The 55,232-nt window shown below is 67.5% G+C and carries 59 protein-coding genes and 1 pseudogene (2 of these 60 only partly in view); 33 read left to right on the top strand and 27 right to left on the bottom strand.

Annotation, left to right across the window (positions count from 1 at the left end):
- Nucleotides 1-247, bottom strand: the 5' end (the start) of a protein-coding gene (locus tag CEX88_RS02050; RefSeq protein WP_094292198.1) for a glycerate kinase. Its footprint begins 875 nt before the window's first position; 247 of the gene's 1,122 nt are visible here — the first part of the coding sequence; the start codon lies at nt 245-247; its stop codon lies beyond the left edge, outside the window.
- 19 nt (nt 248-266) lie between these two features.
- Nucleotides 267-701 carry a MarR family transcriptional regulator gene (locus CEX88_RS02045; RefSeq protein ID WP_094292299.1) on the bottom strand — a complete coding sequence of 145 codons (435 nt, stop codon included), beginning with the start codon at nt 699-701 and terminating at the stop codon, nt 267-269.
- Nucleotides 702-737: 36 nt separating this feature from the next.
- Between CEX88_RS02045 and CEX88_RS02040 the strand changes: the two genes are divergently transcribed.
- The 4 genes from CEX88_RS02040 to CEX88_RS02025 all read left to right on the top strand — a co-directional run bounded on the left by CEX88_RS02040 (nt 738) and on the right by CEX88_RS02025 (nt 3,822).
- Nucleotides 738-1,415 carry a class I SAM-dependent methyltransferase gene (locus tag CEX88_RS02040; protein ID WP_094292197.1) on the top strand — a complete coding sequence of 226 codons (678 nt, stop codon included), beginning with the start codon at nt 738-740 and terminating at the stop codon, nt 1,413-1,415.
- A gap of 198 nt (nt 1,416-1,613) precedes the next feature.
- Complete coding sequence (pyrH, locus tag CEX88_RS02035; protein WP_238381930.1) at nt 1,614-2,315, top strand: UMP kinase; 702 nt, start codon at nt 1,614-1,616, stop codon at nt 2,313-2,315.
- Nucleotides 2,316-2,386: 71 nt separating this feature from the next.
- On the top strand, nt 2,387-2,944 hold the full coding sequence (gene frr, locus CEX88_RS02030) for a ribosome recycling factor (RefSeq protein ID WP_064398771.1): 558 nt from the start codon (nt 2,387-2,389) through the stop codon (nt 2,942-2,944).
- Nucleotides 2,944-3,822 (top strand): phosphatidate cytidylyltransferase, encoded by an 879-nt coding sequence (locus CEX88_RS02025; protein WP_094292195.1) that lies wholly within the window; start codon nt 2,944-2,946, stop codon nt 3,820-3,822. Before frr ends, CEX88_RS02025 begins: the two co-directional genes overlap by 1 nt.
- Before the next feature lie 12 nt (nt 3,823-3,834).
- Here CEX88_RS02025 and CEX88_RS02020 read toward each other — a convergent pair whose 3' ends face one another.
- The 11 genes and pseudogenes from CEX88_RS02020 to CEX88_RS01970 all read right to left on the bottom strand — a co-directional run bounded on the left by CEX88_RS02020 (nt 3,835) and on the right by CEX88_RS01970 (nt 16,025).
- On the bottom strand, nt 3,835-4,167 hold the full coding sequence (locus CEX88_RS02020) for a PRC-barrel domain-containing protein (protein WP_094292194.1): 333 nt from the start codon (nt 4,165-4,167) through the stop codon (nt 3,835-3,837).
- Nucleotides 4,154-4,555: a hypothetical protein gene (locus CEX88_RS02015; protein ID WP_094292193.1), complete on the bottom strand. Its 402-nt coding sequence runs from the start codon at nt 4,553-4,555 to the stop codon at nt 4,154-4,156. Before CEX88_RS02015 ends, CEX88_RS02020 begins: the two co-directional genes overlap by 14 nt.
- Entirely contained in the window at nt 4,552-5,781 is a 1,230-nt protein-coding gene (locus tag CEX88_RS02010) for an NRAMP family divalent metal transporter (protein WP_094292192.1), read from the bottom strand. Before CEX88_RS02010 ends, CEX88_RS02015 begins: the two co-directional genes overlap by 4 nt.
- Nucleotides 5,778-6,254 carry a hypothetical protein gene (locus tag CEX88_RS02005; RefSeq protein WP_126315876.1) on the bottom strand — a complete coding sequence of 159 codons (477 nt, stop codon included), beginning with the start codon at nt 6,252-6,254 and terminating at the stop codon, nt 5,778-5,780. Before CEX88_RS02005 ends, CEX88_RS02010 begins: the two co-directional genes overlap by 4 nt.
- A gap of 97 nt (nt 6,255-6,351) precedes the next feature.
- Nucleotides 6,352-6,714, bottom strand: coding sequence for an ANTAR domain-containing protein (locus CEX88_RS02000; protein WP_094292190.1), 363 nt, complete (start codon nt 6,712-6,714; stop codon nt 6,352-6,354).
- Nucleotides 6,711-9,605 (bottom strand): FAD-binding and (Fe-S)-binding domain-containing protein, encoded by a 2,895-nt coding sequence (locus CEX88_RS01995; protein ID WP_094292189.1) that lies wholly within the window; start codon nt 9,603-9,605, stop codon nt 6,711-6,713. The genes CEX88_RS02000 and CEX88_RS01995 overlap by 4 nt, the downstream gene beginning before the upstream one ends.
- Nucleotides 9,606-9,620: 15 nt before the next feature.
- Nucleotides 9,621-10,748, bottom strand: a pseudogene (locus tag CEX88_RS01990) (enolase C-terminal domain-like protein).
- Complete coding sequence (locus CEX88_RS01985) at nt 10,745-12,541, bottom strand: thiamine pyrophosphate-requiring protein (protein ID WP_066843124.1); 1,797 nt, start codon at nt 12,539-12,541, stop codon at nt 10,745-10,747. Before CEX88_RS01985 ends, CEX88_RS01990 begins: the two are co-directional and overlap by 4 nt.
- Nucleotides 12,542-12,632: 91 nt before the next feature.
- Complete coding sequence (locus CEX88_RS01980) at nt 12,633-13,199, bottom strand: hypothetical protein (RefSeq protein ID WP_066843122.1); 567 nt, start codon at nt 13,197-13,199, stop codon at nt 12,633-12,635.
- The gene (locus CEX88_RS01975) at nt 13,196-15,010 is read right to left on the bottom strand and encodes a glycoside hydrolase family 15 protein (protein WP_094292188.1); all 1,815 of its coding nucleotides are present in this window, start codon (nt 15,008-15,010) and stop codon (nt 13,196-13,198) included. The genes CEX88_RS01980 and CEX88_RS01975 overlap by 4 nt, the downstream gene beginning before the upstream one ends.
- A 1-nt stretch (nt 15,011) precedes the next feature.
- Nucleotides 15,012-16,025, bottom strand: coding sequence for a glucose 1-dehydrogenase (locus tag CEX88_RS01970; RefSeq protein WP_231987696.1), 1,014 nt, complete (start codon nt 16,023-16,025; stop codon nt 15,012-15,014).
- A 132-nt stretch (nt 16,026-16,157) separates the two neighbouring features.
- Between CEX88_RS01970 and CEX88_RS01965 the strand changes: the two genes are divergently transcribed.
- Nucleotides 16,158-16,631 (top strand): MarR family winged helix-turn-helix transcriptional regulator, encoded by a 474-nt coding sequence (locus CEX88_RS01965; protein WP_066843167.1) that lies wholly within the window; start codon nt 16,158-16,160, stop codon nt 16,629-16,631.
- Between the two features lie 100 nt (nt 16,632-16,731).
- Nucleotides 16,732-17,856, top strand: a complete 1,125-nt coding sequence (rlmN, locus tag CEX88_RS01960; RefSeq protein WP_094292298.1) for a dual-specificity RNA methyltransferase RlmN — start codon at nt 16,732-16,734, stop codon at nt 17,854-17,856.
- Nucleotides 17,857-17,927: 71 nt separating this feature from the next.
- On the opposite strand, the gene CEX88_RS01955 is transcribed toward rlmN, so the two are convergent.
- Genes CEX88_RS01955 through CEX88_RS01940 form a run of 4 tightly spaced genes read right to left on the bottom strand, consistent with a single transcriptional unit; the run spans nt 17,928 to nt 21,597 of the window.
- Nucleotides 17,928-18,362: a nuclear transport factor 2 family protein gene (locus CEX88_RS01955; protein ID WP_066843162.1), complete on the bottom strand. Its 435-nt coding sequence runs from the start codon at nt 18,360-18,362 to the stop codon at nt 17,928-17,930.
- A gap of 11 nt (nt 18,363-18,373) precedes the next feature.
- Nucleotides 18,374-19,870 carry an aldehyde dehydrogenase family protein gene (locus CEX88_RS01950; protein ID WP_094292187.1) on the bottom strand — a complete coding sequence of 499 codons (1,497 nt, stop codon included), beginning with the start codon at nt 19,868-19,870 and terminating at the stop codon, nt 18,374-18,376.
- Nucleotides 19,871-19,926: 56 nt separating this feature from the next.
- Nucleotides 19,927-20,472 carry a TetR/AcrR family transcriptional regulator gene (locus CEX88_RS01945; RefSeq protein ID WP_066843115.1) on the bottom strand — a complete coding sequence of 182 codons (546 nt, stop codon included), beginning with the start codon at nt 20,470-20,472 and terminating at the stop codon, nt 19,927-19,929.
- Between the two features lie 21 nt (nt 20,473-20,493).
- Nucleotides 20,494-21,597 carry a phosphotransferase gene (locus CEX88_RS01940; RefSeq protein ID WP_066843113.1) on the bottom strand — a complete coding sequence of 368 codons (1,104 nt, stop codon included), beginning with the start codon at nt 21,595-21,597 and terminating at the stop codon, nt 20,494-20,496.
- A gap of 44 nt (nt 21,598-21,641) precedes the next feature.
- Here CEX88_RS01940 and CEX88_RS01935 point away from each other — a divergent pair, with 44 nt between their 5' ends.
- On the top strand, nt 21,642-22,808 hold the full coding sequence (locus CEX88_RS01935; protein ID WP_094292297.1) for a CaiB/BaiF CoA transferase family protein: 1,167 nt from the start codon (nt 21,642-21,644) through the stop codon (nt 22,806-22,808).
- On the opposite strand, the gene CEX88_RS01930 is transcribed toward CEX88_RS01935, so the two are convergent.
- Nucleotides 22,789-23,325 carry a TetR/AcrR family transcriptional regulator gene (locus CEX88_RS01930; RefSeq protein WP_064394586.1) on the bottom strand — a complete coding sequence of 179 codons (537 nt, stop codon included), beginning with the start codon at nt 23,323-23,325 and terminating at the stop codon, nt 22,789-22,791. The genes CEX88_RS01935 and CEX88_RS01930 overlap by 20 nt on opposite strands.
- A 38-nt stretch (nt 23,326-23,363) precedes the next feature.
- Between CEX88_RS01930 and CEX88_RS01925 the strand changes: the two genes are divergently transcribed.
- The 3 genes from CEX88_RS01925 to CEX88_RS01915 all read left to right on the top strand — a co-directional run bounded on the left by CEX88_RS01925 (nt 23,364) and on the right by CEX88_RS01915 (nt 25,636).
- Nucleotides 23,364-24,605: a cytochrome P450 gene (locus CEX88_RS01925; protein ID WP_094292186.1), complete on the top strand. Its 1,242-nt coding sequence runs from the start codon at nt 23,364-23,366 to the stop codon at nt 24,603-24,605.
- 8 nt (nt 24,606-24,613) lie between these two features.
- Nucleotides 24,614-24,805: a ferredoxin gene (locus CEX88_RS01920; RefSeq protein WP_094292296.1), complete on the top strand. Its 192-nt coding sequence runs from the start codon at nt 24,614-24,616 to the stop codon at nt 24,803-24,805.
- Nucleotides 24,806-24,874: 69 nt separating this feature from the next.
- The gene (locus tag CEX88_RS01915) at nt 24,875-25,636 is read left to right on the top strand and encodes a MarP family serine protease (protein ID WP_082961651.1); all 762 of its coding nucleotides are present in this window, start codon (nt 24,875-24,877) and stop codon (nt 25,634-25,636) included.
- On the opposite strand, the gene CEX88_RS01910 is transcribed toward CEX88_RS01915, so the two are convergent.
- Both CEX88_RS01910 and CEX88_RS01905 read right to left on the bottom strand, forming a co-directional pair.
- Complete coding sequence (locus tag CEX88_RS01910; RefSeq protein ID WP_094292185.1) at nt 25,637-26,452, bottom strand: thioesterase family protein; 816 nt, start codon at nt 26,450-26,452, stop codon at nt 25,637-25,639.
- Nucleotides 26,449-27,267 carry an SMP-30/gluconolactonase/LRE family protein gene (locus tag CEX88_RS01905; RefSeq protein WP_094292184.1) on the bottom strand — a complete coding sequence of 273 codons (819 nt, stop codon included), beginning with the start codon at nt 27,265-27,267 and terminating at the stop codon, nt 26,449-26,451. The genes CEX88_RS01910 and CEX88_RS01905 overlap by 4 nt, the downstream gene beginning before the upstream one ends.
- 72 nt (nt 27,268-27,339) lie before the next feature.
- On the opposite strand from CEX88_RS01905, the gene CEX88_RS01900 reads away from it, so the two are divergent.
- Genes CEX88_RS01900 through CEX88_RS01870 form a run of 7 tightly spaced genes read left to right on the top strand, consistent with a single transcriptional unit; the run spans nt 27,340 to nt 34,123 of the window.
- Nucleotides 27,340-28,044, top strand: coding sequence for an NIPSNAP family protein (locus tag CEX88_RS01900; RefSeq protein WP_094292295.1), 705 nt, complete (start codon nt 27,340-27,342; stop codon nt 28,042-28,044).
- Nucleotides 28,041-29,279 (top strand): cytochrome P450, encoded by a 1,239-nt coding sequence (locus tag CEX88_RS01895; protein ID WP_094292183.1) that lies wholly within the window; start codon nt 28,041-28,043, stop codon nt 29,277-29,279. The genes CEX88_RS01900 and CEX88_RS01895 overlap by 4 nt, the downstream gene beginning before the upstream one ends.
- Nucleotide 29,280: 1 nt before the next feature.
- Complete coding sequence (locus CEX88_RS01890; protein WP_094292182.1) at nt 29,281-30,249, top strand: zinc-binding dehydrogenase; 969 nt, start codon at nt 29,281-29,283, stop codon at nt 30,247-30,249.
- Nucleotides 30,246-30,983, top strand: a complete 738-nt coding sequence (locus tag CEX88_RS26245; protein ID WP_094292181.1) for an HpcH/HpaI aldolase family protein — start codon at nt 30,246-30,248, stop codon at nt 30,981-30,983. The genes CEX88_RS01890 and CEX88_RS26245 overlap by 4 nt, the downstream gene beginning before the upstream one ends.
- A complete protein-coding gene (locus tag CEX88_RS26240) occupies nt 30,980-31,702 on the top strand; it encodes an SDR family NAD(P)-dependent oxidoreductase (protein WP_094292180.1) in 723 nt (240 codons plus the stop codon). The genes CEX88_RS26245 and CEX88_RS26240 overlap by 4 nt, the downstream gene beginning before the upstream one ends.
- Nucleotides 31,699-33,204 carry a flavin-containing monooxygenase gene (locus CEX88_RS01875; protein ID WP_420799166.1) on the top strand — a complete coding sequence of 502 codons (1,506 nt, stop codon included), beginning with the start codon at nt 31,699-31,701 and terminating at the stop codon, nt 33,202-33,204. The genes CEX88_RS26240 and CEX88_RS01875 overlap by 4 nt, the downstream gene beginning before the upstream one ends.
- Before the next feature lie 4 nt (nt 33,205-33,208).
- Nucleotides 33,209-34,123, top strand: coding sequence for an alpha/beta hydrolase (locus CEX88_RS01870; protein ID WP_094292178.1), 915 nt, complete (start codon nt 33,209-33,211; stop codon nt 34,121-34,123).
- Between the two features lie 89 nt (nt 34,124-34,212).
- Here CEX88_RS01870 and CEX88_RS01865 read toward each other — a convergent pair whose 3' ends face one another.
- Nucleotides 34,213-34,683, bottom strand: a complete 471-nt coding sequence (locus CEX88_RS01865; protein WP_094292177.1) for an SRPBCC family protein — start codon at nt 34,681-34,683, stop codon at nt 34,213-34,215.
- A gap of 68 nt (nt 34,684-34,751) precedes the next feature.
- On the opposite strand from CEX88_RS01865, the gene CEX88_RS01860 reads away from it, so the two are divergent.
- On the top strand, nt 34,752-35,915 hold the full coding sequence (locus CEX88_RS01860) for an acyl-CoA dehydrogenase family protein (protein ID WP_094292176.1): 1,164 nt from the start codon (nt 34,752-34,754) through the stop codon (nt 35,913-35,915).
- Here CEX88_RS01860 and CEX88_RS01855 read toward each other — a convergent pair.
- Complete coding sequence (locus CEX88_RS01855) at nt 35,912-36,841, bottom strand: LLM class flavin-dependent oxidoreductase (RefSeq protein WP_094292175.1); 930 nt, start codon at nt 36,839-36,841, stop codon at nt 35,912-35,914. The two genes, CEX88_RS01860 and CEX88_RS01855, sit on opposite strands and share 4 nt — an antisense overlap.
- Nucleotides 36,842-36,942: 101 nt before the next feature.
- Between CEX88_RS01855 and CEX88_RS01850 the strand changes: the two genes are divergently transcribed.
- Nucleotides 36,943-37,860 (top strand): LLM class F420-dependent oxidoreductase, encoded by a 918-nt coding sequence (locus CEX88_RS01850; protein WP_094292174.1) that lies wholly within the window; start codon nt 36,943-36,945, stop codon nt 37,858-37,860.
- A gap of 76 nt (nt 37,861-37,936) precedes the next feature.
- Here the strand turns inward: CEX88_RS01850 and CEX88_RS01845 are convergent, their stop codons facing one another.
- A complete protein-coding gene (locus CEX88_RS01845) occupies nt 37,937-38,620 on the bottom strand; it encodes a DUF427 domain-containing protein (protein WP_094292173.1) in 684 nt (227 codons plus the stop codon).
- A gap of 115 nt (nt 38,621-38,735) precedes the next feature.
- Here CEX88_RS01845 and CEX88_RS01840 point away from each other — a divergent pair, with 115 nt between their 5' ends.
- Complete coding sequence (locus tag CEX88_RS01840) at nt 38,736-40,163, top strand: WS/DGAT/MGAT family O-acyltransferase (RefSeq protein WP_066843082.1); 1,428 nt, start codon at nt 38,736-38,738, stop codon at nt 40,161-40,163.
- A 106-nt stretch (nt 40,164-40,269) separates the two neighbouring features.
- Nucleotides 40,270-40,821, top strand: a complete 552-nt coding sequence (locus tag CEX88_RS01835) for a hypothetical protein (protein WP_238381918.1) — start codon at nt 40,270-40,272, stop codon at nt 40,819-40,821.
- Here CEX88_RS01835 and CEX88_RS01830 read toward each other — a convergent pair.
- Nucleotides 40,818-41,072 carry a DUF2631 domain-containing protein gene (locus CEX88_RS01830; RefSeq protein WP_066843080.1) on the bottom strand — a complete coding sequence of 85 codons (255 nt, stop codon included), beginning with the start codon at nt 41,070-41,072 and terminating at the stop codon, nt 40,818-40,820. The genes CEX88_RS01835 and CEX88_RS01830 overlap by 4 nt on opposite strands.
- Before the next feature lie 93 nt (nt 41,073-41,165).
- Here CEX88_RS01830 and CEX88_RS01825 point away from each other — a divergent pair, with 93 nt between their 5' ends.
- Nucleotides 41,166-42,023, top strand: coding sequence for a mycofactocin-coupled SDR family oxidoreductase (locus tag CEX88_RS01825; protein ID WP_231987694.1), 858 nt, complete (start codon nt 41,166-41,168; stop codon nt 42,021-42,023).
- On the opposite strand, the gene CEX88_RS01820 is transcribed toward CEX88_RS01825, so the two are convergent.
- Nucleotides 42,016-43,308, bottom strand: a complete 1,293-nt coding sequence (locus CEX88_RS01820; protein WP_094292172.1) for a cryptochrome/photolyase family protein — start codon at nt 43,306-43,308, stop codon at nt 42,016-42,018. The genes CEX88_RS01825 and CEX88_RS01820 overlap by 8 nt on opposite strands.
- A gap of 39 nt (nt 43,309-43,347) precedes the next feature.
- On the opposite strand from CEX88_RS01820, the gene CEX88_RS01815 reads away from it, so the two are divergent.
- Nucleotides 43,348-44,220, top strand: coding sequence for a TIGR03619 family F420-dependent LLM class oxidoreductase (locus CEX88_RS01815; protein ID WP_094292171.1), 873 nt, complete (start codon nt 43,348-43,350; stop codon nt 44,218-44,220).
- Entirely contained in the window at nt 44,217-44,627 is a 411-nt protein-coding gene (locus CEX88_RS01810; protein WP_094292170.1) for an ester cyclase, read from the top strand. The genes CEX88_RS01815 and CEX88_RS01810 overlap by 4 nt, the downstream gene beginning before the upstream one ends.
- 78 nt (nt 44,628-44,705) lie before the next feature.
- On the opposite strand, the gene CEX88_RS01805 is transcribed toward CEX88_RS01810, so the two are convergent.
- Nucleotides 44,706-45,287, bottom strand: coding sequence for a fasciclin domain-containing protein (locus CEX88_RS01805; RefSeq protein ID WP_068198312.1), 582 nt, complete (start codon nt 45,285-45,287; stop codon nt 44,706-44,708).
- A gap of 175 nt (nt 45,288-45,462) precedes the next feature.
- The gene (locus CEX88_RS01800) at nt 45,463-46,131 is read right to left on the bottom strand and encodes a fasciclin domain-containing protein (protein WP_094292169.1); all 669 of its coding nucleotides are present in this window, start codon (nt 46,129-46,131) and stop codon (nt 45,463-45,465) included.
- 178 nt (nt 46,132-46,309) lie between these two features.
- On the opposite strand from CEX88_RS01800, the gene dxr reads away from it, so the two are divergent.
- The 9 genes from dxr to CEX88_RS01755 all read left to right on the top strand — a co-directional run.
- A complete protein-coding gene (gene dxr / locus CEX88_RS01795; protein WP_094292293.1) occupies nt 46,310-47,500 on the top strand; it encodes a 1-deoxy-D-xylulose-5-phosphate reductoisomerase in 1,191 nt (396 codons plus the stop codon).
- Nucleotides 47,497-48,720 carry a M50 family metallopeptidase gene (locus CEX88_RS01790; protein ID WP_094292168.1) on the top strand — a complete coding sequence of 408 codons (1,224 nt, stop codon included), beginning with the start codon at nt 47,497-47,499 and terminating at the stop codon, nt 48,718-48,720. The genes dxr and CEX88_RS01790 overlap by 4 nt, the downstream gene beginning before the upstream one ends.
- A 15-nt stretch (nt 48,721-48,735) precedes the next feature.
- Entirely contained in the window at nt 48,736-49,911 is a 1,176-nt protein-coding gene (gene ispG / locus CEX88_RS01785; protein ID WP_082693885.1) for a flavodoxin-dependent (E)-4-hydroxy-3-methylbut-2-enyl-diphosphate synthase, read from the top strand.
- Between the two features lie 54 nt (nt 49,912-49,965).
- Nucleotides 49,966-50,820, top strand: a complete 855-nt coding sequence (locus CEX88_RS01780; protein WP_094292167.1) for a GNAT family N-acetyltransferase — start codon at nt 49,966-49,968, stop codon at nt 50,818-50,820.
- Between the two features lie 26 nt (nt 50,821-50,846).
- On the top strand, nt 50,847-51,503 hold the full coding sequence (locus CEX88_RS01775) for a GNAT family N-acetyltransferase (RefSeq protein ID WP_066843060.1): 657 nt from the start codon (nt 50,847-50,849) through the stop codon (nt 51,501-51,503).
- A 190-nt stretch (nt 51,504-51,693) separates the two neighbouring features.
- A complete protein-coding gene (locus CEX88_RS01770) occupies nt 51,694-53,502 on the top strand; it encodes a penicillin-binding transpeptidase domain-containing protein (protein WP_094292166.1) in 1,809 nt (602 codons plus the stop codon).
- A 32-nt stretch (nt 53,503-53,534) separates the two neighbouring features.
- Nucleotides 53,535-54,119, top strand: coding sequence for a DUF1707 SHOCT-like domain-containing protein (locus CEX88_RS01765; protein WP_094292165.1), 585 nt, complete (start codon nt 53,535-53,537; stop codon nt 54,117-54,119).
- 19 nt (nt 54,120-54,138) lie between these two features.
- Entirely contained in the window at nt 54,139-54,999 is an 861-nt protein-coding gene (map, locus tag CEX88_RS01760) for a type I methionyl aminopeptidase (RefSeq protein ID WP_094292164.1), read from the top strand.
- A gap of 94 nt (nt 55,000-55,093) precedes the next feature.
- Nucleotides 55,094-55,232 carry the 5' end (the start) of a cobyric acid synthase gene (locus CEX88_RS01755; RefSeq protein ID WP_094292163.1) on the top strand. It continues 1,349 nt past the right edge of the window, so the window shows 139 of its 1,488 coding nt (coding positions 1-139); it begins with the start codon at nt 55,094-55,096; the stop codon falls past the right edge of the window.

Here is a 55,232-nt window from a genome sequence, read left to right as displayed (position 1 = left end):
GCAGCGGCACGTAGCCGTACCGTGCGGTGACGGTGCGGCCCAGCGCGTCGGACACCTGCACCTCGACGTGCTCCCCGTGCAGCGCGTCGACGACCGCATCGACCGTGCCTTCACCGCCGTCGGCCATCGGCACACCGACGACGTCGGCGTCCGGCAGCACCGCCGCGACGCCGGCCCTCATCGCGGCGACCGCTTCGGACGCGGTCATCGATTCCTTGAAGGAGTCCGGCGCCAGGACGATCTTCATGGACGTAGTCTCGCAGAACTCAGTCGGTACCGAGCGCCGCCAGAATCTGCTTGAAGTCCCGCTGCTGGCGTTGACTCAGATTCGCCATCAACTTGCGCTCGGCCGCGCGCACACCGGAATCGGTGCGTTTCAACAACTCCCGGCCCTCGCGCGTGAGCTGGGCGGGCAGCGACCGTCCCGACGACACGCTCGCGGGGCGGGAGACGAACCCGCGGTCCTCGAGGCCGCGCAGCACCATGTTCATCGCTTGCGGCGAGACGTTGAAGTCGCGGGCCAGTTCCGCATTGGACCGTCCCTCGTGCTGGGAAAGGATCCGCATGCACAGGTACTGGGGGAACGCGACGCCCAGCGGTTCGAGCACCGTCGTGGTGACCTCGCTGCGCAGCGCCTTGGCAACCCGGGACAGGAGCAAACCCAGCGGCTGATCCTCGAGCGGTCCATTCATGTCAACCATGTTGACATATATCAACCACATTGATATCAACGATGCATGACCGAACCAACGGGTGAGCTGTTCGAGAACGCATACAAGGGCGAGATGCCCGAGATGAGCGGCGGCAAGCCGCCGTGGAGCATCGGTGAGCCGCAGCCGGAGCTCATGCCCCTGATAGAAGAGGGCAGATTTCACGGCGATGTGCTCGACGCGGGGTGCGGTGAGGCCGCGCTGGCGATCCACCTCGCCGAACGGGGCTATACCACGGTGGGTCTGGACCAGTCGCCCACCGCGATCGAACTGGCCAGACAGGAGGCCGCCAAGCGCGGGCTGACCGACGCGACCTTCGACGTCGCCGATATCAGCGACTTCTCGGGCTACGACGGCCGGTTCGGCACGATCGTCGACTCGACGCTGTTCCACTCGATGCCCGTGGACCTGCGCGACGGCTATCAGCGTTCGATCGTGCGGGCGGCGGCACCCGGCGCGTCCTACTTCGTGTTGGTGTTCGACAGGGCGGGCATGCCCAACGGTCCGGCCAACCCCGTCACCGAAGACGAGCTGCGCGACGTCGTCTCCAAGTACTGGACGATCGACGAGATCAGACCGGCGCGCATACACGGCGTCTTCCCGGACGGATTCGAGGAGTTCTTTCCGGCGCTCGACATCCGCGACGAGCCGAAAGGCCGCAAATCGGTGCCCGCCTGGCTGCTGAGCGCCCACCTGCCCGACTGACCCGGCGAGTCGCGACCCACTGGCCGCCCTCGGGCCCGCCATGAGGCAGGATGAAGGGGATCTCAGCGAGGACCCGTAAGGAGTCGGATGGCGGATCCCAACGTCGCCGGTCAGGCAGCTCCGAACTCCGAAGTCGCCACCGGAGCGGCTCCGGATGCGAGCAAACCCGACGGAGCCGCCGCAGGTTCCATCCGTCCCATGTACACCCGCGTACTGCTCAAGCTGGGCGGCGAGATGTTCGGCGGTGGGGAAGTGGGCCTCGATCCCGACGTCGTCCACCTGGTGGCGCGCCAGATCGCCGAAGTGGTCCGCAGCGGCGTGCAGGTGGCCGTGGTCATCGGCGGCGGCAATTTCTTCCGCGGCGCACAACTGCAGCAGCGCGGCATGGAGCGCACCCGCAGCGACTACATGGGGATGCTCGGCACCGTCATGAACAGCCTGGCGCTGCAGGACTTCCTGGAGAAGGAAGGCATCGCGACCCGGGTGCAGACCGCCATCACGATGGGTCAGGTCGCCGAACCGTACATCCCGCTGCGCGCCGTGCGGCACCTCGAGAAGGGCCGCGTCGTCATCTTCGGAGCGGGCATGGGCCTGCCGTATTTCTCCACCGACACCACCGCCGCCCAGCGCGCGCTCGAGATCGGCGCCGAGGTGGTGCTGATGGCCAAGGCCGTCGACGGCGTCTTCACCGCCGACCCGCGCCAGCACCCCGACGCCGAACTGCTCACCGCGATCAGCCACCGCGAAGTCATCGACCGCGGCCTGAAGGTGGCCGACGCCACCGCGTTCAGCCTGTGTATGGACAACGGCATGCCGATCCTGGTGTTCAACCTGCTCACCGACGGCAATATCGCCCGGGCGGTCGCGGGTGAGAAGATCGGAACACTGGTCACCACCTGATCCGCCCGCGCCCGCAGCGAAGGTGCGCACTCAGACCGGTGACCGACGCGCACAGACGAAGGAGAAGGACCGTGATCGACGAAACCCTCTTCGATGCCGAGGAGAAGATGGAGAAGGCGGTGTCGGTCGCGCGCGATGACCTGTCGTCGATCCGCACCGGCCGCGCCAATCCCGGCATGTTCTCGCGTGTCAACGTCGACTACTACGGATCGCCGACACCGATCACCCAGCTGTCGAGCATCAACGTGCCCGAGGCGCGGATGGTGGTGATCAAGCCCTATGAGGCGGGCCAGTTGCGCAACATCGAGGATGCGATCCGCAACTCCGACCTCGGCGTGAACCCGACCAACGACGGCAACGTCATCCGCGTGGCGATCCCGCAGCTGACCGAGGAGCGACGCCGCGACCTGGTCAAGCAGGCCAAGGCGAAGGGCGAGGACGCCAAGGTCGCGGTGCGCAACATCCGCCGCAAGGCGATGGAGGAACTGCACCGCATCAAAAAAGACGGTGAGGCAGGCGAGGACGAGGTGTCGCGCGCGGAGAAGGACCTCGACAAGTCCACCGCCACCTACACCCACCAGATCGACGAGCTGGTCAAGCACAAAGAAGGCGAGCTGCTGGAGGTCTAATGACCGAACAGCAGAAGGGTCCCGTGGCAGAGACGCCGGTCGACGAACCGCCCAAGAAGAAGTCGCGGGCGGGCCGCGACCTGCCCGCCGCCATCGGAGTCGGCGTCCTGCTCGGCGCCATGGCGATCGGCATCCTGCTCTTCTGGCCGATCGGATGGCTGCCCGTGCTGGCGGTCTTCATCCCGATTGCCACCCACGAGATGATTCGCCGGCTGCGCGAGGCCGGATACGACCTTCCGGCGGTTCCGTTGCTGCTCGGCGGCCAGGCGATGATCTGGTTGAGCTGGCCGTTCGGGCCGGCCGGGGTGCTCGGGGCGTACGGCGGGACGGTCGTCGTCTGCATGGTGTGGCGGCTGGTCGGGCACGGCCTGCGCCACCAACCGGTCAACTACCTGCGCGACATCGCCGCCGCGGTGCTGCTGTCGACGTGGGTGCCGTTGTTCGCCAGCTTCAGCGCGCTGCTGATCTTCCAGGACCACGGCGGCGGCAGGGTGTTCACGGTGATCGCGACCGTCGTGTTCGCCGACATCGGCGGCTATGTGGCCGGGGTGCTGTTCGGCAAGCATCTGATGGCGCCTGCGATCAGCCCGAAGAAGTCGTGGGAGGGCCTTGGCGGGTCGCTGGTGTTCGGCACCGCCGCCGCCGTGCTCTCGGTGACGTTCCTAATGGACAAGCCCGCCTGGGTGGGTCTGCCCCTCGGGCTCATGCTGGTGATCACCGGCGTGCTCGGCGACCTGGTCGAGTCGCAGGTCAAACGCGACCTCGGAATCAAGGATATGGGCACGTTGCTGCCCGGCCACGGCGGCATCATGGACCGCATCGACGCGATGCTGCCGTCGGCCGTGGCGGGTTGGATCGTCCTGACGCTGTTGGCGTGACTGCCGCTGCGACTAGTGCAGTACGGGCGAATAGCTCTGGAAGCCGGGGCGCAGCGTCACCGCGTCGGCGTCGATGCGCGCGACATCGTGCCACAGCACCAGGCGGGTGCCGCGGTGCCGCCACCGCAGCAACGCGGCCAACGCGCGGGGCTTGTTGACTCCGGAGCGCTCGTAGCCGAGATACGACGAACGGGTGTGCGGGCTGACCACCAGGCCGAACAGTTGTGGTGTGCTGGACGCCGGGTCGCCGCCGTCGCGAAAATGCAGTCGGACATCGACCACGGTGCCCACCGACTGCGCGTCTGCGTCGCACACCGGCAGCCCGAGGATCTCACTCAGCTGCATGGCGTCCTCCAGGGATGTGGACGATCAGCCGTTCGCGTAACCACCTCTCGATCCAGGGCGGGTCCAAGTCGGTGTCGTCGATGTCGACCTGGATGACGGCATGGACTTCGGCGACGGCCCGCCAGGCGATCGACTGCATCCGCGAAACCGGAGGGCGGCCGCCGAAGATTCGGGTGATCAGCACGTCGCCGGTCAGGATCGCGCTTACAGTCGGCGGTGAAGCGCTCTTGTCGATATCGGCGCCGGCGGTGATGCCGTCGATTTCCAGATCGGCGACGATTCCGACTGGGGCACCGTCGCCGTCGACCAGTTGTCGGTCCAGCAACTGCAGTCGCGCGTCGAGCAGCCGTCCGCGGTGCGGTGCTTCAGGAAAGTCATATGAGCTCATTGGCCCGCTCCTGTGAGGATCATCAGCGGGATCGCGGCCAGTGAGGCGGCGAGGATGATGACCAGATACACCGATGCCAAGGCGTTGGTGACCCGGCCGTTCACGTGCTCACCCATGTACCCCGGGTCATTGGCCACGATCAGGATCGGCAGATACGTCAGCGGCAACGCGATAGCGGAGAACACCACCGAGAACTCGGTCACCTGGATCGGATCCACTCCGCTGAAAAGTACTGCGGTACAGACGATCAACGCCACGAGCATCACGACGTGAAAACGCGACGCCTCGGCCGGACGACGGAATTTGCCCCACGTCCAGCCGAAGAACTGGGCCAGGGTGTAGCCGGAGGACAACGTGGTCTCCAACGCGGCGCCGAAGGTGGCGGCGACGATACCGACGATGGCGAACGCCAGGGCGAGTTGGCCGCCTGCGGTCACGATCGGCATGACCACCTCCGACAGCGAGGTGACCTCGATCTGCGCGGGCAGCAGCACGATCGTCGCGCAGGCGGCGATCGCGACCGAGAGCACGCCGCCCAGCGGGAAACCGACCAGCACGTTGAGCCGTGAGGTACTGAGATCCTTGACGGTCCAACCTTCTTCCACTGCGCCGGAGGAGAAGAAGAACACTTCGTAGGGCGTCATCGCCGCTCCGAACAGCGCGACCGCGAAGTACCAGTAGGTGGCCGCCGATTCGCTCTCCGGGATGGTCGGGGCAGTGGCCTGGGAGGCCAGGTCGCCCCAGTCGGGTGACAGCAGGAACACCGCGACGGCGAAGACGATCAGCGCCAATCCGAGCATGCCGGCGAAGTTCTCCATATGGGAGAACTTCACCCGCCAGATGACGACCCAGACCGCGAACGCCGCTACCGGGAACCAGAGATTGGGGCCGACGTCGGTGGCCAGCTGCAAAGCCAGCGCGACACCGCCGATCTCGGCGGTGACGGTCATCAGGTTGATGAAAAACGAGGCGCTGAGATTGGCTGCGGCAGTGCGTGGCCCGAGCCGTTCACGGATGATCTCGAATGTGGCCCGCCCGCTGACCGCGGCCACCCGGCCGGACATCTGCGCGAAGAGGCAGATGCCGAGCACCCCGACAGGGACCACCCACGCGAGCGCGAGACCGAACCGCGAACCGACCACGGCATTGGTCACCAGGTCGCCGATGTCGAGGAAGCCGCCGATGGCGGTGAGGATGCCGAGGGCTACCGCGAAGATGCGTTTCATCGGTAGGTGGCCGTGAGGTGGTCGACGACATCGAGCATGGACCGACGCAGTTGCCGCGCGTCGGGTTGGCCGTCCACCGCGCGCACGGCGGCGTTGGCGGCGTTGAGCTGACCGATGAGGGTTGTCATCGTCTCGGTCAGTAGCGACTGCCGACGCAGATCCTGCGGATCTTCGGCTCTCAGCACCGCGATACCCGAATAGGACTGGGCGATCTGATCGCGCGCATCGCTGAGTTGCACCGCGGCCAGATTCCTCGTCGACCGGCGCTGGATCCAGAGATCGAGCGCTTGCGCGCCCGTGCGCGCCGCCGACTCCGTCTCCTCCTTTGCCGACGCAAGTTTCCCGGGCATACCGTCGCGATTGCTCGGGCAGCTGGTCAAGGCCAGCGCGAGGACACCGGCCAGTAGCACCAGCGCGAGCGCGACACGCACCGAGCCCCTGACATGCGCGCGACGAAGAGACTTCGCGGTCACGATTGTGCATTTTCCGCCGAAACGACAGCTTCTCCGCGGAATCCGGCCGTGTGTCGCGGCGTGAACCGTACGAGGACGGCGCGCGAACTCGGCGGACTCAGGCGTGGGACAGCGCGCCATCGGGTGTGCGCAGGATGTCGCGCAGGGACAGTAGGGACTCGGCCGCGGCGTCGAAGTCGGGCCGGGGTCCGCAGCGGGTCCAGATTTCGACGACAGATCCCGCGACCTGGCGGACCCGGACATTGCTGATCTGAGACAGCATGCGAAGGACGTCGAATGCCTGCTCGTCACTGAGGCCGAAGGTCTGCATCAGCATCCCTTTGGCTTGTTCGATCATGGGGAGACCGGCGAGCTTGTCCCGCAGCTGATCGATTTCGAGCCGCAGCCGTTCGGCCTCGGTGACAGGTGCAGCGACCGTCACGCGGGTGGCCTGGTCTTCGGCGGACCAGGTGAGGGTCATCGTTGCTCCTTTCGTTCTCGTAGCGCTCCGGCGAGGACGGAAGCTGTGTGACGCGGGGTGCAGTTCTCGGTCAGGTCGCGGATCTGTGTTCGGCAGCTGAATCCGTCGGCGAGCACCATCGTCTCGGGGTCCACGCCGCGCAGCGCGGGGAGCAGTTTGTCCTCGGCGCATGCCACCGATACGTTGTGATGTCCACGTTGGAAACCGAAATTCCCTGCAAGGCCGCAGCATCCGGCATCGAGCACTCGGGCGTCGACACCGGCGTCCTCGAGAACCGCCTTCTCCTCGGCGTAGTGCAGCACCGCGTGCTGATGACAGTGCGGCTGCACGACGGCGTGGCCGCCGATCCGCGGTGGTTCCCAGTCGTCCGCCCTGAGGTGCAGAAGTTCACCGATCGTGTACGTCTGCGCGGCGAGTCGGTGTGCATCCTCGTTGCCGCGCAACAGGTTCGTCGCATCGGAGCGGAACACCGCCGCGCAACTGGGTTCGAGAACGACGATCGGAGTACCGGTGCGCAGCGCGGGCCGAAGGGCTCGCAACGTCCTTGCCAGAACCTTTTTCGCGACACCGAGTTGGCCGGTCGAGATCCACGTGAGCCCACAACAGAGCGTGTTGCTGGGAACGGTGACGCTGAAGCCGGCCGATCGGAGCACCTTGACAGCGTCGCGGCCGATATCCGGATCGAAGTTGTTGGTGAAGGTGTCCGCGAACAGGATGACCGACTCGCGGCCTCCGGTCAGCAGCGGCTGATCGCGCCACCATCGGGTGAACCGTCGCGCCGCGAACCGCGGGAGGTCTCGATGCGAGTCGATCCCGCCGAGGACCTTGATCGCCCCGTCCAGGTGCGGTGTGTGTGTCAGGGCGTTGACGGCTCGCGGTGCGCCCGTGGCTATTCGGGCCCACAGCGGTATCCATCCCATGGTGTAGTGGGCCATGGGACGCAGGCGACGACGGTAGTGGTGAAAAAGGAACTCCGCCTTGTACGTTGCCATGTCGACGTTGACCGGGCAGTCGCTCAGGCAGCCCTTGCACGCCAGGCACAGATCGAGGGCGTCGCGGATCTCGGTCGACGCCCAGCCGTCGGTGATGACGTCTTGCTGCAGCATCTCGAACAGCAGCCGCGCCCGCCCGCGGGTCGAATGGTGCTCCTCCCCGGTGGCGCGGTAACTAGGACACATCACTCCGGACTCGTCACCGCGGCACTTCCCTACGCCGACGCACCGCGCCGCCGCATGCGAGAAGCGGTGCCCGTCTTCGGCGTAGGCGAACGCCGTCGCCGGCTCGATCGGTAGATATCCGGTACCGAACCGCAGGTTGTCGTCGAGACGGTATGGGTTGACGACCTTTCCCGGATTCATCCGGTTGTCGGGATCGAAGAGTGCCTTGGTCTTCTCGAACGCCCGAACGACGCGGTGGCCGAACATGATCGGCAACAGTTCGCCGCGTGACTGACCGTCGCCGTGTTCCCCGGACAGCGACCCGCCGTAATCGACGACGAGGTGGGCGGCGTCGTGGGCGAACCGACGGTATGCGGCGATGCCGTCGGAGGTGCGCAGGTCGAACGGGATCCGGGTGTGCACGCATCCTTGACCGAAATGCCCGTAGAGCGACGATGTTCCGTAGCCGTAGCGATCGAGCAGGGAATGAAAGTCGCGCAGGTAATCACCCAACCGGTGCGGCGGGACCGCCGCATCCTCCCATCCTTCGTGCGTCTCGGGGCCGACCGGTGGATAGGCCGTCGCGCCCAGCCCGGCTTCCCGGGCGGCCCACACCTGCTTCTTGTGTGCGGGATCGCTGAGGACCTTGGCGTCGCAGCCGGCCGCCGCCTGCACGGCCTCGATCATCGCCTTGGCGCGGTGATCGGCCTGATCCTGGTCCCCGCCGTCCATTTGCACCATGAGCCAACCGCCTCCGCGGGGCAGCTGGTGGAGGGCCTTTTCGGCCAACCGCCGTGAGTGCTCGAGTTCGACCAGCCGCTGATCGAGGCCTTCAAGCGCTGCCGGCTCGTGCTCGAGCACGGCCGGTACGGCGTCGGCGGCGGCGGCGATGTCGTCGAAGCCGAGTAGCGCCAGGGCGCTCGCCGCGGGCCGGCGAACCAGGTCGATCTCGGCGCACAGCACGGTGACAAGCGTGCTCTCGCTTCCGGCCAACCCCTTTGCGAGGTCAAAGCCGTTGTCGGGCAACAGGCTATCGAGGTTGTAGCCCGACACCCGGCGTGGAATGTGGGGGTAGCGCTCGCGAATGTCGTCCCCGAACTCGGTGACGATCGAGCGCAGCCCACCGTAGATTTCGGCGAGCCGTCCTCCCGAGGCGATGATTCGGTCGATGTCGCGGTCCTCGGTCGGGCCGATCCAGCGTTGGATGCCGTCGTAGGTCAGGATCTCCAGGGCGCGAACCGAGTCGACCATCTTTCCGTACGCCTGCGCGGTCGAGCCGCACGAATTGTTGCCGATCATTCCGCCGATCGTGCAACTGACATGCGTAGAGGGTTTCGGGCCCACCATCCATCCGGTGTCCGCCAGACGGTCGTTGAGAACGTCGAGCTTGATGCCGGGTTCGACGACCGCGGTGCCCCTGTCGACGTCGACCGTGCGGATGCGGGTGCAGTACTTGCTCCAGTCGAGCACCACGGCGGCATTGCAGCACTGACCGGCCAAGCTGGTGCCGCCGCCGCGGGAGAGGACTGGGACGTCGTTGTCGCGACATACCGCGATGGCTTCGACCGCATCGTCCGGCGTATCCGGCACGACCACGCCGATCGGGACCTGGCGGTAGTTCGATGCGTCGGTGGAGTAGGCCGCTCGCGAGCCGGGGTCGAACCGGACCTCACCCGCCATGCGGCGATTCAGCTCGGCGGCGAGCTTGGAATAGATCAGTGAGGAAGTGCTCATGTGGCAGTGTCTCTTTCAGCCGACGCGATAGGGCTCGAGGTCCAGGCTGCGTACGGTCAGCCCGTGCCCAGGACTGTCCGGGTCGGGGCGGATAACCCCGTCGGTCGGCGGTGTCGCGCCATCGAAGTAACGGGTCTCGATACGGGCGTGATCGTGAAACCATTCGAGGTGGCGGAGATTGCGTGTCGCGGCGCCGACCGCGGCGTGCAGCCACGGCGCGCAGTGTGCGGAGACTCACAGATGGTGTGCGGCGGCGAGCGCGGCCACCTGCTGCCAACCGGTGATGCCGCCGCACCGCGATGCGTCAATCTGCAGGCAATCGACCGCGGAACACAGCGGGACGAAATCGGCCAGCCGGTGGCCGTATTCGCCCGCCGTGACATCGGCGCCGACCGCGTCGCGTACGGCTCGCAGGCCGGAGAGGTCGTCGGATGAGACCGGCTCTTCCAGCCAGGTGATGGCGAGGTCGGCAACCTCGGACATCACCCGGACGGCCTGTTTGGCGGTGTAGCCACCGTTTGCGTCGACCATCAGTGCGGTTTCGTCGCCGATCGCGGCCCGGGCCTGCCGCATCCGCGACACGTCGCGTCTGGTGCGTGTGCCCCACGACTGCCCGATCTTGATCTTTACGCGGGTGATGCCGTGGTCACGCACCCAGCCGAGCAGTTGGTCCCCCATCTGGTGGGGGCCGTAGGTGGTGAACCCGCCACTGCCGTAGACGGGGACGCTGTCGCGCACGGCGCCGAGGAGCCGGTGTAGCGGCATGCCTAGAACCCGGGCTTTGAGGTCCCACAGCGCCACGTCGACCGCGGAGAGCGCCTGTCCCGCAATGCCGCTGCGCCCGAAGTTCCGCACGGCCTTGGCCATGGCGTCGAACGCCGCCGCGCCGTCGAGCGCGTCCCGCCCGACAACGTGAGTGACGAGGCTTCGGGTGATGACGTCGGCGCAAGCCGGATGCCCGTACGTCCACCCCGTTCCGGTGATGTCGCCGCAGTCGGCGTTGACCACCACCAGCGTGGTGTGATCCCAGGCCAGTGTCCCGTCGGCCTCCGGCGCTTCGGTGGGGATGCGGTACGCCGTGACGCGCAGCGCATCGACGGTGGCGGCGGGAATTCCGGTGCGGACAGCGTCGTCGGTGATCATGAGCGTGTGTGCGGCATGAACTCTTGCGCCTTGGTTTTGATGCCTTCCTTGATGAAGCTGCGACTGTCCTCATCACCCTTGAGCACTGCGGTGGCGGTGGCTTTGGCTTGTTCGAAGGTGGCGTGTGGCGGAATGGGTGGCATGTTGGGGTCGGTGTGCACGTCGAGCACCGTCGGCCGGTCGGCCGAGAGCGCGGAACGCCACGCGTCGGCGAGCCCGTCGGGGTCACGCACGGTGTGTGCCTGAAGTCCAAGGCTGGCGGCGAAGCCGGCGTAGTCAACATCCGGAAGAGTCTGTGACGCCGCGAATTTCGGTGATCCGTTCATCGCACGCATCTCCCAGGTCACCTGGTTGAGGTCGTTGTTGTGCAGGACCGCCACGATCAGGCGGCGGTCCGACCACTGCTGGTGGTAGTGCTTGATCGTGATGAGTTCGGCCATACCGTTCATCTGCATGGCACCGTCGCCGACGAGGGCGATGACGGGCCGGTCCGGGTGGGCGAACTTGGCGCCGATGGCGTACGGAATCCCCGGGCCCATGGTCGCCAGCGTTCCGGACAGCGAACCGCGCACGCCCGGCCCGAAGCGCAGCTGCCGGGCATACCAGTTGGCGGCGGATCCGGAATCGGCGGTGACGATCGCGTTGCCGGGCAGCTGCGCGGAGAGTTCGGAGAAGAGCCGCAGCGGGTTGACACGGTCGGTACTGACGGCGGCCTCCTTGGCCATGGTCTCCCACCAGCGGCTGACGTTCGATTCGACCGTGGACCGCCACGATCTGTCGGATTTGTATTGCAGATGCGGAATGAGACCGCGCAGAGCGGATTTCGCATCGGCCACCAGGTTCACGTCGTAGGGGTAGCGCATTCCGATCATGGTGGGATCGATGTCGATCTGCACGCTGCGGGTCTGTCCGAAGTCGGGAAGGAACTGGGTGTAGGGGAAGCTCGATCCGATCGTGAGCAGCGTGTCGCAGTCACGCATCAACTCGTAGCTGGGCCGGGTGCCCAGCAGGCCGATCGCACCGGTCACCCATGGCAGTTCGTCGGACAGCACGTCCTTGCCCAACAGGGCCTTGGCAGCTCCGGCGCCGAGCAGCTCAGCGGTCTCGGCCAGTTCGGCCGCAGCGCCTCTGGCGCCGTTGCCGACCAACATCGCGACTTTGGTTCCGGCATTGAGGATCTCGGCGGCCCGCGCGATGGCCGCGTCATCGGCGTTTACCGCCGGCCAGTCGACACCCAGACTTGACGGCACCATCTTGAAGGCGTGTCGGGGTGGGCGGTAGGGGAGCTCCTGCACGTCGGCCGGAATGATCAAGGCCGTGGGGCACCGCCTCGCCACCGCGGTGCGGATCGCCCGGTCGAGGACATTGGGAAGCTGCTCGGGCACGGTCACCATCTGCACGTAGTCGGCGGCGACGTCCTTATAGAGGCTCAGCAGGTCGATCTCCTGTTGATAGGACCCGCCCATCGCGCTGCGATTGGTCTGTCCGACGATGGCCACCACCGGTACGTGGTCGAGTTTGGCGTCGTAGAGGCCGTTGAGCAGATGTACCGCCCCGGGGCCTGACGTCGCCATGCAGACGCCGAATGTCGCGCCGCCGAACTTGGCGTAGCCGACCGCCTCGAACGCGCTCATCTCTTCGTGGCGGGACTGCACGAACTGAGGATCGTCGTCGGCGCGGCCCCAGGCTGCCAGGATCGCGTTGATCCCATCACCCGGATATGCGAATACGCGGCGAACACCCCAGGCGCGTAACCGTTCGAGCAAGTAATCAGCGACGGTTTGGTCGGGCATGACTGCTCCTTGTCGGTCGGGTTCGCGGACGGAGGCGTTATCTCCGTCCTACGCTTTCATTTGCTGTACAGCAACTATTGCTTCCTGAAAATTAATTGAGACTTCGTCGCCGGCCGGTCGATCCGGTTGTCGCGGATCTGTGTCGGTATCGCCACACCTTCCCCTCCACGGCGTCCGAACACAGCCACATGAGCAGGCCCAGGTTGTAGGCGCCGAGCAGGCCGGAGAGCAGGATGTCGCCGAACTCGAACCCCAGCGCTCCGGAGGCGTCGTGTACGGCCGCCACGGAGGTGACGATGACCATCGTCATGCCGCCCACGACACCGATCGCGCTCAGGGCCACCGCCGTGCCGCGTCGAAACGCCGCCACCACGGCCAGCACACCGAACACCGCCAGGACGACGCATTCGACGGGGGAGATGTGCAGCCCGAATACGGATATTCCGGTCCCCGAACGGGATCCGCCGCCGAGGTGACCTATGGCGGCGGCGCTTCCGGCGGCGGCGCACGCCACCCCCTCGGCGACGAGCAACCACCGGCCGCTCCGATACCGCGACCGGTTCAGGCTGACCTCGACCAACTGCGTTCGCGGAGCGGTCATCGTCGGCAGTTGCTGTGCGGAGGTGCGTGGGGTGGGGGCATCGTCGTCTCCCTTCACTGTCGTGCCGTCGAGTGGGGATGCTGTTGCCGGTGGTGTCCGGACGTCATGGTGTGGTGCCCGCTGAGTTGTCGGGCGCTGTTGATCAACCCGACGAGGCTGAAGGCCTGTGGTGTGTTACCCAGCTGGCGCCCGGCTTTCGGGTCGTACTCCTCGCTGAGCAGCCCCACGTCGTTGCGGAGTCCCAGCAGTCGCTCGAAGAGCGCGGTGGCTTCGTCGGAGCGGCCGATGCCGCACAGCGCGTCGACGAGCCAGAAGCTGCATGCTAGGAAACTGCCTTCACGGCCCGGGAGGCCATCGTCGCTTCGTTCGGGAAGGTAGCGCAAAAGCAGGCCGTCACAGCAGAGTTCCTTCTGGACCGCCACGACGGTGCCGACGATGCGCGGGTCGTCATAGGGCAGGAAGCCGACCCGCGGGAGCAGCAGCAGTGCCGCGTCGAGGTGGTCGGAGCCGTAGGACTGGGTGAAGCTACGGCGGTGCGGGTTGTATCCGTGCTCGCAGACGTCGGCGTGGATTTCGTCGCGCAGGGCTCGCCATCTCGACAGCGGGCCCTCCAGCTGATGGTTCTCGACGGTGCGTACCGCACGATCGACCCCGGCCCATGCCATGACCTTCGAATGCACGAAATGCCTTGCGGGCCCGCGAATCTCCCAGAGGCTGTAGTCGCACCGTTGCCAATCGCCCTCGAGAAAGTCGAGAAGTGCGCGCTGGACGTCCCAGGCGATGTCGTCGGTCGGCAGCCCGCTGTCCCTGGCCAGGTGCAGACCGTCGAGCACCTCGCCCCACACGTCGAGTTGGAATTGGGCCGCGGCGGCGTTGCCGATCCGCACCGGGTTCGAGTTCTCGTAACCGGCCAGCCAGGGGAGTTCGAACTCGGGTAGCCGCCGCCGCCCGTCGGCGCCGTACATGATCTGCAGATCGGCGGGGTCGCCGGCCACCGCGCGCACCAACCATTCCCTCCAGGCCCGCGCCTCGTCAACAAATCCGGTGCCGAGCAGCGCCTGCAGGGTGAAGGTGGCGTCGCGTAGCCAGCAGTAGCGGTAATCCCAGTTGCGCGGCCCACCGAGTTGCTCGGGCAATGACGTGGTGGCGGCGGCGAGGATGCCGCCGGTGGGAGCGAAAGTCAGGGCCTTGAGCAACATCAACGCCCGACGCACCTCCGGTTGCCACGATCCGGTGTAGTTGCATTGGGCCACCCATGCGCTCCACCAGCGTTCGGTCTCCGACAGCGCCTGCTCGGCGTCGACGGGCGGGGGTGCGGCCAGATGAGAGAGCTGATACGTCAGGACGAACGGTATGCGCCGGCCCTCGGTGACGGTGAACTCCGCCACGGTGGTGAGCTCGCGACCGTGCGTGTCGACGGGCGTGCGCAACCACACCGCGTCCGGGCCGGCGATCGCCGACAGCCCGCCGTCGCTGCGGCGCACCCAGGGTACGACGTGGCCGTAGTCGAAGCGTAGGCACAGCGACATCGCCATCGAGACCGTGCCGCGCACGCCCTCGACGATGCGGACGACGTCGGCGGCCACGCCGCGCGGTGGCATGAAATCGATGAGCCGGACAGTTCCGTCCCCGGTGTCCCATTCGGTTTCGAGGATCAACGCGTCGTCGCGGTAGCGCCGGCGCGTCGCCGCCTCGCCGCCCGCCGGCGCCATCAGCCAGGTACCCGCCTCGGCCCCGCCGAGCAGCGCCGCAAAGCAGGCCGGCGAGTCGAAGTGTGGCAGACACAACCAGTCGATGGCTCCGCTGCGATCCACCAGGGCTGCGGTTTGCAGATCCCCGATCAGCGCGTAGTCCTCGATCGCGGCCATGTCAGCTCGCGTCGTCGAGGGTGATGACCACCTTCACGTCGTCGGGTCGGGCGGTGAAGGCGTCGGCGGCGCGGTGCAGCGGCACTCGCCGGGTGATCAGGCTGGCCAGCCAATCCTTATCGGTTTTGGCCAACGCCTCGGCGGCCTGCCGATAGTGGCGCAGGTTGGCGTTGACCGATCCGATGACCGCATCGTTTTCGAGCACCAACTCGCGGTTGACGGCACCCGCGTCGATCTTGAGGCTTCGTCCGGCCGGTGAGACTCCGGTCAGGCAGACGATGCCGTATGTCGAGGTGTTGGCGATGGCGCCGAAGACGACCGGTCCGGCTCCGGTCGCCTCGATCACCACGTCCGGCTGCAGCCGGGATGCGACGTCGTCGATGTCGTCGTGGTGATACGTCGCGCCCAGTGCCGCGGCGATCCCGGGTTTGGGTCCGTCGGTGACGCGGTCGAGGATATGGGTGTCAAGGCCGGACTGCACAGACAGCAGGGCTGCCAGCAGCCCGATCGGACCGGCGCCGGTGATCAGCGCCCGTTCGGGTTCGAAGTAGGCCCGCTGGCCCACCCGCCGAACCTGCTCCCACGCTTTGGCCACCACCGTGGTGGGCTCCATAAGCATTCCGACGTCTCGCAGGCCCTCGTCGATGCGCATCGCGTAATCAGTTTTGACGCACCATCTTTGGCTGCCGTAACCGTCGATCGCCTTGATCCCGCGTTCGGTGTAGCGACCATTGCGGCACATGTCGAATTCGCCATGGGCGCAGGCCCGGCACGGCATTGGGTCGGGCCTGCGCACCACGCCGACCACCAGGTCGCCGGGGGTGAACGACGCGCCGGGCGGGGCGGTCGCCACCCGGCCGAGGGACTCATGTCCGATGATCAACTTGTCCCGACCAGGCGGGGCCCAGCCGTACCGTCCGGCCGCAATCTCCTTGTCGGTCCCGCACACACCGATGGCCAGGCCGTCGACCAGTAGTTCGTCCGAGCCTGGGGTGGGTTCGTCGACATCGTCCACGGCAAGTGTGTCCGCCTTTCCAGGCTGAACGGTCAATGCCTGCATACGGTTGAGACTTGCCGTTGAGCAGTAATTGCAAACAGCGAATAATTGCGGTTTGATAAATATTCTTGAACCTGGAATGAGGTGGACATGGCCGGTCGCGGCGCTGGTGTGACCAACGAGCAGGTGGAGTCGGTGATGAGGGCGTCACGGGCTCTGGTCGCTATCACCGCAGCGTCGATCTCGACCGTCGACGACGTGGTGACCGTGCCTCAGCTGCGGGTGATGATGATGATCGCGACCCGCGGCGCCGTCAATCTCGCCGCGGTGGCGGCGGGTCTGCAGGTCAGCGCGTCAAACGCCAGCCGAATCTGTGATCGGCTGCTCAAGATCGGAATGGTCGACCGCAGGGACGATCCCGCCGACCGGCGCAACATCGCGTTGACGCTCACCTCCGACGGGCAGGTGCTGATCGATCGCGTCATCCATCACCGCCGCATCGCGATCCGTCGGATCCTGCGGGAGATGCCCGCGGCCCAACGTGAAACGCTGGTAGTGGCGTTGGACGCCTTCGCCACCGTCGCCGGTGAACCACGGGAGGAGCACCGGCACGCCCTGATCTGAGGCTTGCCCGCTCGGCCGGCCGGGCCTCGGCGCGGATGTGACGACCGCGCGCGGCGCTTGGATTTATCCGACGTCAGAAGTGGGATACTGGTCGCAGCTCATGCCCACTTCGCTACCTCTCGTCTTCGACCCGCCGCGCCGCGCCATGCCGCCGCGGCATTTCGCCGACCTCGACGACGCGGGTCGTGCCGCGGCCGTCGCTGAACTCGGGCTGCCGGCGTTTCGTGCCAAACAGCTGGCCAACCAGTACTACGGCAGGCTGATCGCCGACCCCCACCAGATGACCGACCTGCCCGCGGGTGTGCGCGACCAGGTGGCGGGCGCGCTGTTCCCCACGCTTCTCGATGCGGTGCGCGAGATCGAGACCGATGCGGGTGAGACGCGCAAGATGCTGTGGCGCGCGGTCGACGGCACCACGTTCGAGTCGGTGCTGATGCGCTACCCGCAACGCAACACGGTCTGCATCTCGTCGCAGGCCGGATGTGGGATGGCCTGCCCGTTCTGCGCGACGGGCCAGGGCGGGCTCAAGCGCAACCTGTCGACGGCGGAGATCCTCGAACAGGTACGGGCGGCCGCGGTGGAACTGCGTGACCGCGACGGCGACGGAATCACACCTGTGGCGCGAGGCGGGCGGCTGTCCAACATCGTGTTCATGGGCATGGGGGAGCCACTTGCCAACTACAACCGGGTGCTGGCCGCGGTGCGACGGATCGTCGACCCGGCCCCCAACGGTTTCGGGATCTCGGCCCGGTCGGTCACGGTGTCGACGGTCGGCTTAGCGCCCGCCATCCGCAAGCTCGCCGACGAACGGCTCGGAGTCACGCTGGCGTTGTCGCTGCACGCCCCGGACGACGAACTGCGCGACACCCTCGTGCCGGTGAACAACCGGTGGAAGGTGTCCGAGGCGCTCGACGCTGCGCGCTACTACGCCGACGTGACCGGCCGCCGCGTGTCAATCGAGTACGCGTTGATCCGCGATGTGAACGACCAGCCTTGGCGGGCAGACCTTTTGGGCAAGCGGCTGCACGGCGTGCTCGGCCCGCTCGCGCATGTCAACGTCATCCCGCTGAACCCGACGCCGGGCAGCGAGTGGGATGCCAGCCCCAAACCGGCCGAACGCGAATTCGTCCGGCGGGTCCGCGAGCGCGGCGTGTCCTGCACTGTGCGCGACACGCGAGGGCGCGAAATCGCCGCCGCCTGTGGGCAGTTGGCGGCCCAGAGCTGAGTTCTTCCCGTCGAGACCGACGTAATGGCGGGTTTCGCTCGGACTTTTCCGCCAAAACGTCGGTCTGGGCGTTACTGAGCGGGGGGATTGGTGAACCAGACGTTCTCCTCGACCAGCCGACGGCTGCGCCAACCGTCGGGGGTGCGCACGAGTTCGTGGTGGTAGTACCCGCCGCAGAAGCTGGGCTCGGTCATGCCGGGCAACTGCATCGGGTTGTAGAACATCGCCCTGACCCGTGCGGTGTCACCCTCGGGCCCGGTGCCGATGTCGGCCTCGATGTTGGTGATGTGGTGCAAACTCCACGCGATCACCCCGAAGTTCGCCGCGAACCAGTCCACCACCTCGTCGCGGCTTCCGACCACGGCCCCCGCCGACGAGTAGTCGATGTGGGCGTCGTCGGTGAACACCGAGCGGTACAGTTCCCAGTCCTTGGTGTCGACTGCGCGGGCGTAGCGGTGCAGCAGTGCGGCGATGTCGAGTTCGTCGCGGATCCGCCGATCGTCCATCGTTGCCTGATTCACGGTTCGACCGTGTCGGGCATGCCGATGGTCTTGGCTTCCAGGTATTCCTTGTAGCCCTCTTCGCCGTTGCGGTAACCCAGCCCGGACTGTTTGGTGCCGCCGAACGGGCTGTTGATGCCGAAGTGGCTCTTGCTGTTGATCGTCACGTTGCCGGTGCGCATGCGGCAGGCCACCGCGAACGCGCGATCGAGGTCGGCGCCGGACACCTCACCGGAGAGCCCGTAGATCGTGTTGTTGGCGATCGCGACCGCCTCGTCGTCGGTGTCGTACGGGGTGACCGTCAGCACAGGGCCGAAGATCTCTTCCTGAGCCACTTCGGAATTCGGGTCGACATCGGCCAACAGCGTCGGCTGGGTGTAGTAGCCGGTCGGCAGGTTCTCCGGGATTCCGCCGCCGGTGACCAGCCGCGCACCGGAGTCGATACCGCTCTTGATCAGGCCAAGCACCTTCTGGCGCTGGGTCTCGCTGATCTGCGGGCCCTGCATGTTGCCCGGTGTCCACGGGTCGCCGACCGGGAAGCCCTCCATCATCGTCTTGAGGATCTCGATGCCCTCGTCGTAGCGACTGCGCGGCAACAGGATCCGGCTCGGCAGGATGCAGGACTGCCCGCTCATCACGCACGCCATCATCGCCGCCATCGACAACGCCGAGTTGAAGTCGGCATCGTCGAGCACGATGTGGGCCGACTTGCCGCCCAACTCGAGCAGCGTCTTCTTCACCGTCGGCGCGCCTGCGGCCAGGATGGCCCGCCCGGTGGCCGTCGATCCGGTGAACGTGATCATGTCGACCCTCGGATCGGCCGACAGCGCGGCGCCGACCTCGTTGGCGTTGGACACCACCACGTTGAACACGCCGGCCGGGATGTCGGTCTCCTCAGCGACGATGCGGCCGTACTCGCTGCCCGACCACGGCGTCAGCTGCGCGGGTTTGAGGACGACGGTGTTACCGGCCATCAGCGCGGGCACGGTCTCGGCGACGTTGAGGTAGAACGGCACGTTCCACGGGGTGATCGCGCCGACTACACCGACCGGCTCGTAGTGGATCTTGCGGCGGGCCGGCCCCAACGGTGTCTCGTGCACACCGTTGTCGACCAGGTAGTCGAAGTTCTTCCCGTGCTCGGCCCAGTGCTTGACTTCGTCGATCGGGCTCTCGATCTGGCTGCCGCTCACCGACACCGGGCAGCCGACCTCGGTGATCAGGATCCGGCGCAGCCGTTCCTTGTTGCGTTCGAAGGCCTCGTGCAGCTGCGTCAGGCAGTGGTAGCGGAAGTCCAGATCACGCGACCAGTCTGTTTCGTCGAAGGCGCGGCGCGCCGCGCCGACCGCGCGGGCCATGTCCTCGACGGTGCCGTCGGTCGCCCGGCCTGCGACCTGTTCACTGGCGGGGTGGATGACATCGAACGTCGCGCCACTGGCCGTGGTCAGCATTTCGCCGTCGATCAACATCCGCTCGTCGCCGGCCAGCACGCCGGTGTCAGTCTCAACCTGGGTCATGCGGACAGCTTTACAAATTTTTGCGCGAGTGTCAGCTTTTCGCGAGAGCCGGACGGCTAACCCTGTGGCTTGATCCCGGTGGCGTGCCGCAGTTGTGCCAGGAACTGGTCGTCGTCGTCACTGCGGACGATGTAGTGCGAGATGGCCACGCGAATTGCGGTGGCCGCCTTGACCGCTGCGTTCGGGCCGCTCAGCAGTTTCTGCAGCCGCGCCCGCATGACCGGGATGATCTTCGTGAGCTGCGGGATGACGACCTCGGGTTCGATGTCGACCACGCGAACACCGGAGTACGAGTGCTGGTATTCGACGATGAACTGGAGCGCGGCGTCGAGCTTCTCGGTGCCCCGCAGGCCGGCCGTCGCCTTGCTGATGCCGTTGTCGAACAGGTCGCGCTCGAAGATGCCGAACGCGTCGAGCAGTTCACCTTTGGAGGCGAACCAGCGGTAGAGCGTCGGGCGGGACACGCCGGCCTGCAGCGCGACCTCCGAGAGGCTGAGCTTGGTCTGACCGCTTCGGGCCAGGACCTCCGAGGTCGCGACGAGAATCCGGTGCCGCGTCGAGATGTCCTCGGGTCCGAGTGCGTCGCGCAGCGCTTCGTTCACGGGGCAAGCCTAGATCGTTCTTCACATCGACTTCTGGAGTACGGCGACAGTGTCGAGATCTTCTAGCGCCGCGATGCCGCGGCGCAGGCCCTCCAGGGCGATGCCCTCGGCCTGCATGCCTCCCATCCCGGCGGTGATCAGCGCGGCGACGTAGGCATACAGGGCGCCCTGGCGGTACCGCTCCCACAGCTCGTCGCGGTCCAACTCCGGTCCGCCGCATGCGGTGAGCGCTTGGCGGTAGACGTCGAGCAGGTCGCGTTGATGCGCCTGGCGATCGGCGGGCGTCATGCTGGTGACCAGCGTGTACGCCAGCTCACGGTTGGGATGCCCTCGCCGGACGGCTTGCCAGTCCAGTAGCCCGGCCTCGCCGTTGCGGAAGTACACGTTGCCCGGATGCGCGTCGCCGTGCATCACGGTGTGGGGCGGCTCGTCGATGAGCCGGGCCACGGCACGGTAGTTCTCGTCGATGAAGCGGCCGGCGCCGACCGCGATATCGGTGCGCTCGGCAATGCGGCGCGCCGACATCTTCAGCAGCGGTCCGGTGAGCAAGGACGCGGTATCGCCCGATGCGGTGTAGAGCCAGTCGGGCACCCGGTTCCAGAAGGTCGCGTGCAGCCTGGCGAGCAGCTCTACGATCTTGCCGGTCCGGTCGGCGCTGATCGGATGCAAGGTGTCGGGAAACTCGCATTCGTCGGCCGACAGATCCTCCAGCACGAGAAGGTAGCGACCCGTCACCGAGTCGAACGCCGAGCCGTGACACGTCGGGACGCCGGTGAGCCGCGGGGACAGTTCGCGGTAGAAGCGGGTTTCGGTCGCGCCCAGCCGCCCCATCTCGCCCATCAGGCGGGTGGCGACGGTCTCGGCCGCCAGCTTGACGAACACAGTCGGCGGGACGTCGTCGCCGCTCAGGGCGAGGCGTGCGCGCGACGAGGTGCCGGCGTCGCCGCCCAGCACCGACACCGCGGCCACAGGGCGGCCGATGATCCGCGACATGGCGGGCGCGTCCAGTTCGGACACGGACCGCGGAAGTGGGCGGAGACGGCCGAACGCGGCGTCGGTGGCGATACGTTGTATCCCGCGGCCCACATGTGCGGCCAGGCCGAGCACCGGCGCAGCGTGCTTCACCACGCTAGTTTACAAATTCGGGAATACATGTAAAGAAGGTGTCGATGGCGGGTCCGCTCGAGGGAGTACGGGTGGTCGAACTCGGCGTGTGGGTCGCCGGGCCGGCGGCTGCCGGGATACTCGCCGATTGGGGCGCCGACGTCGTCAAGATCGAACCGCCGACCGGCGATCCGGCGCGGTTGTTCGGCAAGATGCTCGGTGTCGACGGCGACGTGAGCCCGCCGTTCGAGATGGACAACCGCGGTAAGCGCAGCATCGTGCTCGACATGACGACCGCCGACGGCCGCGCTACGGCCCGCGAATTGATCGAGGGCGCAGACGTTTTCGTGACCAATGTCCGGCCCGGCGCGCTCGCGCGCATGGGACTGGACTTCGCGGCTCTCGCCGCGCACAATCCGCAACTTGTCTACGGGTTGATCGCCGGCTACGGCGAGAACGGGCCGGACGCGGACCGGGCGGCCTACGACGTCGCCGCGTTCTGGGCGCGAGCGGGCCTGGCGCACCTGCTGACCCGTCCCGGCCAGACCCCGCCGTTCCAACGCGGCGGCATGGGCGACCACGCGGCGGGGATGACGCTGGCCGCCGGGGTCTGCGCCGCGTTGGTGGCGCGGGGCCGCACCGGGAAGGGGCAGTTGGTCAGCACCTCGCTGTACCGCCAGGGGGCCTACACGGTGAGCTTCGACCTCAATACCTTTCTGCTGACCGGGAATTCGATCGCGATCGGGCAGCGGGAGACGATGGGCAACCCCTGCATGAACAACTACGCGGCCGGTGACGGGCGCCGCTTTTGGATCGTCGGACTGGAGGCCGGCAGGCACTGGCCGCCGTTGTGTCGCGCGGTCGGGCGCCCACAGTGGCTGACCGATCCCCGGTTCGACACCCCGCGGGCGCGCGCCGTCAACGCGGTCGAACTCGTCGCCGAACTCGACGAGATCTTCGCCTCGAAAACCCTCGCCGAATGGGGGGAGGTCTTCGCCGCCGAACCGGACTTCTTCTGGTCGCCGATCAACTCGCTGGAGGACATCGTGGCCGACGAGCAGTTTCACGCCGCCGGCGGCATCGTCTACGTGCCCGACGGCGAAGGCGCAGCGCCGATGGTCGCCTCGCCGGCCGACTTCTCGGGCACGCCGTGGGAGCCCCGTTGGGCCGCACCGCGCTTGGGCCAGCACACCGACGAGATCGTCGCTGAGCTCAAGACGTCGGGTGCTTGACCCGCACCGCGTGGCGTAGCTGCGCGAGGAAGTCGGCGTCGTCGTCGCTGCGCACCAGATAGTGCGACACCGCGACCCGCACCGCCGTCGCCACGGCAAGACCGGGATCGGGTCCGGTGGCCAGCCGTTCCAGGCGCTGGCGCATCAACGGAATCACCCGGGAGAGCCGTTTGATCACCTGCTCGGGTTCGATGTCGATCATCCGCAGACCCGGATATGACTGCTGGTAGTCGACGATCACCCGCAGCGCCGCGTCGAGCCGTTCGCTGGGAGGCAGGCCCGCCGTCGCCTCGGCCACCGCACGTTCGTAGTACTGGCGTTCCCACACCACGAACGCGTCGAGCAGGTCACGCTTGGAGGCGAACCAACGGTAGAGAGTGGGACGGGAGACCTGCGCCTGCAGTGCGACCTCGGAGAGGCTGAGCTTGGTCATGCCGTGGCGGCCCAGTACTTCCGCGGTCGCGGCGAGGATGCGTTCGCGCGTCGAAGAGTCTGCGTCGGCTACCGGCACCGTCATAGCTTTACAAACTTTTGACGAAGTGTCACGCTGAATCGGTGACATCAGCCCGCGAATACAGCGCTGTCGACATCACGTCGGAAAAGTTCTGGAGTCGGCCCTTCGCCGTGCGCGACGAGACGTTCGCGCGGCTGCGAGCCGCCGACGGGCTGTCCTGGCATCCTCCGCTGCCTTCCATGTTCGGAATCGAGGAGCCCGGCTTCTGGGCGCTGACGCGGCGCGCCGACATCGCCTACGTCAGCCAGCATCCCGAACTGTTCACCTCGGCTCAGGGCGTCGCGCTGAACCCGATGCCCGCCGAGATTCAGCGGTTCGCCTCGTTCTTCTTGACCATGGACCCGCCGCAGCACACCGTGTACCGCCGGCTGATCAGCTCGGCGTTCACGCCCCGCAACGTGCGGCTGATCGAGGAACAGATCCACAAGAACGCGGTCACCATCGTCGAAAACCTGGTCGGCGCAGGCGAAGTCGAGTTCGTGTCGGCATGCTCGGCGCAACTGCCGATGCTGACGATCATGGACATGCTCGGCGTGGCCAGCGCCGACCAGCCCGCCGTCGCCTACGCCGCGGAGAAATTGTTCGGCATGAGCGACGACGAGTACGCCACCGAGGATGAGCGCGTCGCCGACCCGGTCGCACAGATCGCGCTGTTGTCGAACACCGGCGTCGAGCTGGCCAAGTTCCGGCGCACCCACCCCGGCGACGACCTGATGACGAGCATCGTCAACGCCGAGGTCGACGGCCACCGGCTGACCGACGAGGAGATCGGGGCCTTCCTGATCCTGCTCGCCTCGGCCGGCAACGACACCACCAAGCAGGCGACGACGCACGCGATGATGGCGCTGGTCGACAACCCGGACCAGCGCGACTGGTTGATGGCGGACTTCGACGGCCGGATCGGTTTGGCGATCGAGGAATTCGTCCGCTGGTCCTCGCCGGTCCTGCAGTTCGCGCGCTTCGTCACCGAGGACACCGAGATCAACGGCCAGCCGGTCAAGGCCGGGGACAAGGTCGCGCTGTTCTACTGCTCGGCCAACCGCGACGAGGCCGCCTTCGCCGACCCCGCCGCATTCGACCTTTCCCGTTCGCCCAACCCGCACCTCGGGTTCGGCGGCGGAGGCCCGCATTTCTGCCTGGGAAGCCAGCTGGCCAAAGCCGAGTTGCGAAACCTGTTCCGAGAGTTGCTGACTCGGTTGACGACGATCGAGTTCGGCGAACCCGACCTGCTGTACAGCAGTTTCGTGCACGGCGTCAAACGGCTGCCCGCCGTCGTTCGCTAGGAGTGCGCATGCGCGTCGAAGTCGATCTGGACCGGTGCACCGGACACGGGATCTGCGAGTCGATCGCCGAGGAGTTGTTCGAGGTGCGTGACGACGGTATCGTGCTGATCCACGAGCCCGAACGTCCGGAGTCCGACAGGGACCGGATGCTGCAGGCTGTGACGCAGTGCCCGGCCGCGGCGTTGCGCTTGATCGACTAGCTCAACCGGCTCGACTGGCTGGGCGAGCTTGGCCTCCGATTCGCCTCCCGCGGAGTTATCGTTTCGGCAATGAGGTCGAGATTGCTTGCGGTGTGCCTGGTCGCGATCGGCGTGACCGGCTGCGGCGCGATCAGGGGATCGTTCGACCTCGTCGCCGAGGAGCCCACTCCGATCGCGATCACTACGCTCGCCGCACCCGATGCCACGCTGGCCGACAGCGCTGTCGTCGCAGAGGCGGCGCGCAGCGTCGTGAAGATCCACACGGAGGCCCTGCAGTGCGCGAGGACGGTGGACGGCAGCGGGGTCGTCGTCGCACCGAACCGGGTGATGTCGGCCGCACACACCGTGGCGGGCGCGGACGTCGTCAGAGTCTGGGCGGGCGACCGGGAGATACCGGCCACCGTCGTGGTTTTCGACCCGGCGATGGACGTCGCCGTGCTCGACGTGCCCGACCTGCAAGCCCCCACGCTGGCGATGGACCAGCACACCGCCGTCATCGGCGCCGATGCCCTCGTGCTCGGATATCCGGGGGGAGGGCCGTTCGTGGCCACCCCTGCGCGAATCCGCAGGGTCATGGAGCTTCTCGGGCCGGACATCTACCGCACCACGACGGTGAACCGCGAGGTCTACGTCATCAGGGGCCCGATCCGGCGCGGCGGTTCCGGTGGACCGCTCATCGACCTGAACGGCCACGTGCTCGGCATCAGCTTCGGGGCGGCCATCGACGACCCCGAGACCGGTTTCGTGCTCACCGCCAAGCAGGTCTCGGCGACGGTGACCGACGGGGCGCGCGCGAACATCCCGGTCGCGACCGGCGCCTGCACGCCCTGATCAGCGCTGGGGCATCGGCCGGACGAGCACGGACTGCTGGATCGCGCCGACCGCGCCGGTCTCGTCGAACAGCGTGCCGAGCGTCGTACCGATGCCGTCGGGCCCGTAGCTGGTCTCGGCGCGGATACCGATCCACTCGCCCTCCGGGATCCGGTGCACGTGCACGACGAGATCGGTGTTCATGAACGTCCAGCGGCGGATGTCCAGCTTGGTCCCGATGCCGTTGGCGTCGTCGGCCACCGCGAACAACCGCTCCAGCGGGGTCATGGCCTCGCCTTTGACCAAGTCGACCTCCGGGCGGATCCACGACTCGCCGGGCCCCTCGCACAGCGGTTCGGTCAGCCACCGCCAGTCGAGGCTGTGCACGTAGTTGCGATCCCAGTCCTTCTTCATGTCACGGCTTTTCGCCTCGGACAGCGGACGCAGAGGAGGTTGCGGCGCATGCTGTACGGCGTGGGTGTCGACGGTCTTCAACCGCCACCCGCTGGCCCGCGCGACGGGCCGCGGGTCCCCGTCCGGCCTCGCAGCCAGCAGTTCGGAGCTGACGAGTTCGATCTGCTTGCCCGAGCGCTCGATTCGCGACCGCACCCACAGATCACCCTCGGCGGGAACACCGCCGAGCAGGTCGATCAGCACCCGGCTCAAGCGGGTGTCGTCGCGGGCCTCGCAGCGTTTGAGCGCGCGAACCAGGATGGCAGACACCGGCGCTCCGTGCTGGATCGCGGCCGACCAGGTGCTGCGGACCAGGTCGGTCGCGCGGAACTTCTCGCCGAGCGGATCGGCGTCGTCGATGAGCTCGTAATAGGAATCGCTCACGGTAGCCCGGCTCCCGGTATGTCGACGGTGGTCGCATCGAGGCGCGACAGCTTGGTGCCTTTGAGCCGCTGTGGATACGCGTCGGTGCTGGACAACAGAAAAAGGGTGCGACGCTCGGGACCGCCGAGCGCGCAGGCGATCGCGATGCGCTCGCCGATGTCGATGCGGTCGGTGACGCCGCCGCCTTCGGTGATCCGCTCGAACTGACCGGCCAGCGTCATCGCGGCCCACACGGCGCCCTCGGCGTCGAGGCAGATGCCGTCCGGTGGTCCGTCGAGCTTGTCGGCGAAGATGCGGCGATCGGACAGTGCGCCGTCACCTGCAAGGGAGTACGCGGTCAGTCGGCGTCCGGTCGACTCGGCGACGATCAGCGTTGTGCCGTCGGTGGTGATGACCATCCCGTTCGGGAAGTCGAGGCCGTCGGCGACGACGGTGAACGTGTCGTCGGGATCGAGCCGCACGATCACTCCCTGTTCGCGGGCCGGGGAGCCGACGTAAGCGCGCCCGGTGCGGTCGACGACCATGTCGCCGAGTGGGGCCGGGACGATCGCGGACAGGTCGGCGATCGCCGTGACGTTCTCGCCGTCGTAGCGCAGCACCTGGCGCGCCTCGGTGGAGGAGATCAGCAACGACCCGTCGGGGCGAAATCCGAGGCCGGCGGGCGCATGTCCCGGAAGGGGCAGCGTCGTCAGATCACCGTTGAGGTCGACGGTGTGCACCGCTTCGCCAAGCATGTCGGAGAACCAGAGCAGACCTTCGAACCAGCGCGGGCCCTCGCCGAAGCAGAACCCCTTCGCCAGCGGCGTCGGAGTCATCCCGACACACCTTTACAAAACACGCGATAAGTGTCACGCTCGCAAGGTGTCGCTGTCAAATGGGTGCAGGTCATGAAGAAGTACTACGGTCACACGCTGCTCTATCTCCACGAGACCATCGCGCTCGGTTCCGGCCGGTCCGGCGGGTTCAGTGAGGTTTTTGGCGACGTGTACCAGCCGATGATGGCCGACCTCGGCGCGCGGCTGTTCGCGATCTGGGAGACGACGCCGTACAACGGCCACTGGCCGCAGGTGACGATCATCTGGGAGATCGACACGTTCGCCGACTATGCGCGCATCGGCAAGGCGCAGGCCAGGGGCGGCAGCCATGAGGAAGCCGCAGCGAAGTGGTCGACATACCTCGCCGAGATCGGCGCCTCGGGTGAGGGCCGCATCATGTACGCGGGTAAATACAATCGGACACTCGCGCAGCTGCAGGAGGCGAACTTCGGTGCCGGGCTGGTGATCCAGGAGATCATGCAGACCAAACCCGGCCGCCAGGACGACTACATCCGCGAACTGGAACGCCTCTACGTGCCGTGGTCGGAACGTACCGGAAAGCGTTGGCTCGGTTCGTTCATCACGACCTTCCGCTTCAACGAGGTCATCCATTACTGGGCGCTCGACGACGACTGGGACTGCTTCGCCAACCACTACCCGTCGTGGAAGGACAGCCCGCCCGTCGAGATCGTCACCTGGATGAGCGTCGCGCCCGCGCTGCGCGACGGCTGGGAAGACTCCATCCTGGCCGCCCTCCCACCGTCACCGCTGCGATGAACATGACTGTTCTCGAGACGTTCTCCTATGATCCGTTCGACCCGGCGGTGATGGCCGACCCGCTGCCGTTCTATCGGGCGCTGCGCGATCGGCACCCGGTGTACTTCGTCGAGAAATGGGACACCTACGCCCTTTCGCGTTTCGAGGACATCTGGCGGGTGTTGGAGGTCAACGACGGCACGTTCGTTTCCTCCGAGGGAACCCTGCCCGCGGCAACGGTTCTCGCGAAGCACAACGACGGGCCCGTGCCCGACCCGGCGCTGCATCCGATGCCCTTCCACGCGAACTTCGACGCGCCGATCTACGACACCGTGCGACGCTGCACATCGCCCCCGTTCCGGCCGAGGTCGGCCGGCAAGTTGGCCGACCGCATCCGTCAACTGGCCAACGAGCGCCTCGACGAGTTGCTGCCGCGCGGCGCCTTCGACCTGACCCAGGACTACGGCGGCATCGTCGCCGCGTCCATGGTCTGCGAATTGCTCGGATTGCCGGTGGATCTCGCGGCCGACGTGCTGGCGACCGTCAACGCGGGCAGCCTCGCGCAGCCGGGCAGCGGGGTCGAGGTGGCCAATGCACGGCCGGGTTACCTGGAGTACCTGATTCCGATCATCCAGCGCAGCAGGACCACGCCCGGCGAGAACCCGATCGCCGACAACCTGATCGAGTACCGGCTGCCGGACGGCTCGGCGTTCACCGATGTCGAGGCCGCCACCCAGTTGCTCGGGATCTTCATCGGCGGAACCGAAACGGTGCCGAAGATCGTCGCACACGGCCTCTGGGAGCTGGGCCTTCGGCCCGATCAGCTGTCCGCCGTGCGCAGCGACGTCGACAACCATGTTCTCGTCGCGCGCGAGGAGATGATCCGCTATTGCGCGCCCGCGCAATGGTTTGCACGCACCGTGCGTAAGCCGTTCACCATGCACGGCACCACAATTCGACCAGGGCAACGGATCATTTCACTGCTGGCGTCGGCCAACCGTGACGAACGCGAATACTCCGATCCGGACACGTTCATCTGGGACCGTCCCATCGAGCGCCTGCTGGCCTTCGGTCGCGGACAACACTTCTGCCTCGGGGTGCACCTGGCGCGGTTGGAGATCGGCATCATGGTGACCGAATGGCTCAAGCGGGTCGGAGACTGGCGCATCGACGGTGAGGCCGCGTCCCGGCCGCCGTCGAGTTTTCAGTGGGGCTGGAGCAGTGTTCCTGTCGAGGTCCACGCGGAGGGTGTGTGAGATGTGGTCCTATCGACTGGTCGCGCCGTACACCTTCGAGCGCCAAGACATTCCGGAGACAACGCCGGAGTCGTTGGCAGATCAGCAGGTGCTGCTGCGCTTTCGCGCGGCGGGGGTCTGCGGTAGCGACCTGCCGCCGTTCCGGGGTGTTCGCGGCAAGATCGCAGGCGATCGGGGGGTGAGCGCGGCCGAGATGCCGGGCTTCCCGATCCACGAGGTCGTCGGCGAGGTGATCGCCAGTAGGCATCGCAGCCACGGTGTGGGGGACTGGGTCGTCGGCTGGGCGTCCGGCTTCGACGGCCTGATGCAACATGTCGTCGCCGACGGCGACGGGCTGGCCTACTACGACCATAATCTGAGCCCGCAGCATGCCGTTGCCCTGCAGCCGCTGGCGTGTGTGCTGTATGCGGTCGAACAGTTGCCCAAACTCAGAGGCCTGCACGTCGCGGTGATCGGGCAGGGCTCGATCGGTCTGCTGTTCTCCTATGCGGCAAAGGCGTTCGGCGCACGTCGCGTCACCGGCGTCGACCCGGTCGACCGCGACGTGGTGGGCAAGGAGTTCGGCGTGGACACGATCGTGCGCGCCACCAGCGACCGGTGGGTGAGCCACCTCGAGCCCGGCGACCGGCCCGATGTGGTCATCGAAGCCGTCGGGCACCAGGTCGCCACCCTCGGTCACGCGATCGAGGCGGCCGCGCCGGGTGGGACCGTGTTCTATTTCGGTGTGCCCGACGACGACAGCTATCCGATCAGCATGCGCACCATGCTGCGCAACAACTTGACGCTGAAGTCCGGTGTGACCCTGGACCGGCGACGGATGCTGGCCGCTGCCAACGAGTTCGTCCGGCACCACCCCGATCTGCTGCCGACTTATGTGACACACACATTCGGCGTCGACGATGCCCAGGCCGCGTTCGAACTCGCGTGCCGCCCGGCGCCGGACCGCATCAAGATCGCGATCGTCGAATGACCAGCAGAATTCAGCAGGCCCTCGCCACCCGTGAGCACGTGTGGGGAGGATGGGTGGTCGGGCCGACCATCATGGGCCCCGAAGAATTCGCCCAGGCCGGCTACGACTATGTCGGATTCGACGTGCAGCACGGGTATCTGGGCGACGCCGATGTCGCGCTGTTGTTGCGTCGCCTCGAACACGTCCGGATCGCGACGGCGGTGCGGTTACCCTCTGCCGACCCCGCACCTATCGGCCGTGTGCTCGACGCGGGCGCCGACGCCGTCATCATCGCGATGGTGGAATCGCCGGAGCAGGCCGCCGCGGCCGTCGCGGCGACCCGGTACCCACCCGCGGGGGTGCGCAGCTACGGGCCGCTGCGCGCCGACGTCGGGCGCGATCCGGCCGAACACGAAGCCCGCGCGGGGGTGTTCGCGATGATCGAGAGCGTGCGGGGACTGGCCGCGGTCGACGAGATCTGCGCGGTGCCCGGGGTGACGGGGGTGTACGTCGGCCCCAACGATCTGGCGATCGCGCTCGGGCACGCCCCGGCCGCGGCCTGGACCGCGACGCCCGTCACGGACGCGCTCGCTCGTATCCAGTCCAGCGCCGCCGCGTCGGGCGTGATCGCCGGCATCCACGCCGGCAAGAATGGAAGGGCCATGGCCGACATGGGGTATCGCATGCTCACGGTCGCGTCGGAGTCTCAGGCGTTGCGGCGCGGCGCCGAGGAGATCCTCAAGGATTCCCAGTGACGGGCGATCGCGTCGCGCTGGTGACCGGCGCCGCACGCGGGCAGGGCGCGGCGATCACGAAACGCCTGCTCCAGGACGGATTCCGGGTCGCGGCATGTGACGTGCGGATGGACGAATTGCGGGCGACGATCGCCGACCTCGGCGACGAGGTGATCCCGGTCGAACTCGACGTCACCTCGCCCGAGCAGTGGCAAGCCGCCGTGAGCCAGGTGGTCGACCGGTTCGGGGGGTTGTCGACGCTGATCAACAACGCCGGGGTGCTGCATCGTTGCTCCCTCGACGACGAAACACCCGAGGCGTTCGAAAGCAGTTGGCGGTTCAACTGTCTGGGCCCGTTCCTCGGAATCAAGGCAGCACTGGAGCATCTCCGGCGGGCAGCGGGGCCCGTGATCGTCAACACCGTCAGCACCGGTGCCATCCGGCCCTTCCCGAACCACGCCGCGTACGGATCGTCGAAGTGGGCGTTGCGCGGGCTGACCCAGGCCGTCGCCGCTGAACTCGCCGGGGCCGGCATTCGGGTCAATGCGGTGTTCCCGGGCCCGATCGAAACCCCGATGCTCGACCCCGCCACACAGCAGCGGCTGACCGCGACGCTCGGCCGGATCGGGAAACCCGACGAGGTCGCGAACGTGGTCGCCTTTCTGGTCTCCGAGCAGGCGTCCTTCATGACGGGAGCCGAAGTCGTCGTGGATGGAGGGCAATGCCTTCGAATCGGGTGAGGTATCCGAGCCTCTCGGTTGGGATCATCGGCGCCGGCCCCGGTGGCCTGGCGCTGGGGATCTTCCTGCGCAAGGCCGGTTTTCGCGACTTCACGATCTTCGATCGTGAGGGCGGCGTCGGCGGCACCTGGCGGATCAACACCTATCCCGGCCTGGCCTGCGATGTGAAGTCGCACCTGTACTCCTACTCGTTCGACCTGAACCCCGACTGGTCTCGGCTGTGGTCCGGGCAGAAGGAGATCCTCGAATACTTCGAACGTTGCGCGCTACGCTACGAACTCACGCCGCACCTGCGGCTCAACACCGAGATCATTTCGGCGCGATGGGCGGGCGACCGATGGCAGCTGACCTCGGCGAGCGGTGAACGGTTTGATTTCGACGTGGTGGTCTCGGCGGTCGGCCTGTTCACCCGGCCCGTCATGCCCGACCTGGTGGAGGAGGAACCGTTCACCGGCACGTTGATGCACACCGCGCGGTGGGACCACGACGTCGACCTCTCCGGCAAGCGAGTGGCGGTGCTGGGTACGGGATCGACAGCGGCGCAACTGGTTCCGGAGGTCGCCACGGTGGCCGAGCGCGTCTACTCGGTGCAGCGCTCACCGACGTGGGTGCTGCCCAAACCCGATCGGGCCTACAGCGGGCGGGAGAAGTGGGTGTTTCGCAACATCCCGCTGGCGAAGAAGATCTACCGGACCCGGCTGTGGTTGCGCAGCGAGTCGAATATCTCGGTCATCGAGAACGGCAGCGACAAGACACTGGAGTTCAAGGGCATTGCGCTCAAGGTGCTCGAGGCGACGATCCCCGACGACGAGTTACGTCGCAAGCTGACCCCCGACCATCCCTTCGGCTGTAAGCGGTTGGTGTTCGCCACCGATTACCTGCAGGCCCTGACGCAGCCGCACGTCGAGGTCATCGCGAGCCCAGCGCGAGCGTTGCGGGCGCGTTCGCTGGTGACCGAGGACGGCACGGAACTCGAGGTCGACGTGGTGCTCTGCGCGACCGGTTACGCCGCCGCCGACTACCTGGGCCAGATCGACGTCGTCGGCGCGGGCGGGGTCTCGCTGCGTGAGACCTGGAGTGACGGAGCCTACGCCTACCTGGGGATGGCGGTGCCGCGCTTTCCCAACTTCTTCATGCTCTACGGCCCCAACACCAACGTCGGGTCCAACAGCGTGATCTTCATGCTCGAGGCGCAGGCGCATTACATCGTGCGGGCGCTGAAACACCTTCGGCGCCGGGGTAAGTCGTACATCGAGGTACGTCCGCGCACGATGGCGGCGTTCCTGGCCAAGGTCGACCGCTGGATGGCGGGCACCGTCTGGCTGACCCGCTGCAGCAACTACTTTCGCGCCGCCAACGGCCGGGTCGTCACGCAGTGGCCGCGCAGTGCCCGCGCGTTCTGGGGGATGACGCGGCGGTTCAAGCCGTCCGATTACACGTTCGACGCGCCACTGCGGGACCGGGCGGCGACGGCGCAGACCCCGACCGCTGCGAGGCGCTGACGTCGTGACCATCACCGAGCGGCTCGACCCCGCGCTGCGCCACCTGGCGGAGGCCCGCACCGACCTGTCGCCAGGACTGCTCGGCGTCGTGCGCGATTCGCTCAACCAGCGCCGCGCCGAAACGGCCAGGGCGGTCAACGACATCGTCGTCGAGATCGAAGAGCGGGTGGCGCACTCGGTTCCGGTGCGGATATACCGCGGCGCGGCCGCACCGTCGCCGGCGGTGATCTACTGTCACGCCGGGGCGTTCGTATTGGGCAATCTCGACACCGACCACCTGCAGTGCGTCGAGCTGGCCAGGCGCGCCGGTTGTACGGTGCTTTCGGTCGACTACCGGCTGGCGCCTGAGAATCCCTTCCCTGCGGCGCTCGAGGACGTGCTGGCCGTGCTGAACTGGACGGTCGAGTGCGCGACCGAACTCGGACTCGACGCCACCAGGTTGGCGGTCGCGGGAAGCAGCGCAGGCGGCGCGCTGGCGGCAGGACTCGCGCAACGTTCGGCGGACTCGTCGGCGCCGCCGGTGGTGTTTCAGCTGCTGCACCAACCGGTGCTCGACGACCGGCCCACCGAATCGAAGACGGAGTTCACTACGACGCCGGGCTTCGACGGGCCCGCCACCGAGATGATGTGGCGGCACTACCTGGGCGATACGGCCGCCGATGCATCCGCGGTTCCGGCCCGCTCGGCCGACTTGTCCGGTGTGGCAGACGCTTTCATCAGTTGCTCAGAGCTCGACCCGTTGCGTGACGAAGCGGTGGAGTATGCGCTGCGGCTGATGCGCGCCGGCGTTGCGACCGAACTGCACGTGTTTCCGGGCACCTGTCACGGGTTCGACTCGCTGCTTCCCGAGTGGGACACCAGCATCCGGCTGTTCGAACTGCAGGGCGCGGCGTTGCGGCGCGCGTTGCACGGCAGCTGAGTACGGACGCTCACCGGCGGCGAGTGTCCACAAATTGTCGTGACATGGCGGCGTGTCGTGTGCAGACACGGTCGCTCGCGGGGGGTTTTTTACGAGGTGAGTTCGCGGGCGATCGCGGAGTGGTAGGCGTCGATGTGTGCCGGGTTGACCGCCCGGAAGAAACCGTCGGGCATCGGGGCGTGCTTGGGGGCCTCGACCGTCATCGTCCGGGTGAACAGTGTGATGTCCTCGCCCGGCCGGGTGAAGTGGTACTCGACGGTGATGCGGCCCTCCATGCCGCCGTTGCCGTCGCTGTCATGACCGAGCCGGCCGACCGAGGTGAAGACCCATATCGTCGGGCGCGCGGCGACGGCCAGGTGCCAGGTGAAGATGCGGTTCCCGTCGGGACCGGTCTCGGTCCAGGTGTCGCCGACGCGCAACGGCAGGTGCTCAGGCAGTCCGCCGATGTGGGCGCTGGTGGGATACGTCTTGGGCCAGTTCGTCGGGTTGGTCACGAAGTCATAGATCGTCTCCGCCGGGTGTCGAAAGGCGGTCTCCGAACTGGTGGTGACGATGCCCAATGTGCTGCCTTCCGTGGATGAACCGCTCAAGACTTTACAACTAACCGCAATAGTGTCACGGTGTCCAGGTGGACTTCTCCCGCGTGCAGCTGAGCGAGGACGACAGGGCGTTTCAGGACGAGCTCCGGGACTTCCTGCGCTCCGTCGTCACCGACGAGGTCATCCAGCGGGACCGCGAAACCGGCGAGAACTTCGACGAGGGTGTCCATCTGGCGCTCGCCGCGCGCGGATACCTCGCCGCGGACTTCAACTCCGAGGCCGAAGGCGGGTTCAACGCCATTCGCCGACGGATCTGGGAGCTGGAGATCGGGCGCTCGCACGCACCGTGGTTCCACTGGCCGACGACGATGATGGTGGCACGAAGCCTGCAGCAGTTCGGCTCCGAGGAACTGAAGCAGGAGATACTCCAGAAGGTACTCTCGGGGCACTACCGGCTCTGCTTGGGCTACACCGAACCCGAGGGCGGCTCGGACGTCGCGACCTGCAAGACCCGGGCGGTACGCGACGGCAACGCCTGGGTGGTCAACGGCTCCAAGATGTTCACATCGAACGCTCACAACGCGCACTACGTCTTCCTGATCACCAATACCGACCCCGCCGCGCCGAAACACCAGAGCCTGACGATGTTCCTGGTGCCGCTCTCCTCGCCGGGCATTGAGATCCAGCCGATCCGCACCGTCGACGGCGACCGCACCAACATCACCTACTACAGCGACGTCCGCGTCGACGACAAGTACCGCGTCGGCGCCGTCAACGGCGGCTGGTCGGTGTTGCGCGAGGCGCTCAACGCCGAGCACGGCACCATCGAACGCGACGACCAGGGTCTGCAGAAACTGGCGACGATGACCGAGCACCTGCTACTGCTCGCCGAGGCGGTCGACCACATCGCCGCCGTTGTCGGCGAGGAGGATTCGGCGCGGTATCGCCTCGGCCGCGCTATCGCCAGGATCGAGGCGGCGATGAGCACGCCGGAAATGTTCGGCCGGGTGGCCAACGCGCAGACGATGCGCGACGTCGCACCGGATCTGATGGATCTGGTAGGCGCCGCAGGAAGCTTGCCGACCGGCGCCGAGGGCGCGGCGGGGGACGGGGGAGTCGAGTACGCCTTCCGCCTGGCCGGACCCGCCGGTATCTACGGCGGCACGCTGGAAGTGTTCCGCAACATGATCGCCCAGCACGCACTCGGGCTCGGCAGGCCGAACTACTCGCCACCGGCGAAGCGGCCCGCTTAGAGCCGTGCGATCACCTCGCCGGCCAGCAGGTCCAACGTCTGGTCGGACGCGCGATCGTGGGTGAACAGCACAATCTGGCCGAAACCGAGTTCGTGCAGTTCGTGCAGCCGGTCGACGACGGCGGACGGCGTCCCCATCAGGCCGCCTTCGGTGAGCCCGAATGCCGGTGCGCCGAAACGCTTCTCGGCTAGCCGCTTCACATCCGGCAGCGACGCGTCGTCGGGTGCCAGTGCCATCACCGCCTCGACCGACAGCACGATGCTCGACGCATCCCGGCCGACGTCCTCACAGATGGCACGCAGCACCGACACCTTGTGCTGCAGTTCCCCCAGTGCGTACGTCGGCACGTTCCAGACGTCGGCGTAGCGCGCGACCAACGGCAGCGTGTACTTCTCGCCGACACCGCCGACCACGATGGGCGGCCTCTGCTGCACAGGACCGGGCTTGACGGGGAAGTCCGTGACGGTGAAGTGGCTGCCGCTGAAGTCGATTCGCTCCTCGGCGAAGGCCTGGGTCAGGATCTCCAGCGTCTCGCCGAGGCGTTCGGAACGCTCGCGAAACGACCCCCACGGCAGCCCCACCCGGTTGTGCTCGTCCTCGATCGACCCGCTGCCGAGCCCGAGTTGCAGGCGGCCGGCCGAGATCTGGTCGAGTGTGGTGACCATCTTGGCCAGCACCGCGGGATGGCGAAACTGGTTGCACAGCACCATGTGTCCGACGCGGATGCGTTCGGTGTTGCTGAGCAGCGCGGTGGCCAGCGTCCACGCCTCCAGCGACGGATAGTCCGGAACGCCCGGGCCGTAGAGATGGTCGTAGAGCCACAGCGAGTCGATGCCGAGTTGCTCGCAGCGCCGGGTGCGATCCAGCATCTGCCCGTAGGTGAAGCCCATCTGAGGCAGGTACACGCCGATCTCGGGCTTGCCCATGTCCGCAGTTCCCCTCGCTGTGGAAGCTGTACTTTCCGCGGTTCGCATGGTAACGACATTCTCGGAAAACGAGAAGAATGTTCTAGACGGGACACAAAGACATGCGGTTCACCTTCACCCACCCGATGCACACCCATCCGTACAACCCGGAGTTGGTCACCGGCAGGGGAATCGCGACGGTCGCAGCCGCCGCCGAGGCCGCGGGGTTTCACGGCTTCGGTTTCACCGACCACCCTGCGCCGACTGAGCGCTGGCTGAACGCCGGCGGCCACGACGCGGTGGACCCGTTCGTGGCCATGGGTTATGCGGCCGCGACCACGACCACGCTGCGGCTCATCCCCAACATCGTCGTGCTGCCGTACCGCAATCCGTTCGTGGTCGCCAAGGCCGGTGCCACCCTGGACCTGTTGTCGGAGGGACGGTTCACGCTCGGTGTGGGGGTCGGCTACCTGAAACGCGAATTCGCCGCGCTCGGGGTCGATTTCGAAGAGCGCGCCGCCCTGTTCGAGGAGGCGCTGGAGGTGATCCGCGGCATCTGGACCACCGACGACTTCTCGTACTCGGGCCGCCACTTCACCGCCAGTGGGATCACCGCGCACCCGCGGCCCGTCACCGATCCCCACCCCCCCATCTGGATCGGCGGCAACACCGGCGCCGCCCGCAAACGCGTCGTCGCCTACGGCGACGGGTGGTGCCCGTTCCCCGCACCGGCCGTACTGGCCCAGACCGCGCGCACGGCACCGATGGACGTGGACGCACTGACCTCCGGCGTCGAGGACCTTCGCCGACGCTTCGACGAGGCGGGACGCGACTGGGCGCGCATCGACGTCACGTTCACTAACCCCGACGGCGGCAGCCCCGGCGGCGATGACTTCAACGCCGATGCGTACCTGTCCGGCTTGGAGAAGCTGGCCGGGATCGGGGTGACATGGGTTCAGGTCGGTCTTCCCGGCGACAGCCTCGCGCACGTGCTCGACACCATCGAGCGGTTCGGGGAGTCGGTGATCGCCAAAGCCTAGCTACGGTCGCCGAATCTGAACTTCTGTGCGAAATTTCGGCGGAATATCGAGCACAGATTCAGTTTCGGCGCGGGGGTTATCGGTCGGGTGAGGGCAGTTCGGCCGACATCTCGACGCGCTCCGGGTCGAAGCTCAAGAAACCCGCAATCGGCAGCGTCTCGGGCGGCGGTTCCGGATAACTCCACGCGACGTCCTCGACCACCGTGTCGCCGACGACGGCCGACCAGTACGACGCGTAGCCCTTGTAGTTGCAGTAGGTGGTGGTCGGCGACGGCCGCAGCAGGTCGGTTCGCACGTGCGACGGGTCGACGTAGAGGCGCGGCTCCAGCGACGTCTCGAACACGATCACCGTCTCGGCCGTGTCGACCAGTGCCTGACCCGCCACCGTCACCCGCAGCGCGCGGTGCGTCGGACGGCAGTCCACGCGGTGGTAAGGGTTGGGCGGATAGTGCACGAGCGTGCGGCCTTCCTCGAGCCAGGTGTCGACGGCGTCCCACGGCACGCGGACGTATCCGGGCGCCTCGACCACCGGCTCACTCGGAAGGTCGCCGACCTCGTCGACGGGAAAGGCGTAGCTGAGCGGATGGTCGCGCCGATGCACCATCAACGCCCGCTCGGTGTCGAGCACCGTGCGACCGCCGCGCAGGGCCTGCACGCGGCGCGGATGAGGTTCGACGAACACCACGTCGTCGGGCAGCGGGGGCGTGAACCAGCCGGCCGGATCGTTGCTCAGCGGTCCGCGGGCGGCGACGAGGGTCATGCCGTCAGCCTGACAAATTTCGGGCAGATCGTCACCTCTTGACCGAACGCGCTTGAGAAGGAGCACGATTGGGAAACCGGTAGGCGTCGGCTGGGCGAGGGGGATGCGGGGAGGTATGAAGCGACTCAACGGCGTGGACGCGTTGATGCTGTACAGCGAGACGCCCGAGGTCCACATGCACACCCTCAAGATCGGCATCCTCGACGTGTCGGGCGTCGAGAACTACAGCTTCGACATGCTGCGGGAGGTCGCCTATCCGCGCCTGCTCGCGCTGTCGGCACTGCGCTACCAACTCGTCGACATCCCGCTGCGGCTGCACCATCCGATGTGGTGGGAGAACCATGACATCGACCTCGACTACCACCTGCGGCGAGCACACGTCGCGCCGCCGGGTGGACGGCGCGAACTCGACGACCTGATCGGCCAGATCGCCAGCACGCCGCTGGACCGCAGCCGGCCATTGTGGGAGATGTACGTCGCCGAGGGGCTGGCCGACGGGCGCGTCGCGATCATCCACAAGGTTCATCACGTGCTGGCCGACGGCGTGGCCTCGGCCAACCAATTGGCCAAGGCCTTGGAGGACGAGACGCCGACGCCCGTTCGCGCCGTCGCCGATCCCGCGATGCGCAGCACCGCGCAGCTGGTCAAGGCCGCGGGCCGCGACCACGCGCACCTCATCCGCCGACTCCCCAGGCTCGTCAACGAGACGGCCGCGGGTGTCGCCCGGGTGCGCAAGCGCGCCAAGGAGCGCGGCCGCCATCCCGACCTGGCCCGCAGCTTCGCCCCGCCGCAGACCTTCATCAACCACGTCGTGTCCCCTGGACGCCGCTTCGCGACGGCCCCGCTGTCGTTGGCCGAAGTCAAGGAGACCGGCAGGCATCTGGGTGTGACGCTCAACGACATCGTGCTGGCCACCGCGGCCGGGGCGCTGCGCACGCTGCTGCTGCGCTACGACGGGCACGCCGACGCACCGCTGATCGCCGGCGTCCCGGTCAGCACCAATCCCTCGCCAGATCGGTTGACGGGCAACGAGTTCACCTACATGATGCCGTCGCTGCCGGTGCACATCGCCGACCCGCTCGAACGGGTCCGGCTCACCGCAGTGGCGACCAGGATCGCCAAGGAGAGCCACCAGCTGCTCGGGCCGGCGGTGCTGCCGGCGTGGATGTCGTACCTGCCGCCGGCGTTGGCACCCAGATTCTTTCGGCTACAGGCGCGTCGGATGGAGTCCGGCGCGGTGATGAACCTGACCATCTCCAACGTGGCGGGGCCCCGCGACCGCGGGCACATCGCTGGCGGTGTGCTCAGCGAGATCTACTCGGTGGGCCCGGTGGTCACCGGCAGCGGGATGAACATCACCGTGTGGAGCTACGTCGACCAACTCGCCATCTCGGTGCTGACCGACGATCGCACACTCGATGACCCGCATGAGGCCACCGACGCGCTGCTGGAGTCCTTCGCCGAGATCCGCCGCGCGGCCGGGCTCCCCGGCGAGTTGGCCACCGTGGCATCGGCCCTCCCGCTGGCCGCAGCATCGCATTGACCTACACCGCAGCCTCGGACCTTTACAGATCGCCACAATAGTGTCACGCTCTAGGGGCGCCGCGACAGCCCCTCGACCGGCGCCGCTGACCGATCGGATAGGAACTATGGCAACTCGAACCTTTCCCGACGACGTCGTGTCGGTGGACGGTGCTTCGGCCGCCGACGGCCCGGCCAACCGCCATCACCTGACGGTGCTGGCGGCGGACCTGGCCGACGTGATCGGGCCCGCCGGCGGCTGGCTGTTCGACCGGGCGCAGGCGGGATGGGATGTCGACGTCTGGGTCGAGCACTGCGCTGACGAGCGGCCGCTGACGATCCTGGGTGCTGCCACCGTCGACGAGACCTCGGAGGCCGTCCTGCGCGACGTGCCCCGCAACGGTGTGCTGGCGGTCAGCACGGCGTTGCTGCGCGACGATCCGCAGGTCCGCACCCGCGTCGTTGAGCTGGCGAAGCGCGGCGTGGAGGTGATGGCCTGGGGTCAGGACCGGCCGGGTGACGGTGATCGCATCGACACGATCGAGCACCGGCTGAGTGTCGCGGCCCGCGCGTTCAAGGCACACGCCCTGGCCGCGGCCGGATTGACGCGTGGTGTGGACGTCACGGAGACGTTGTTCGACCTGGGGGTCGATTCCCTGCGGCCGCTGAATCCGGTCTAGCGGATCCAGCCCCGTTTACGCAGCCACCAGTCGCGCGCGACCGCGCCGAGGATCAGCACGGCGAATCCGACCAGGAAGATGTCCTCGACGCGCCCGGTGTGGTTGCCGTGGATGAGCGAGAGCAGGAACAGCGCCGCGATGATGCCGCCGATGTGGAAGAACTTGGGGTTTTCCTTCGACCAGCCCCATTCGGCGGACGGCACGTCTTCGACGTCCACCCCGGTGTGTCGCTGCACCTCGGTGTTGGCCACGGCTGCTCCTCATGGTCGGGCTCGGTACTGCCGACATTCTGGCATATGCCCAACACAGGGGACCTACTAAGCCCAGCCGTAGGGTGATGCGTCATGACACCGCGGACGCAAGGAGTGCAACGGATGCAGTTCGAGGGCAAAGTCGCGTTCATCACCGGCGCTGCGCGAGGCCAGGGCCGGGCGCACGCCGTGCGGTTCGCCGAGGAGGGCGCCGACATCATCGCCGTCGACCTGTGCGAGCAGATCGACAGCGTCGCCTACCCCATGGCGACGCAGGAGGACCTCGACGAGACCGTCAACCTGGTGGAGAAGACCGGCCGCAGGATCATCGCCGAACGCGGGGACGTGCGCGACCTGGAGCGGATGCAGGAGATCGCGGCCAAGGGCGCCCAAGAGTTCGGCCGTATCGACTTCGTGCTCGCCAATGCGGGGATCCTGCCCGCCGCGGGCGAGCAGGGCCGCGGGATCTCCGCGTTCGTCGACGCGGTGAACGTCATGCTCAACGGCGTCTACTACACGATCACCGCGACGTTGCCGGCCCTGCTCGCCCACGGCGACGGCGGCGCGATCGTGATCACCAGTTCGGCGGCCGCGTTCAAACCCGTCACCGTCGACTTCGGCACCATGAACCATGGCGCGGCGGGCTACACGGTCGCCAAGCACGGAGTCATCGGCGTGATGCGCCACTTCGCGCGGGCATTGGCGGAGAAGAACATTCGCGTCAACTCGGTTCACCCCGGCGGGGTGGCCACCCCGATGATCTACAACGAGGCGTTGGCGCAGTGGTCAGGTGAGCATCCGGCGTTCAGTGTCAGCCAGCAGCCGCTGCTCAACGTTCCACCGGTCGAGCCGGAGGCGATCAGCGACGCGATGGTGTACCTGTGCGGCGCAACCGGCAGATACCTGACCGGGGTTGCGCTGCCGGTCGACGGGGGCCAGATCATCAAGTGATCTCGGAGTACCGCCGCAGCGCCTCCTTGCGTTCGGCGGCGTGGTCGACGATCGGCTCCGGATAACTGTCGTCGTCGAGGTCGGGCACCCAGCGCCGCACGTAACTGCCGTCGGGATCGAACTTCTCACCCTGGGTGGTCGGGTTGAAGACGCGGAAGAACGGTGCGGCGTCCGTCCCGGTGCCTGCGGCCCACTGCCAGCCGTGCTGGTTGTTGGCCATGTCGCCGTCGACCAGCTGCTCGAGGAACCAGCGCGCACCCCATTGCCACGGCAGATGCAGGTCCTTGACCAGGAAGGAGGCGACGATCATGCGGACCCGGTTGTGCATCCAGCCGGTCTCGGCGAGCTGGCGCATGCCGGCGTCGACGATGGGGTAGCCCGTCCTGCCCTCTTTCCAGGCCTCGTACCGCTTCTGTGCGTCGGGACCGTCGTCGACCTCCATGTCGTCGAACGACGAATTCCAGTTCCACCAGGCGCTGCGGGGCCATTCGGCGAGCACCGCGGCGTAGAAGTCGCGAAACGCCAACTCCCGCAGGTACGCCTGCGCGCCCTCGCCCCGGCCGAGATCGGCGGCCATGGTGCGCGGATGGATGGTGCCGAACTTCAGATGCGTCGACATGCGGCTGGTGCCGCTGCGGTCGGGGCGGTTCCGGTCGTCGGCATACGTATCGAGTCCGTTGGCCACGAACGACTTCCACTGCTTGCGGGCCGCCGTCTCACCGGCGGGCATGTCGAGGGCGACCCCCGCATCCGGGATGTCCACCGCGCCCGCGACTTCCGAGGGGTCGAGCCAGCGCGCCGATTTCAGGCCGGACGCGGCGGGCGCGCGCCAGCCGTGTTCGCGCCAAGCCCGGTGAAACGGGGTGAACACCTTGTACGGGCCGCCGTCGGGTTTGGTCACCCGCCCGGGGGAGACGAGGTACGGCGAACCCGACGCCTCGAGGGGGATATCGCCCAGTGCGGCCTCCACGGCGTCGTCGCGCCGCCGACCGAACGGCGTGTAGTCCGCCGAGATGTGCACCGCCGGCGCGCCAATCGCCTTGGCGACAACGGGTATTCGTTTTTCAGGCCGGCCTCGCGTGACGTACAGCCTGCCGCCGAGGCCGTCGCGCAGATCGCGCAGCGCGTCGTAGAGGTACTGCAGTCGACGGGCTCCCGCCGACGCTTCGAGCCGGGGATCGAGGACGTAGCAGGCGAGCACCTCGCCGTCGCCGGCGGCCGCGGCCAGCAGCGAGGGCAGATCGCTCAGGCGCAGATCGCGACGAAACCACAACAATGTGGGCATGGCATTGATGCTGCCCTGAAATCGCGGTAGAGAAACAGGATGGAGTTCTGGTCGGGCACCGCGTTCATGAAAACGTCAGAGATCCTCGGGCTCGCCCGCGCCTTCGACGAGGCCGGTTACGACGGGATGGTGTGCTCGGACCACATGATCTATCCGCGCGAACTCAGTTCGCCGTATCCGGATTCGCCGACCGGAAAGCCGATGTGGGCACCGGAAACCGCCTGGCCTGACTGCTGGGTGCAGATCGGTGCGATGGCGGCGGTGACGACGCGGCTGCGGTTCTCCAACGCCGTGTACATCGCGCCGGCGCGACCGCTGCTGGAGGTGGCCAAGCAGGTCGCGACCGCATCGGTGCTGTCCGACGGCCGGGTGTCGCTGGCCGCGGGCGTCGGCTGGATGCGCGAGGAGTACGAGTTGATGGGCCAGGATTTCCGCACCCGCGGCAAGCGGCTCGACGAGATGATCCCCGCCCTGCGCGAACTGTGGCGCGGCGGCTGGGTGTCGTGGAGCGGCGAGTACTACCAGGTGCCGGAGCTGATGATCGAACCCCATCCGGTTGGCCCGGTGCCGATCCTGTGCGGCGGGGAGTCCGACGCCGCGCTGCGCCGCGCCGCACGGCTGTGTGACGGGTGGGTCGGCTACGCCTACCGGTGGGACGATGCCGTGGGCTACGCCCAGACGTTGCGCGCGCTGCTTCGCGAGTACGGCCGCGAGAACGAACCGTTCGGCATCATGCTGGCGCTGCTCGAGCCGCCGTCACCGGATTTGTACAAGCGGGCCGAGGACGCAGGCATCACCGCGGTGATGTGCAGTCCGTGGATGGGTTTGGACCTCGAACCCGGTGGGGTGGAGCGGTATCGGGAGCCCATCGAGCGATTCGCCGAGACCATCATCGCCAAGGTGCGGCCATGACCTTCTCCGAGGACGAGATCCGCGAACTGGTCGAGTGCCTCTACACCTCGATCGACCGCAGGGACTGGGCGACGGTCGAGAGCCTGGTCTCGCCACGGCTGGTCGTCGAGGTCGACGGACCACCGGCCCTCGGGTGGCAGGAGTGGCAGTCGCACCTCGAGGAGTTCACCCGGGGTTTCTCCGACGGACGGCACGCGATCGAGGAGATACTGGTCGACGGTTCGCACGGCATCACGCGGTTCACGTTCACCGGCACCCACGACGGCGAGTTCCGCGGCATCCCGCCGACTGGGACCAAGGTCGAGGTCACCGGAATCCACATCGACCGGTTTCAGGGCGACACGCTGGTCGCCCACCGCGGCCAACTCGACCTGCACGGGCTGCTGCGGCAACTCGGGGCGGGCTGAGACGGGGCTGACGCCGGCAGGAGAGGGCAGCCCGGTTCGGGGGTACCGGGCTGCCCTCGGATCCTGCTGTGGCGCAAATCAGTTCATCGGGGGCATCAGCACCGTGTCGATGAGGTAGACGGTGGCGTTGGCCGTCTGCACGCCGCCGCACACCACCGAGGCGTCGTTGACCCGCAGGTCAGACCCGTGACCGGTCACGGTGACATCGGCGCCCTGCACTGTCTTGTGCGTGCCGACGACCTGAGCCGGAGCGGCCTGGCCGGGCACCACGTGGTAGGTCAGGATGCTGGTCAGCAACTCCGAGTCGGTCTTGAGCGTCTCGATGGTGGCCGGGTCGATCTTGGCGAACGCATCGTCGGTCGGCGCGAACACCGTGAACTGGCCGCCGTCGAGCGTCTCGACGAGGTTGACATTCGGGTTCAGCTGTCCGGAAACAGCTTTCGTCAACGTGGTCAGCAGCGGGTTGTTCGAAGCCGCAACCGTGACCGGATCCTGGGCCATGCCCGTCACCGAGCCCGGACCGGCAGGCACCTGTTGTGCGTATGCCGTGCAGCCGGGTCCGACCATCTCGGCTTGGGCCGTGGCGGTGGTGCCCAACATCAGGGCGGTGGCTCCCAACGCGGCCAACCCTGCGCCGGCCAATCTCTTCCTTGCGTTCATCACTCGTGCTCCATTCGGGACGGGACGGCTTGTGCCGTCGGATCTTTGCTTCGATCTCTATTCGGTGCCGACGACGTGTCGGATGGGTGGCAATTTCCGATCGGGGTTGCGACGGGCCCGGAACCGCGCATGTGGAGTCGAAAGCGATTCCGGGCCCGCCCCGCCCGGGAGCGGCCTAGGAGGCGGCCGGCGGCATCAGGACGGTGTCGATCATGTACACCGTCGCGTTGGCAGTGCGCACTCCGCCGCACACCAGGCCCGCGTCGTTGACCTTCAGGTTGTCGCCCTCACCGGTCACCGTGACGGTCGCGCCCTGCACGGTCTTGTGGTCGCCGGCGACCTGAGCCGGGCTGGCCTGGCCCGGCACCACGTGGTAGGTCAGGATGCTGGTCAGCAACTCCGAGTCGGTCTTGAGCGTCTCGATGGTGGCCGGGTCGATCTTGGCGAACGCGTCGTCAGTCGGTGCGAACACCGTGAACTCACCGCTGTCGAGCGTCTCGACGAGGTTGACGTTCGGATTCAGCTGTCCGGAAAGCGCCTGTGTCAGGGTGGTGAGCATCGGGTTGTTCGAGGCGGCGACGGTCACCGGGGACGGCGCCATTCCGTTGACCGAACCCGGGCCCGACGGCACCTGCTCGGCGTACGCCGCACACCCGGCGCCCACCAGGCTGCCGGCCGGGTCCATGGATTGCTCCATCGGGGCCGGCGCGACGCTGGTCGATGCCGACTCCGCCGTGGCCGACGGCGCCGCGGAGGTGGCGTCGTTCGAACACGCCGAGAGGGTCAGGATCGCGGCCGCGGCCACACCCGCCGCGGATACGGACTTGCCGAACTTGATCTTCATGCGCTGCTCCCTTGTCGTGGACGGGCGGTGCCGTCCTCTGCTGTGACACCGGGGATTCGGACCGGAGCGGCCAACGGATGGATCCCGTCAGATTCACGTCACATCTGCGAAACGGGTGTGCCTGCGCTCGGCGGGCTGACGAGTGGGCACCGGCAGGCGGCACAATGGTTCGGTGAGTATTTCCGGCGGGGCCGAGCGCGGCGACGCGGCATCAGGCCGGCGACGCGTGCTGATCCTCGGCAGCACCGGATCGATCGGGACGCAGGCGCTCGACGTCATCGCCGCCAACCCCGACCGCTTCGAGGTCGTCGGCCTGGCCGCAGGCGGCGGTAATCCTGACCTGCTGGCGCGGCAGCGCGCCGCGACGGGTGTGACCAATATCGCCGTCGCCGACAAGGCGGCCGCCGCTCGCGTCGGCGACGTCACGTATGCGGGGCCTGATGCCGTCACCGAGCTCGTCGAGAACACCGATGCCGACGTGGTGCTCAACGCGCTCGTCGGCGCGCTCGGGCTGCAACCGACGCTGGCCGCGCTCGCGACCGGCGCTCGCCTGGCGCTGGCGAACAAGGAGTCGCTGGTCGCCGGTGGCCCCCTGGTTCAAAAGGCGGCCCGACCAGGCCAGATCGTGCCCGTGGACTCCGAGCACTCGGCGATGGCGCAGTGCCTGCGCGGCGGCAGCCCCGACGAGGTCGCCAAGATCGTGTTGACCGCATCGGGCGGCCCGTTCCGCGGGTGGAGCGCCGAGCGGCTGGAGTCGGTCACGCCCGAACAGGCCGGCGCCCACCCCACCTGGTCGATGGGGCCGATGAACACCCTCAACTCGGCCTCGCTGGTCAACAAGGGGCTCGAGCTGATCGAGACGCACCTGCTGTTCGGCGTGCCCTACGACCGCATCGAGGTGGTGGTGCACCCGCAGTCGATCGTGCACTCGATGGTCACGTTCACCGACGGTTCCACGCTGGCTCAGGCCAGCCCGCCGGATATGAAGCTGCCGATCGCGCTGGCGCTCGGCTGGCCCGAACGGGTGCCCGCGGCGGTGTCAGCCTGCGACTTCACCACCGCGTCGACCTGGGATTTCGAGCCGCTCGACGACGAGGTGTTTCCCGCCGTGATGCTGGCCCGGCGGGCCGGAGAAGGGGGCGGCTGCCTGACGGCGGTCTACAACGCCGCCAACGAGGAGGCGGCGGCGGCGTTCCTCGACGGGCGCATCCGCTTCCCGGCGATCGTGCGCACGATCGACGACGTGCTGCGCGCTGCCGACCAGTGGGCCGCCGAACCAGCTACCGTGGATGACGTACTTGACGCCCAGCAGTGGGCGCGTGACCGTGCCGCGCGCGCGGTCGAGCGGAAGGTAATCACCACCAGATGATGTGGCTCACCGGTGTCGTGCTGTTCGCACTGGCCATCTTGGTCTCGGTGGCCCTGCATGAATGCGGCCACATGTGGGTGGCGCGCGCCACCGGAATGAAGGTGCGCCGCTACTTCGTGGGCTTCGGCCCGACGCTGTGGGCGACCTGGCGGGCGAACAAGCTCGGCGACCGCACCGAGTACGGCGTCAAGGCGGTCCCGCTCGGCGGATTCTGCGACATCGCGGGCATGACGTCGGTGGAGGAGCTCGCGCCCGACGAGCAGGACCGCGCGATGTACAAGCAGAAGACGTGGAAGCGCGTCGCGGTGCTGGCCGCCGGCCCCGGCATGAATTTCGTCATCGGCCTGGTGCTGATCTACGGCATCGCCGTGGTGTGGGGGCTCCCCAACCTGCACGCGCCGACCACCGCGATCGTCGGTGAGACGTCGTGTGTGAAGGCCGAAGTCAACAGGGGTCAGCTCGGCGACTGCCTGGCACCCTCTCCCGCCGCGGCCGCGGGCATCCAAGCCGGGGACACGGTGGTCAAGATCGGCGATACGCCCGTGGCGAACTTCGACGAGTTGGTCACCGCCGTCCGCGCGCTCGACGGCCCGACCGAGTTCACCGTGCAGCGCGACGGCGAGGAGTTCACCACCCTGGTCGACGTCGTGCCCGCCCAGCGCTGGGTCGCCAAGGGTGATCTCGCCGAACCTGTTCCGGTCGGCACGGTCGGCATCACCGCGGCGCAGTTCGGGCCCACGCAGTACAACGCGCTGTCGGCGGCGCCCGCGACGATCGCGTTCACCGGCGACCTCGCCGTGGAGATCGGCAAGTCGTTGGCCAAGCTGCCGACCAAGATGGGCGCGCTGGTGCGCTCCATCGGCGGTGAGGAGCGCGATCCCGAAACCCCGATCAGCGTCGTCGGCGCCAGCATCATCGGCGGCGACGCCGTGGATCAGGGGCTGTGGGTGGCGTTCTGGTTCTTCCTGGCGCAGTTGAACTTCGTGCTCGGCGCGATCAACCTCGTACCGCTGCTGCCGTTCGACGGCGGCCACATCGCGATCGCGTTCTACGAGAAAATCCGCAACTCGATCCGGTCGGCACGCGGCAAGGTGGCCGCGGCTCCGGTCAACTACCTGAGGTTGATGCCCGCCACGTACGTGATCCTCGTCGTGGTGGCCGGCTACATGCTGTTGACCGTGACCGCCGACTTCGTCAACCCCATCAGAATCTTCCAGTAAGCAGTAGGAGAGTAAATGGCCTCCGGCCAACAGAGCGGACCTCAACAAATAGGACTGGGCATGCCGGCGCCCCCGGCACCGGTTCTGGCGCCGCGACGCAAAACCCGTCAGTTCATGGTCGGCGATGTCGGCATCGGCAGCGACCACCCGATTGCGGTGCAGTCCATGTGCACCACCAAGACTCACGACGTCAACTCCACGCTGCAGCAGATCGCCGAACTGACGGCGTCGGGCTGCGACATCGTGCGGGTGGCGTGCCCGCGGCAGGAGGACGCCGACGCGCTCGCCGAGATCGCCCGCCACAGCCAGATCCCGGTGATCGCCGACATCCACTTTCAGCCGAAGTACATCTTCGCCGCCATCGACGCCGGCTGCGCGGCCGTGCGCGTCAACCCCGGCAACATCAAGGAGTTCGACGGCCGCGTCGGCGAAGTTGCCAAGGCCGCTGGCGCAGCGGGCATCCCGATCCGCATCGGCGTCAACGCGGGGTCGTTGGACAAGCGCTTCATGGAGAAGTACGGCAAGGCCACACCCGAGGCGCTGGTCGAGTCCGCGCTGTGGGAGGCCTCGCTGTTCGAGGAGCACGGCTTCGGCGACATCAAGATCAGCGTCAAGCACAACGACCCCGTCGTCATGGTGGCCGCCTACGAGCAGTTGGCCGCGCAGTGCGACTACCCGCTGCATCTGGGCGTCACCGAGGCGGGTCCGGCGTTTCAGGGCACGATCAAGTCGGCGGTCGCGTTCGGCGCGCTGCTGTCCAAGGGCATCGGCGACACCATCCGCGTCTCGCTGTCGGCGCCGCCCGCCGAAGAGGTCAAGGTGGGCAACCAGATCCTCGAATCGCTGAACCTGCGTCCGCGGTCGCTGGAGATCGTGTCGTGCCCGTCGTGTGGGCGCGCCCAGGTCGACGTCTACTCGTTGGCCAACGAGGTCACCGCCGGGCTGGAAGGCATGGACGTCCCGTTGCGCGTGGCCGTGATGGGTTGTGTCGTCAACGGTCCCGGCGAGGCGCGCGAAGCCGACCTCGGGGTGGCGTCCGGCAACGGTAAGGGCCAGATCTTCGTCAAGGGTGAGGTCATCAAGACCGTCCCCGAAGCCCAGATCGTCGAGACGCTGATCGAAGAGGCCATGCGAATCGCTGAAGAGCGTGGAACAGATGCCAGCGGTTCGCCGGTCGTGACCGTAAGCTGAATGTGATCCCAAACACCGGGTAGAGCCGCCCGGTGTCGGTTAGAAAGAGATCCCATGTCGGCACCGCCGCTGTTTCGTCACGTCGACGAACGACGGGTCTCGGTGGTGCGTGACGTCGGCGCCGTGATGCGGGTGCTCGACGAGGATCCGGTCGGCTCGTGCATGGTCGCCTGCCGGGTGGCCGAGTACGGTGTGGAGCCTTCGGCGATCGGCGGGGAACTGTGGACGCGGCGCAGGCCCACCGAATCGCTGTGCTACGCCGGTGCGAACCTGATTCCGTTGCGCGGGGACATGATTGACCTGCACGCGTTCGCCGAGAAGGCGATGAGCACCGCACGCCGCTGCTCCTCGCTGGTCGGTCGGGCCGAGTTGGTGCTGCCGATGTGGCGTCGCCTCGAAAACGCCTGGGGCGCCGCGCGCGACGTGCGCGAGCATCAGCCGCTGCTGGCGCTGAGCACGCCGCCGTCGTGTGCGACCGATCCGGCTGTGCGTCAGGTGCGTGCCGACGAGCTCGACGCCTATCTCGTCGCCTCGATCGACATGTTCATCGGTGAGGTCGGCATCGACCCGCGGCTCGGCGACGGGGGCAGGGGATACCGCAGGCGGGTCGCCGGTCTGATCGCCGCGGGCCGGGCCTGGGCCCGCTTCGAGCGCGGCGAGGTGGTCTTCAAGGCCGAGGTCGGTTCGCAGTCGCCCACCGTCGGGCAGATCCAGGGCGTGTGGGTGCACCCCGATTGGCGCGGGCACGGTCTGGGCACCACGGGCACCGCCACGCTGGCCGAAGCGGTGGTGCGCTCTGGGCGCACGGCCAGCCTGTACGTCAACGACTTCAATACCGTCGCGCGCGCCACCTATGACCGCGTCGGCTTCCGACGGGTGGGAACGTTCGCCACCGTTCTGCTCGACTGACGATCCGACTGATTTACGCTCACGGCATGGCTGACGACGACCGCACAATCGCGCGCAGAGAGATCGCCGACACGATGGTGCGCGCCCTGGAACGGCGCCACGAACTGCTCGACGTCATCGTCGATTCCGAGGACTACGACGCCGCGATCGAGTCGATCGCGAGCATGCTCGGCGCATCGCACACGGCCGCCGAGGCGGTGCTGCGGCTGTCCTTCGATCGGCTGACCAAGGTGTCACGGCGCCGGATCGCCGCCGAACTCGAGGACCTCAACAACCAGCTCAGCTTCACCATGGGTGAGCCCGCCCGCAGCGCCGACAGCATGGCGCTGCGCCCGTTCATCGCCGATGCTGATCGCGACATCTTCGCCGCGCGCACCCAGGACGTGCGCGAGGCGGGCGACGGGTCGCGCGCTCCCGCGGGCGATCTCGACGACGAGATCCGCGCGGGCCTGCGGCGCGTCGACGCCGAGGAGGCGGCTTGGCTGGTCGCGGTGCACGGCGCCGAGAAGATCGGCATGGTGTTCGGCGACCTGGTCTCCGGCGAGGTCAACGTGCGAATCTGGATCCACCCCGACCATCGCAAGCAGGGCTACGGCACCGCGGCGCTGCGCAAGTCGCGCTCGGAGATGGCCGCCTACTTCCCGGGAGTGCCGTTGGTGGTGCGGGCGCCGGCCGCGGGCTGAGCACACCCGACGCTGCCTGGGCGCCGCTCGACGCTGCGCCCCGCCGGCGTGCGCTGCGGGCTCTAACGGGTTGATCCCACCCACTGGGTGCATGCGATCAACCGGCTAAGCCCCTCCAACCCGAGAACCGGCTCCGCAATGCGGTGCGCCTCCCGGGATTGCAGGTCTCGACTTCGTAACATCTGTCCCAATGGCATCTTCAGTCACACGCATAGTGAGCCTCGCCGCGGTCGGCATCCTGATCGTCGGCCTCAACAGCGCTTGTACGCCCAAGCCCGCCGGACCCGAGACCGCCGCCGAGAAGTTTTTCGCGGCCCTCGCGACCGGTGACACCGCGGGCGCGGCCGAACTCAGCGACCGGCCCGCCGATGCGCGCGAAGACCTCAACGAAGCGTGGGCCGGGCTGCAGGCCACCCACCTGGACACGCAGATCCTGGGCTCCAAGTACGCGATGGACACCGGCAGCGTCACCTACCGCTACACGTGGCATCTGCCCAAAGACCGCACCTGGACCTACGACGGACAGCTGAACATGGTCCGCGACGAGGGCCGGTGGATGGTGCGGTGGAGCGCCACCGGCCTGCACCCGCGGCTCGGCGAGAACCAGACCTTCGCGCTGCGCGCCGACGCGCCCCCGCGGGCGTCGGTGATCGAGCGGGGCGGTACCGAGGTGCTGGTGCCGGGATACCTGTACAGCTACTCGCTGGACGCGCGCGAGGCCGGCGGGTCGCTGATGCAGACCGCGCGGGCCGTCGTCGACGCATTGCGGCCCTTCGACAACACACTCGATGCGCAGCGGCTCGCCGAGCAGGCCAGCTCGTCCAAACAGCCGCTGAACCTGATCACGCTGCGCAAGGCCGACCACGACCGGGTGGCCGCCGCGATCGGTGCGCAACCCGGTGTGGTCATCACGCCGCTGGCCGAAATGCTGCCTACCGACGAGACTTTCGCGCCGGCGATCGTCGGTGAGGTCAAGAGGGCGGTCGCGGGTGAACTGGCCGGCGACGCGGGGTGGCGGGTGGTCACCGTCAACCAGAACGGCGTCGACGTCGACGTACTCAACGAGGTGCCGGGGGATCCCGCACCCTCGATCCGGATCAGCCTCGACCGGTCGGTCCAGGTCGCCGCGCAGAACGCGGTCAACTTCACCGGCAAGAAGGCGATGATCGTCGTGATCAAACCGTCGACCGGTGAGATCCTGGCCGTCGCGCAGAACGCCGCCGCCGACACCGAGGGCCTCATCGCCACCACCGGCCTGTATCCGCCCGGGTCGACGTTCAAGATGGTGACCGCCGGAGCTGCCATCGAACGCGATATGGCCACTCCGAACACGATGCTTCCGTGCCCCGGCACCATGGACATCGGCCACCGGACCGTGCCCAACTACGGCGGCTTCGACCTCGGCACCGTGCCGATGTCGCGGGCGTTCGCCAGTTCCTGCAACACCACCTTCGCCGAGCTGGCCAGCCGGATGCCGCCGCGCGGGTTGACGATGGCCGCGGCCAAATACGGCATCGGCGCCGACTACGACATCCCCGGGCTGAGGACCGTGACCGGCTCCGTACCGCCCACCGTCGACCTCGCCGAGCGCACCGAGGACGGCTTCGGTCAGGGCAAGGTGTTGGCCAGCCCGTTCGGTATGGCGTTGGCCGCGGCGACCGTTGCCGCCGGCAAAACCCCTGTCCCGCAACTGATCCAGGGTAAAGAGACCGAGGTCGCCGAGAGCCCGGCACCGATGGACCCGAAGATCGTCGAGGGGCTGCGGCCGATGATGCGACTGGTGGTGACCAACGGCACCGCCGAGGACCTGCAGGGCGCGGGCGACGTGCGCGGCAAGACCGGTGAGGCGGAGTTCGCGGGCGGTTCGCACTCCTGGTTCGCCGGATACCGCGGCGACATGGCGTTCGCGGCGATGATCGTCGGGGGCGGTTCCTCGGAGTACGCGGTGCGCATGCTCAAGGGCATGCTCGACGGACTGCCGCCGGACTACCTGGCCTGATCGGGCGTCATCGCCGTACCGTGGAGCGTGCGATGACCGAGACCAACCACGACGCCATGCGCGTCTCCGACGCCGACCGCAACGGCACGCTGCGGCGACTGCACAACGCCGTCGCGCTGGGCCTGATCGACATCGAGGAGTTCGAGGAGCGCTCGGCGGCGGTGGCGCGGGCGCGGCTGCACTCGGATCTGGACACGCTGGTGGGCGACCTGCCCGGACCGGGTGCGATCGTCACCTCGGCCGCCGACCGCATTGAGTTGCGCGGCGTGCTCGGCTCCCTCAAGCGGCACGGCGAATGGACGGTGCCCAGCCGGCTGGCCCTGCACCGGCGGATGGGCTCGGTGGACCTGGACCTGACCCGGGCGCGCTTCGCCGGGCCGATGGTCGTGATCGAGCTCGACCTGAAGCTCGGCGGGCTCGAACTGCGGCTGCCCGACGGGGCCAGCGCCTCCATCGACGACGTCGAGGTCAACGTGGGCAGCGCCCGCGACCATCGCAGGGACGCGCCTGCCGAAGGCAACCCGCACGTGATCCTGACCGGCAAGGTGGTCTTCGGCTCGGTCGACATCCGTGGGCCCCGCCGATCCTGGCGGTTGAGCCCATTCGACCGGCGCTAGCCTCGTCTACCCTGTTGACATGCCCGTTCGTACCGCCCTCCGCCCCGGCGTGGTTTCCCCGACGCTGCCGGTACCCCCGTCGATCCCGCGGCCGGAGTACGCCTGGAAGCCGACCGTCGATGAGGGCAGCGAACCGTGGGTGCAGACACCTGAGGTGATCGAGAAGATGCGTGTCGCGGGCCGGATCGCGGCGGGCGCGCTGGCCGAGGCGGGCAAAGCCGTCGCGCCCGGGGTTACGACCGACGAGCTGGACCGCATCGCGCACGAGTTCATGGTCGACAACGGCGCCTATCCGTCCACGCTGGGCTACAAGGGTTTTCCGAAGTCCTGCTGCACCTCGCTCAACGAGATCATCTGCCACGGCATCCCGGACTCGACGGTCATCGAGGACGGCGACATCGTCAACATCGACGTGACCGCCTACCTCGACGGTGTGCACGGCGACACCAACGCGACATTCCTTGCGGGTGACGTCTCCGAGGAACACCGGCTGCTCGTCGAGCGGACGCGGGAAGCGACCCTGCGCGCGATCAAGGTCGTCAAACCCGGACGGCAGCTGTCCGTCGTCGGCAGGGTCATCGAGTCGTATGCGAACCGGTTCGGCTACAACGTGGTTCGCGACTTCACCGGCCACGGCATCGGCACCACGTTCCACAACGGCCTAGTCGTCCTGCACTACGACCAGCCCGCGGTGGAGACCGTGCTGGAGCCGGGGATGACGTTCACCATCGAGCCGATGATCAACCTCGGCGGCCTGGACTACGAGATCTGGGACGACGGTTGGACCGTGGCCACCACAGACAAGAAGTGGACCGCGCAGTTCGAGCACACGCTGGTGGTCACCGACGACGGCGCCGAGATCCTGACAGTCGCCGACTAGGGCGCTCGATTGTGAATCCGACGACGCCCAGACACGGATTTCGGTCGCCAGATTCACAAACGGGGGGTCGCGTACTGACCGCGGGGGATGATCGATGAGCGGCGCACTCCTGGTGGCCGGAACCACCTCGGATGCCGGCAAGTCGATGGTGGTGGCCGGGCTGTGTCGACTCCTGGCGCGCAAGGGTATTGGCGTCGCGCCGTTCAAGGCGCAGAACATGTCGAACAACTCCG

This window comes from Mycobacterium neumannii (assembly GCF_002245615.1).
GTDB lineage: Bacteria > Actinomycetota > Actinomycetes > Mycobacteriales > Mycobacteriaceae > Mycobacterium > Mycobacterium neumannii_A.
Note: the sequence above shows the minus strand (reverse complement) of the source record. Positions and strands in the feature narration are given on the sequence as shown.

Bases quoted from the DNA above. Each gene is read 5' to 3' on its own strand.
- CEX88_RS02045 (WP_094292299.1), bottom strand. From the start codon at position 701: ATGGTTGACATGAATGGACCGCTCGAGGATCAGCCGCTGGGTTTGCTC.
- CEX88_RS02040 (WP_094292197.1), top strand. From the start codon at position 738: ATGACCGAACCAACGGGTGAGCTGTTCGAGAACGCATACAAGGGCGAG.
- pyrH (WP_238381930.1), top strand. From the start codon at position 1,614: ATGTACACCCGCGTACTGCTCAAGCTGGGCGGCGAGATGTTCGGCGGT.
- CEX88_RS02025 (WP_094292195.1), top strand. From the start codon at position 2,944: ATGACCGAACAGCAGAAGGGTCCCGTGGCAGAGACGCCGGTCGACGAA.
- CEX88_RS02020 (WP_094292194.1), bottom strand. From the start codon at position 4,167: ATGCAGCTGAGTGAGATCCTCGGGCTGCCGGTGTGCGACGCAGACGCG.
- CEX88_RS02015 (WP_094292193.1), bottom strand. From the start codon at position 4,555: ATGAGCTCATATGACTTTCCTGAAGCACCGCACCGCGGACGGCTGCTC.
- CEX88_RS02010 (WP_094292192.1), bottom strand. From the start codon at position 5,781: ATGAAACGCATCTTCGCGGTAGCCCTCGGCATCCTCACCGCCATCGGC.
- CEX88_RS02000 (WP_094292190.1), bottom strand. From the start codon at position 6,714: ATGACCCTCACCTGGTCCGCCGAAGACCAGGCCACCCGCGTGACGGTC.
- CEX88_RS01995 (WP_094292189.1), bottom strand. From the start codon at position 9,605: ATGAGCACTTCCTCACTGATCTATTCCAAGCTCGCCGCCGAGCTGAAT.
- CEX88_RS01985 (WP_066843124.1), bottom strand. From the start codon at position 12,541: ATGCCCGACCAAACCGTCGCTGATTACTTGCTCGAACGGTTACGCGCC.
- CEX88_RS01975 (WP_094292188.1), bottom strand. From the start codon at position 15,010: ATGGCCGCGATCGAGGACTACGCGCTGATCGGGGATCTGCAAACCGCA.
- CEX88_RS01965 (WP_066843167.1), top strand. From the start codon at position 16,158: ATGGCCGGTCGCGGCGCTGGTGTGACCAACGAGCAGGTGGAGTCGGTG.
- rlmN (WP_094292298.1), top strand. From the start codon at position 16,732: ATGCCCACTTCGCTACCTCTCGTCTTCGACCCGCCGCGCCGCGCCATG.
- CEX88_RS01955 (WP_066843162.1), bottom strand. From the start codon at position 18,362: ATGGACGATCGGCGGATCCGCGACGAACTCGACATCGCCGCACTGCTG.
- CEX88_RS01950 (WP_094292187.1), bottom strand. From the start codon at position 19,870: ATGACCCAGGTTGAGACTGACACCGGCGTGCTGGCCGGCGACGAGCGG.
- CEX88_RS01935 (WP_094292297.1), top strand. From the start codon at position 21,642: ATGGCGGGTCCGCTCGAGGGAGTACGGGTGGTCGAACTCGGCGTGTGG.
- CEX88_RS01930 (WP_064394586.1), bottom strand. From the start codon at position 23,325: ATGACGGTGCCGGTAGCCGACGCAGACTCTTCGACGCGCGAACGCATC.
- CEX88_RS01920 (WP_094292296.1), top strand. From the start codon at position 24,614: ATGCGCGTCGAAGTCGATCTGGACCGGTGCACCGGACACGGGATCTGC.
- CEX88_RS01915 (WP_082961651.1), top strand. From the start codon at position 24,875: ATGAGGTCGAGATTGCTTGCGGTGTGCCTGGTCGCGATCGGCGTGACC.
- CEX88_RS01905 (WP_094292184.1), bottom strand. From the start codon at position 27,267: ATGACTCCGACGCCGCTGGCGAAGGGGTTCTGCTTCGGCGAGGGCCCG.
- CEX88_RS01900 (WP_094292295.1), top strand. From the start codon at position 27,340: ATGAAGAAGTACTACGGTCACACGCTGCTCTATCTCCACGAGACCATC.
- CEX88_RS01895 (WP_094292183.1), top strand. From the start codon at position 28,041: ATGAACATGACTGTTCTCGAGACGTTCTCCTATGATCCGTTCGACCCG.
- CEX88_RS01890 (WP_094292182.1), top strand. From the start codon at position 29,281: ATGTGGTCCTATCGACTGGTCGCGCCGTACACCTTCGAGCGCCAAGAC.
- CEX88_RS26245 (WP_094292181.1), top strand. From the start codon at position 30,246: ATGACCAGCAGAATTCAGCAGGCCCTCGCCACCCGTGAGCACGTGTGG.
- CEX88_RS01855 (WP_094292175.1), bottom strand. From the start codon at position 36,841: ATGGGCAAGCCCGAGATCGGCGTGTACCTGCCTCAGATGGGCTTCACC.
- CEX88_RS01850 (WP_094292174.1), top strand. From the start codon at position 36,943: ATGCGGTTCACCTTCACCCACCCGATGCACACCCATCCGTACAACCCG.
- CEX88_RS01845 (WP_094292173.1), bottom strand. From the start codon at position 38,620: ATGACCCTCGTCGCCGCCCGCGGACCGCTGAGCAACGATCCGGCCGGC.
- CEX88_RS01840 (WP_066843082.1), top strand. From the start codon at position 38,736: ATGAAGCGACTCAACGGCGTGGACGCGTTGATGCTGTACAGCGAGACG.
- CEX88_RS01835 (WP_238381918.1), top strand. From the start codon at position 40,270: ATGGCAACTCGAACCTTTCCCGACGACGTCGTGTCGGTGGACGGTGCT.
- CEX88_RS01825 (WP_231987694.1), top strand. From the start codon at position 41,166: ATGACACCGCGGACGCAAGGAGTGCAACGGATGCAGTTCGAGGGCAAA.
- CEX88_RS01820 (WP_094292172.1), bottom strand. From the start codon at position 43,308: ATGCCCACATTGTTGTGGTTTCGTCGCGATCTGCGCCTGAGCGATCTG.
- CEX88_RS01815 (WP_094292171.1), top strand. From the start codon at position 43,348: ATGGAGTTCTGGTCGGGCACCGCGTTCATGAAAACGTCAGAGATCCTC.
- CEX88_RS01810 (WP_094292170.1), top strand. From the start codon at position 44,217: ATGACCTTCTCCGAGGACGAGATCCGCGAACTGGTCGAGTGCCTCTAC.
- CEX88_RS01805 (WP_068198312.1), bottom strand. From the start codon at position 45,287: ATGAACGCAAGGAAGAGATTGGCCGGCGCAGGGTTGGCCGCGTTGGGA.
- CEX88_RS01800 (WP_094292169.1), bottom strand. From the start codon at position 46,131: ATGAAGATCAAGTTCGGCAAGTCCGTATCCGCGGCGGGTGTGGCCGCG.
- CEX88_RS01790 (WP_094292168.1), top strand. From the start codon at position 47,497: ATGATGTGGCTCACCGGTGTCGTGCTGTTCGCACTGGCCATCTTGGTC.
- ispG (WP_082693885.1), top strand. From the start codon at position 48,736: ATGGCCTCCGGCCAACAGAGCGGACCTCAACAAATAGGACTGGGCATG.
- CEX88_RS01780 (WP_094292167.1), top strand. From the start codon at position 49,966: ATGTCGGCACCGCCGCTGTTTCGTCACGTCGACGAACGACGGGTCTCG.
- CEX88_RS01775 (WP_066843060.1), top strand. From the start codon at position 50,847: ATGGCTGACGACGACCGCACAATCGCGCGCAGAGAGATCGCCGACACG.
- CEX88_RS01770 (WP_094292166.1), top strand. From the start codon at position 51,694: ATGGCATCTTCAGTCACACGCATAGTGAGCCTCGCCGCGGTCGGCATC.
- CEX88_RS01765 (WP_094292165.1), top strand. From the start codon at position 53,535: ATGACCGAGACCAACCACGACGCCATGCGCGTCTCCGACGCCGACCGC.
- map (WP_094292164.1), top strand. From the start codon at position 54,139: ATGCCCGTTCGTACCGCCCTCCGCCCCGGCGTGGTTTCCCCGACGCTG.